Below are 53581 nucleotides of genomic sequence, written 5' to 3' on the forward strand. Positions count from 1 at the left end.
AGCAGGACTCAAGCGTCCGGGAAAACCGAGTGCTCACCTACCGGCCGGCTACCACCAGGAGTGTGCCTTACAGCCCACTCCCCGAACTGATTAGGGACGACCATGCCGAACTACGACGACCTGCGCGCCCTGTTCCTCAACGGCACCCTCAAGCGCTCGCCCGAACCCAGCAACACCGACGGCCTGATCGACGTCAGCCGCGGGATCATGGAGAAGAACGGGGTCGGGGTCGAGGTGCTGCGGGTGATCGACCACGACATCGCGACCGGCGTCTGGCCCGACATGACCGAGCACGGCTGGGCCACCGACGCCTGGCCGGCCATCTACGAAAAGGTGCTGGCAGCGGACATCCTGGTGATCGCCGGGCCGATCTGGCTGGGGGACAACAGTTCCGTCACCAAGCAGGTCATCGAGCGGCTCTACGCCTGCTCGCACCTGCTCAACGACGCCGGCCAGTACGCCTACTACGGCCGCGTCGGCGGCTGCCTCATCACCGGCAACGAAGACGGCGTCAAGCACTGCGCCATGAACGTCCTCTACAGCCTCCAGCACCTCGGCTACACCATCCCGCCGCAGGCGGACGCGGGCTGGATCGGCGAGGCCGGCCCCGGACCGTCCTACCTGGACCCGGGCTCCGGCGGCCCGGAGAACGACTTCACCAACCGCAACACGACGTTCATGACCTGGAACCTGCTGCACCTGGCCCGGATGCTGAAGGACGCGGGCGGCATCCCGGCGCACGGCAACCAGCGCAGCGAGTGGGACGCCGGCTGCCGCTTCGACTTCACCAACCCCGAGTACCGCTGAGCCCGCCGTGCCCGGCGTCGGGTTCGTCAACCTGTTCGCGGTGGCGGCGATCGCGCTCGCCGCCCCGCTGGTGCTCGGCCTCGTGCCGAAGCTGCGCGTGCCGGCCGTGGTGCTGGAGATCGTGGGCGGGATCGCGCTCGGGCCGTCCGGGCTCGGCTGGATCCGGCCGGATCTGCCGGTGCAGATCGTCGCCCTGCTCGGGCTCGCCTTCCTGCTCTTCCTGGCGGGACTGGAGATCGACGTCCACCGGCTGCGCGGCCGGGCCCTGCGGGTGGCGCTGCTGGGCTACGTCCTGACGCTGGCCATCGGGCTCGCCGTCGGCACGGGTTTCGCCGCCGCGGGGTGGGTGCGCAGCCCGCTCCTGGTCGCGGTGGCGCTGTCGGCGACTTCGCTCGGTCTGGTCGTGCCGGTGCTCAAGGACGCGGGACAGGCCGAAGGCGGCTTGGGACAGGCGGTCATCGCCGCCGCGTCGGTGGCCGACTTCGCCGCCGTCCTGCTGGTTTCGCTGCTGTTCTCGGCCTCCGGCGGCAGCACCGGCGCGCGGCTGGTGCTGCTCGTGGCCTTCGTGAGCCTGGTCGTCGTGACCGCCGTCGTGGTCGCGCTGGCCGGCCGGTCGCGCCGGCTCGGCGCGACCCTGGTGCGGCTGCAGGACACCACGGCCGAGATCCGCGTCCGCGCGGCCGTGGTGCTGCTGGTCGCGTTCGTCGCGCTGGCCGAGACTTTCGGCCTGGAAAGCATTCTCGGCGCCTTCCTGGCGGGCGCGGTCGTCGGCGTGCTCGACCGCGACTCCGCGTCGCACCCGCGGTTCCGGGTCAAGCTCGACGCCATCGGCTACGGCTTCCTGGTGCCGGTCTTCTTCGTCACCAGCGGCCTGCGGCTCGACCTGTCCGGGCTGCTCGCCGACGCGGCCGCGCTCGCGCGCGTCCCGCTGTTCCTGGCCGCGCTGCTGCTCGCGCGCGGCATCCCGGCGGTGCTGTTCGCCCGGGAATTCGGGGCCGGGAAAGCGATCGCGGCCGGACTGCTGCAGGCGACGTCGCTGCCGTTCCTGGTCACCGCCACCCAGATCGGGGTGCTCACCGGGCTGATGACGCCGGTGACCGCGGCCGCGCTCGTGTGCGCCGGCCTGCTTTCGGTGCTGCTGTTCCCCGCCGGCGCGCTGTCGTTGCTGCGGTCGCGGGAGGGGGTGCCCGTAAGATGACCGTCACCTGTTTCGCCCGTTTCCGCGGCTATATTCGGCTGGTGAGCCCACTTCCGCCGGACACGGAACTCGTCGCCGCGCTGCGCGGCGGGGACGACGGCACCTTCGCCGCCGTCCTCGACGCGTGGTCGGCGCCGATGCTGCGCCTGGCGCGCTCGTTCGTCTCCACCCACGCGTCCGCCGAGGAAGTCGTCCAGGACACGTGGCTCGCCGTGGTCAAGAGCCTCGACGCGTTCGAGGGGCGCGCGGCGTTCAAGACGTGGGTGTACCGGATCCTGGTCAACACGGCCAAGAAACGCGGCACCGCCGAACACCGCAGCATTCCCTGGGCCAGCCTCGCGCCCGACGGCGAAGACCACGGCCCCACCGTCGACCCGGCCCGGTTCCGCGGTCCGGACGATGCCTACCCCGGTGGCTGGCGTCAGTTCCCCGCCGGGTGGCCGTCGCCGGAAAACACCGCCCTGGCCCTGGAAGTCCGGCGAGTGATCGCGCGTGCGCTCGACGAGCTGCCCGCCCGCCAGCGCGCCGTCATCAGCCTCCGCGACGTCGCCGACCACAGCGCCGGCGAGGTCTGCGCGCTGCTCGAGATCACCGCGGCCAACCAGCGGGTGCTCCTGCACCGCGCGCGAGCCGCGGTGCGCGAGCGGCTCGCGGAGTACCTGGGGGCCGAGGGGAAACCGGCATGACGTGCGAAGAGTTCGTCGAGCTCGTCACGGCTTTCCTCGACGGAGCACTGGATTCCGAGACCGAAGCCCGGTTCGTCGAACACTTGGCGTTGTGCGAAGGCTGTGAAACCTACCTCGACCAGTTCCGCACCACCATCGCCGAACTCGGTGCGCTACCCGCCGAAACCCTTTCGCCCGACGTGCGCGACACCGTCCTCGGCGCCTTCCGCGACTGGCGCGGGGCCTAATTCGCCGAGGATGCGTTGCCGGCCAACAGATCCCCGAGGCCGCCCCGCGCGTCCGCCAGCACCAGGGCCTCGGCCGCCGCCGAGTCGCCGGCCCGCAGCGCGTGCACCAGCTGCCGGTGGGTCGCGTAGCGGTCCAAGCCGAACGTCTCGTCCACGCTGACCCGCTCCAGCACCCGCGACCGCCGCTCCGGCGACGAGAAGACCCGCGTCTGGTCGAGCAGCCGCACGAGAACCGGGTTGCCCGCGCACGACTCGACCACGCCGTTGAACCGCTGCACGGCGTCGAAGAGCCGGCCGACGTGCTTGGCCACCTCCTGCCCGGACTCGTGGCGCTGCTTGATGAGGATCAGCAGGTCGTCGGCCTCGTCGAGGATCGCGTCGAGCCGGTCCAGCTGCTCGGGGGTCGCGTGCCGCGCGGCGAAGCGGGCCACCATCCCGCGCAGGCCGACCTCGACCTCCGCGAGGTCCTGGACGGCGACGCCGCCGAACATCGCCACCTTGACCGTCCGCGGCCCGGCCCGTTCGAGGAGGCCGTCCTGCTCCAGGCGCCGGATGGCTTCGCGCACCGGCGTCGGGCTGACCGACAGCCGCTCGGCGAACCCGCGTTCGGTGACCTTCTGGCCCGGGCGCAGCTCGCCAGTGGTGATCGCGTCGCGCAGGGCCCGGTACACGCGGTCGGCCAGCGTGTCGGTCTGCAGTGCTTCACCCAGCATGCCGCACAGCCTACGGCAAAACTCGTATGCAACTATTGACCATCTTGCTATAGCAAAAGTACGGTGGCGGCCACGAACCGACGGAAGGGGCCGACGATGACGTTGACCACCCCGCGCGTCCGGACCGGGCGCATCACGTTCTTCGTGGCCCTGGCCGTCTTCGCCCAGGAATCGACGTGGAACCTCTACGACTCGCAGGTGCCGCCGCTGCTGCGCGAGCACCTCGGCAGCGCCGCGCTCATCGGCGCGCTGATGGGGATGGACAACCTGCTCGGCATCTTCGTCCAGCCGTGGATGGGCAACCGCTCGGACGGCACCCGCACGGCCTGGGGCCGGCGCATCCCGTACCTCGTCGTCGGCATGCCGGTCGCGGCGCTGCTGTTCGTCCTCATTCCGCACGCGGCGGCTTCGCTGCCGCTGCTGATCCTGACGATGTTCGGCTACGCGCTCGTCGCGAACTCCTTCAAGCCGATCGCCGAGTCGCTGCTCCCGGACTTCATCGCCCCCGGACGGCGCAGCCGGGCCAACGCGGCGGTCAAGATCGCCTCCAGCATCACGGTGATCGTCGCCGCGCTGATCAGCCTGTTCCTCATCGACGGCTTCCCGAAGCTGTCCTTCGCGATCCCCGCCGTGTTGATGGTGGGCTCGGTGGCCGTGCTCGCGTGGAAGGTGCGCGACAGTCGGTCGCCGGCCTACCAGGCCGCGCTCGAAGAGGACCGGGCCGAACCCGGCGAGGCTTCGCCGCGGGTGCGGATGCGCGACGTCCTGCTCGACATCGTCCGCGACACCGATCGCAGCCGGCTGCTGGTCATCGCCGCCGTGTTCGCCTTCGGCGGCGCGTGGTTCGCGTCGCGGTCGCTGATCACCAACTACGGCATGGAAACCCTGGGGCTGTCGCGCGGCGACGCGGGCGGGCTGACGCTGCCCAGCGGGCTGGCCTTCATCGTGGCCGCCTACCCGGTCGCGCTGCTCGCCGAGCGCTTCGGGCGGCTGCGCGTGATCCTGGCCGGGATGGCGGTGTTCGCCGCCGCGATGGTGCTGGGCACCGCGGTTTCGACGCCCACCGGCATCGTCGTGGCGATGTGCGTTGCGGCCGCGGGCGCGGCGGCGTTCATCGTCAACACGGCGGTAGTGCTGTGGAACCTCGCGCCGTCGGCCCGCGTGCTCGGCACGTACTCCGGCCTCTACACGGTCGGCTGGTCGGCCGGCGGCTTCGCCGGCCCGGCCCTGGTCGGCGGCATGGTCGACCTGACCGGGTGGCGGTTCATGCTGCTCGACGTCGGCGTCGTCACGGCGATCGCGGTGCTGCTCGTCGCCCGCGTCGCCGCGCTGCAGCGCCACCGCCCGTCGGCCGCCGGGCCGGATTCGTGGTGAACCGAGAGGAACGAGGACCATGGACACAGTGCGCGTGCTGGCGCCGAGCGGGATGCTCGGCGCCGGCTGGGACCACGCGACGGTCGAACGCGGTATCGCCCTGGGCGCCGACGTCATCAGCGTCGACGGCGGCTCCACCGACTCCGGCCCGTGCTACCTCGGCGCCGCGACGGCGAAGACGACCGCCAAAGCCGTGGCGCGCGACCTGCGCAGCCTCTTCACGGCGGCCGCGGGTGCGGGGATCCCGGTGGTGGTCGGCTCCTGCGGCACGAGCGGCACGGACACCGGCGTCGACTGGGTCGCCGGGATCGTCGCGGAAGTGCTCGCGGAGGAGAGCCTGGAGCTGAAGGTCGCGCGGATCTACAGCGAGCAGGACACCACCGGCCTCAAGGAGTACCTGGACCGCGTCCACCCGTTGCCACCCTTGGGAAAACTCGACGCCGAGACCCTCGAAAGCTGCACGCACATCGTCGGCGCAATGGGCCACGAGCCGATCGTCGAGGCGCTGCGCGCGGGCGCTCAAGTGGTGCTAGCCGGCCGCGCGACCGACACGGCGGTCGCGGCCGCCTACCCGCTGATGATGGGCATGCCCGCCGGGCCGACGTGGCACGCCGCCAAGGTCATCGAATGCGGCGGGCAGTGCACCAGCAACCCGCGCGCCGGCGGCGTCCTGGCCACGATCGACGCGGACGGCTTCACCATCGAGCCGCTCGACCCGGCGTCGGCGTGCACGCCGATCTCGGTGGCCGCGCACATGCTCTACGAGACGGCGAACCCGCATCGGATGCGGGAACCCGACGGCACCCTCGACGTCAGCGCCGCCGAGTACACCGCCGTCGACGACCGGATCGTCCGCGTCACGGGGTCGGAGTTCCACCGCGCCGCCCAGCACACGATCAAGCTGGAGGGCGCGCGGATCACCGGGTACGAAACGATGTCGTTCTCGGCGATCCGCGACCCGCTGGTCCTCGCCGAAATCGACACCTGGGCCGAGCTGATGCGCACGCTGATCACCCAGCGCGTCGGCCAGACCCTCGGCCTGGCCGACGGCGAATACGCGTTCGATCTCCGCCTGTACGGCCACAACGCGGTGCTGGGCGAGCTGGAACCCGAGACCGGGCCGCCGCGCGAGGTGGGCGTGATGCTGCTGGTCAACGCCCCCGACCAGGCGACCGCGACGGCGGTGGCGAAGGTGGCCAACCCGCTGATGCTGCACCTGCCGACGCCGTCGATGGACTACCTGCCGAGCTTCGCGTTCGCGTCGTCGCCGGCGGAGGTCGAGCGCGGCGCGGCGTACGAGTTCGTGCTGAACCACGTCGTGGACTGCGCGCCGCTGGAGCTGTTCCGGACCGAGTTCGGTGTCGAAGGGAAAACCCGTGCCTGAAACGACGTTGGCGGACCTGGCCCACGAGGTCCGGTCGAAGAACGCGGGCCCGTTCTGGGTGACGATGGAGGTGTTCCTGCGCGACGCGGACGGCTACCGCGCCGCGGCCGACGAGGCGTTCCTGAACGAGCGGGTGGTCGCCGCGCTGTACCGGGTGGAGGAGAGCACGATCCGGATCTTCCGGATCCCGTCGCTCAACGTCGTGAAGATCTCCTTCCCCCGCCCGGTCAGCCAGGGCTCGCTGCGCGACCGCGACATGCACGCGGGCCAGCACCACGTCCCCCTCGCGCGGCTGGTGGTGCCGTGAGCGGAACCGCGTGCCACCGGATGGCGCGCTCTACCAGGGCAACATCCCGGTCTCGTCCTGCAGTGTCCCGGTCGGGCCGTCGGCGTCCAAGGTGGCCAGGCGCACGACGACCGCGGCGCTCTCCTCCGGCGACCGGCCGATGCCGAACGCGGCCGTCATGTCGGTGGCGGTGGTGCCGGGCTCGACCGCGTTGAACTTGATGCCCGGCTGGGCCTTCGCGTACTGGACCGTCAGCATCGTGGCCGCCGCCTTGGACGCGGAGTAGAGCGCGAGCGGCAGCTGGTACTCCGGGCGGTCGGGGTTGGTCACCGCCCAGAACGAGCCCGCGCTGCTGGACACCGTGACCACCGTGGGGTTCGACGACTTGCGAAGCAACGGAAGCGCCGCCTCGGTGACGCGCACGATCCCCACGGCGTTGGTGTCGAAAACGCGCAGCGCGGTGGGCCCGTCGAGCCCTTCGCTGCCGAGCACGCCCGCGTTGTTGACCAGGACGTCGAGGCGTCCCTCAGCCGCGTCGATCGTGGCCAGCGCGTCGGTGACCGAGGCGTCGTCGGTGACGTCGAGCCGGACGAACCGCGCGCCGAGCTCGGCTGCGGCCTTCTCGCCGCGCTCGGGGTCGCGCGCGCCGACGTAGACGGTGTGGCCACGGCGCAGGAGCTGTTTCGCGGTCTCGAACCCGATGCCCTTGTTGGCGCCGGTGATCAGGGTGACGGTCATGCGCTTTCCTTTCCGGCGGCGAGCTGACGGCGCAGCTCGCCGGCGTCGTGCCGGGCGGCCATGTGGACGAACCGTCCGTTGTGGACGCGGTAGATGGCGTACTCGGTGATCTCGAACGACGCGCCGGTGGGCGCGACACCGAGCCACTCCCGCGCCGGGGTGCCGGTGTTGACCAGGCGTGCGGCCAGGCGGTCGCCGTCGAAGAGCAGCTCCTGGAGCTCCCAGTGGAGATCCGGGACGGCGGCCACATCGGCTTTCTGGACGGCGATGAGGTCGTCCCGCGTGGCGGGCTCGCCGTTCAGGGTCGTGCGGTCGTCGATGAACTCGTCCATCCGGTCGAACCGGTGGGCGTTGAGCTGGTCGAGGTAGCGCAGGTAGAACGCGCGCAGGTCGGATATCGGGTGGTCCTGCTCTCGTCGAGTTCCGCATCGATCGATGCAGAACTCGACCGTAGCACGTTTTGCATCGATCGATGCGGAAAGGTCAGGAAAGCGGCCAGCTACGCAGGGCGGCGTCGGCCATCTCCTGCAGCTCCTCGCGGGCGACGCCGCTGGCGGCCTGCACGGCGATGCCGTACGCGAGGGCGGTGACGAAGCGGGCGAGCACGGCAGGGTCGGCTTCCGGAGGCAGGTCGCCGTCGTCGACGGCTCGTTCGAACCGGTCGCGCAGGGTGGTGTAGCCGTCGTCGCGCCAGCCGACGAGCAGTTCGCGGGCGCCGCGGGCGGAGTCGCCGGTCACCAGGGCGCCCTGGACGCCCAGGCAGCCGTGGGGCCCGGCCGGCCGGGTGGTCGTCTCGATGGTGCCCGCGAGGAGCGCGGTGGTCACCTCGAGCGCGGTCGGCTGATCCAGGGCGTCCACGACGTACGCGCTGGGACCTTCGGTGTAGCGCTCCAGGGCCTTGCGGAACAGTTCTTCCTTGTTGCCGAAGGTCGCGTACATGCTGGTCGTGGAGATGCCCATCGCCTCGGTCAGGCCGGCCAGGCTCGCGCCCTCGTAGCCATGCTCCCAGAAGACCAGCAGGGCGCGCTCGAGCGCCGCGTCGGGATCGAAGGCCCGCGGCCGGCCGGTCGGGCGGCGCTTCCCGGTTTCCATCACCTCAGCCTACCTCTTTCGCATCGATCGCTGCGGAACCGTTCGGAGGGGCCTGCTTGATACTGGTACCCCCTAGGGGTATGGTCGAGCGGGTCGAGACACCGACCCCGGAGGAGAACCCCATGAGCCAGACCACGTTCACCGTCAGCGGTATGACCTGCGGGCACTGCGTCGCGTCGGTCGGCGAGGAGGTCGGCGCGATCGACGGTGTCACCGACGTCGCCGTCGACCTGCCCACCGGGGCCGTCACCGTCACCAGTGCCGAGCCGGTCGACGAAGCGCGCGTCCGTGCCGCCGTCGAAGAAGCCGGGTACACCTTCGCCGGGCAGCACGGCTGACCGGCGACCGGAACCGAGGGAACAACCATGAACACCACAGCACGGCTCGCCGTGTTCGGCGGAGCGCTCGCCCTGCTCGCCGCCGGCGGATTCGTCGTGGGCAAGGCGGCCGGGCCGGTCGCGGCCGCCGAGGACACCGCGCACGGCGAAGGCCACGCGGAGATGACCGCCGCGGCCGACCTGCCGGGCGGCCTCGCGTCCAGTTCGGACGGTTACACGTTCGCCGACCCGGTCGCGGAAGCCGGGCGCTTCACGTTCCGCATCACCGGTCCCGACGGCAAGCCCGTCACCGCGTTCGACGTCGAGCACGAGAAGAAGCTGCACCTGATCGTGGTCCGCCGCGACACTTCGGGCTTCCGGCACATCCACCCGGAACTGGCGTCGGACGGCACGTGGAGCGTCCCGCTGAGCCTGCCCGCCGCGGGTTCCTACCGTGCCTTCGCCGACTTCGCGCCCACCGGCGGGAAGCCGATGACCCTCGGCGTCGACCTCTCGGTCGCGGGGGACTACCGGCCGGCGACCTTCCCGCCCAGCCGCGTCGCGATCGTCGACGGCTACCGCGTCGACCTCGCCGGGGACCTCACCGCGGGGAAGACGTCGCCCCTTACGCTGACTGTCAGCCGCGACGGCGTCCCGGTCGCCGACCTGCAGCCCTACCTCGGCGCCTACGGGCACCTGGTGGCGCTGCGCGAAGGCGACCTCGCCTACCTGCACGTCCACCCCGACGGCGAACCCGGCGCCGGGCCCCAGGTGAAGTTCGCCGCCGAGGTCCCCAGCGCCGGGACCTACCGGCTGTTCCTCGACTTCCGGCACGGCGGCGTCGTCCGGACCGCCGAGTTCACCCTCACCACCGGCCAGTGACCGCGGAAGGAGAGCCGATCATGACCGAGATCGAACTCGCGATCGGTGGCATGACCTGCGCGTCCTGCGCCAACCGCATCGAACGCAAGCTCAACAAGCTCGACGGCGTCACCGCTTCGGTCAACTACGCCACCGAGAAAGCACGCGTGCACGCCCCCGAAGGCGTCGACCCGGCCACGCTGGTCGCCACGGTCGAAGCCGCCGGCTACCACGCAACGCTGCCCCAGCCGGAAGAACCCGAACCGGCCACCGGCGAGGACGACCCGACGCGGCCGCTGCGGCAGCGGCTGATCACCAGCGCGGTGCTCGCGGTGCCGGTGATCCTCCTGGCCATGGTGCCGGCGCTGCAGTTCACGTACTGGCAGTGGATTTCGCTGACGCTGGCCGCGCCGGTCGTCACCTGGGGCGCGTGGCCGTTCCACCGGGCGGCGTGGACGAACCTGCGTCACGGCGCCGCGACCATGGACACGCTCGTGTCGATGGGCGTGCTGGCCGCGTTCTCGTGGTCGGTGTGGGCGCTGCTGTTCGGCACGGCCGGGACGCCGGGGATGGTGCACCCCTTCGAGCTGACGGTCGCGCCGTCGGACGGCGCCGGCAACATCTACCTCGAGGTCGCCGCGGGTGTCACCACGTTCATCCTGGCCGGCCGCTACTTCGAGGCGCGGTCCAAGCGCCGCGCCGGCGCCGCGTTGCGCGCGCTGCTCGAGCTGGGCGCGAAGGAAGTCGCCGTGCTGCGCGGCGGCGTCGAGGTCCGGATCCCGACGTCGGACCTGGCGGTGGGGGACCGGTTCGTCGTGCGGCCCGGCGAGAAGATCGCCACCGACGGCGTGGTCGAGGAAGGCGGGTCCGCGGTCGACGCGTCGATGCTCACCGGCGAGTCGGTGCCCGTCGAGGTCGGCGAAGGCGACGCCGTCACCGGCGCGACCGTCAACGCGGGGGGCCGGCTGGTCGTGCGGGCCACCCGCGTCGGGGCGGACACGCAGCTGGCGCAGATGGCCAAGCTGGTCGAAGACGCCCAGAGCGGCAAGGCCGACGTGCAGCGCCTGGCCGACCGGGTGTCCGGCGTGTTCGTGCCGATCGTGATCGGCCTGGCCGCGGCGACGCTCGGCTTCTGGCTCGGCACCGGCGTGGGCGCGGCGGCCGCGTTCACCGCCGCCGTCGCGGTGCTGATCATCGCCTGCCCGTGCGCGCTGGGCCTGGCCACGCCGACGGCGCTGCTCGTCGGCACCGGCCGCGGCGCCCAGCTCGGGATCCTGATCAAGGGCCCGGAGGTCCTGGAATCCACCCGCCGCGTCGACACCGTGGTGCTGGACAAGACCGGCACGGTCACCGCCGGGCGGATGACCCTGACCGCCGTGCACACCGCCGAGGGCGTCGAGGAGACCGAGCTGCTGCGGCTGGCCGGTGCCCTGGAAGACGCGTCGGAACACCCGATCGCGGCGGCGATCGCCCGCGGCGCCCGGGAACGCGTCGACCTGCCGGCCGTCGAGGACTTCACGAATGTGGAAGGCCTTGGCGTGCAAGGGATCGTCGACGGGCACGCGGTTCTCGTCGGACGCACGGCCCTGCTCGAGGACTGGGGTCAGCCGCTGCCCGGCGACCTGGCCGAGGCGAAGGCCGCGGCGGAGGAACGGGGGCACACGGCGGTCGCGGTGGCCTGGGACGGCGCGGCCCGCGGTGTCCTGGTGGTCGCCGACACGGTCAAGCCGACGTCGGCCGAGGCGATCGCCCAGCTGCGGGCGCTCGGGCTCACGCCGGTGCTGCTGACCGGCGACAACGCGGCCGTCGCCCGCGCGGTGGCGGCGGAGGTCGGGATCGACGAGGTGATCGCCGAGGTGCTGCCGGCGGACAAGCTGGACGTCGTCAAGCGGCTGCAGGACGAGGGCAAGGTCGTGGCCATGGTCGGCGACGGCGTCAACGACGCGCCGGCGCTGGCCCAGGCCGACCTCGGGCTGGCCATGGGCACCGGCACGGACGTGGCGATCGAGGCGAGCGACCTGACGCTGGTCCGCGGCGACCTGCGCGCGGTGGCCGACGCGATCCGGCTGTCCCGGCGCACGCTGCGCACGATCAAGGGCAACTTGTTCTGGGCGTTCGCGTACAACCTGGCGGCGCTGCCGCTGGCCGCGGCCGGCCTGCTGAACCCGATGATCGCGGGCGCGGCGATGGCGTTCAGCTCGGTGTTCGTCGTCGGCAACAGCCTGCGGCTGCGCGGTTTCCGCTCCAGCGCGGCCTGAAGCGGCCCGGGCCGTCCGGTTCAGCCGGGCGGCCCGGGTTCGCGCCGGCCGCGGTCGAGGTGCTCGTCGATGGCGCGCTGGTGCGCGACGATCCGGTCGTGCAGCTCGCGGAGCGCGAGTTCGTCCTCGCCCGGCGCGGGCTCCTGCGTGCCGTCCGCCATGGGCGCCTCCCGCGAGCCCGGCCGTCGTCCGCGGCCCAGGACTTGCCGAGCACAATACTTGTACGGGCGAACTGTCATGCGAGCGGCAGGAGGACGCCGGCCGCGGCCAGTTCTTCCAGACCACCGGGGACTTGTCGTAGCCGTCGCCCTTGTCGAAAGTCGCGGCCTCGACCGCCGCGCCTTCGCGGGCGCCCTGCAGCGTGCACGTCTCGAACTTCGCGCCGGCCGAAGTGAAGTCTTTGCCCGCCGTCCCGGACTTGCACTGCTCGGTGCTGCCGGTGATGATCACGCCCGTCGAACGACCATCGGAGCCGAGGGCGCGCAGCGACACCGACGAGTAGTAGGCCCGGTCGCCTCCGCCTGCTCGAGAGCCGCCTGCTCGGCGCGCGCCGCGTCCGTCCGGGCCGTCGAACGGACCAGCAGCACGAACGCCACCCGCGCCAGCACGGTCTCCACCACGACCCGCAGCGCCACCGGCAGCCAGCCCCCGCCACCGAACGCCGTCCCGACCGCCGGCAACGCCACCAGCACGGGCTGGCACGCCGCCACCGCGCCCGGGCGCACCACCGCCGGCGCGAACGACCGCCCGAAGACGCCGGCCACGCCCGCCACCAGGCTGAGGCCAAGCAGGCCGAACGCCACCGGCAACGAGTCCCCGGGCGTGGCCACGACGCCGAACACGCCGACGACCGTCGTCGCCACCGCCCGCGCGGGGCCCGCGAACCGCGTGACCGACGCCCGGAACTGCGCCTCGACCGGCCCGGGCGCGCTGGCGGTCGTCACCCTCCCGGGAACCTCCGAAATCGGACGCTCTGTTTCTACCAGGCACCACCGAACGCGCGATTCTGTCCATAAAGGGCAGTAATCAAGCACTATCGAGCACTTGACATGCCCGGTGTTGCTCGCTTTACTGCTGAACACGTCGGAACGGACGCCCGACGTCAGAGGTACGCCCAGCCGGTATGTCGGCCTCCGCCGCGAGCCCGGACTGAGTCGCCAGGACGCGCTCGTGGTCCGAGGCGGGGTCGTGCCCACCACCATCCGGAGTTCGAGGATGCCCCTTCCCCGCGTTCAGTTCATCACCGGAGCCGCACTCGCCGCCGTGGTCCTGATCGGCGCCGCCTGCTCCGCCGACGCGACCCCGGCCGCCGGCGCGACGACGACGGCCGCCGTCACGCCACCCCCGGTCAAAGCCGGGTTCGACTACCAGATCGGCGGGGCCTACACCCCGGCGAGCGACGTCAAGGTCGTCAGCCGCGACCACACGGCCCAGCCCGCCAAGGGCCTCTACAACATCTGCTACGTCAACGCTTTCCAGGCGCAGCCCGGCGCCGAGGGGGAGTGGGGCGACCTGCTGCTGCGGGACGCCAACGGCAACGTCGTGATCGACGAGGACTGGAACGAAGCCCTCCTCGACCTGCGCACCGCCGACAAGCGCCAGCGCGTCGCCGCGAAGGTCGACGCCTGGGTCGACGACTGCGCCGCCAAGGGCTACCAGGGGGTCGAGCCCGACAACTTCGACAGCTACACCCGCTCCCGGGGACTCCTTTCCGACAGCGACGCCCAGGCCTATATCCGCCTGCTTTCCGCCCACGCCCACGCGAAGGGCCTGGCGATCGCGCAGAAGAACACCTCCGAGCTGTCCGATCAGCGCCAGGCCAACGGCCTCGACTTCGCCATCGCCGAGGAGTGCGGGCAGCAGAAGAACTGCGGCGAGTTCACGCCCGCGTTCGGCGACCACGTGATCGTCATCGAATACACCGACGGCGGCCTCAAGACCGCGTGCAGCCGGTGGAGCTCGCTCAGCATCGTCCGCCGCGACCACGACGTCGTCCCGAAGGGCGAAGCCGGCTACGTCCGCAAGACCTGCTGATGGACCGGCGGGGATTCCTGCGCGGCGCCGCCGGGCTGACGCTCGGCGCCGCCGTCGCGGGCTGCGGGCCGGCCCGCGGCGCCGGCGGCCCGGTCACCGTCGAGGTCTGGCACGGCCAGACCGACACCGGCAAAAAGGTCCTCGAAGCGCTCGTCGCGGACTTCCACCGGACCCACCCCGGGATCCGGATCGACCTGGGCGGCGGCGTCCTCGCCGACGCGATGCTGCAGAAGGTCACCGCGGCGCTCGCGTCGGGGTCCTACCCGGACATCGCGTACGTCTTCGGCTCGGACCTCGCGAGCGTCGCGCGCAGCCCGCAGGTCGTCGACGTCACCGATCTCGTCGACGCGGGCCCCGGCTTCTGGGCCCCGGCCCGGGAAGCGGTCACCGTCAACGGCCGCGTACGCGCGGTCCCGGCGCTGCTCGACTCCCTGGCCGTGGTGTGCAACAAGGCGTTGTTCGAGAAGGCCGGGCTCCCGCTGCCGGCGGCGGGCTGGACCTGGGCGGATTTCGTGGCCACGGCGAAGAAACTCACCGACCCGGCCGACGGCACCTTCGGCACCGCCTGGCCCGCCACCGGGGACGAGGACACCGTCTGGCGGATCTGGCCGATGGTGTGGGACCTCGGCGGCGACGTCATCGGCGCGGGCGGCCGCGGGATCGGGTTCGCCGACCAGGGCGTGCGCGCCCTGGAGGTCGTCCGCGACCTCGCCGCGGCCAAGTCCGTCTACCTCGACCCGAAAACCGGCAGCGAGCAGATGTACCAGGCGTTCGAAGCCGGCCACATCGGCATGGTCCCGACCGGCCCGTGGCAGCTGCCCGACATCGCCGACGCGGGGGTCGACTACGCGGTCGTGCCGCTGCCCAGCTTCAGCGGCCGCCCGGTGACCATCTCCGGCCCGGACACCTGGACGCTCTTCGACAACGGCGAGGAGCGCGTCGAGGCGGCGCGGACCTTCCTGTCCTGGCTGGCGGACCCGGCCCAGGACGTCCGGTGGGACGACGGCGCGGGCAGCCTCCCGCTGAGCCCGCAGACCAAGGACCTGCCCGCGTGGCAGGCGAAAACCACCGAGACGCCGGGCCTGCCGGTGTTCGTGGACGCGCTGGCGAACGCCCGCGTCCGGCCGGTGCACCCGGCCTACCCCCAGGTGTCGGCGGCCGTCGGCACCGCGATCGTCGCCGTGCTGCTCGGCCAGGCGACCCCGGCCGACGCCCTGCGCGACTGCGCCGCGGCCGCGAACGCCGCCCTGATCATCCCACGCTAGGGAGCCGCCATGCCCGGACTGCCGAGTCCCCTCACCGTCACCCCCACCGCCAGGAAACACCGCGAAACCGCGGCCGCGTGGGCCTACGTCTCGCCCGCCGTGCTCATCATCCTCGGCCTCGGCGTGGTGCCCGTGGCGTGGTCGCTGCTGCTGTCCTTCCAGGCCGACGACCTCGTCACGCCGAGCCGGTTCGTCGGGCTCGACAACTACGCCGCGCTCGCCCAGGACCCGCACTTCGCCCAAGCGGTCGGCAACACCGTCCTCTACACGGTGCTCTACGTCCCGCTGAGCATCCTGCTCGGGTTCGCGCTGGCGCAGGCGCTGAACCGGCGCATCCGGCTGATCGGGGTGTACCGGACGCTCGTGTTCGTCCCGTTCGTGCTGTCGGCGACCGCGCAGGGCGTGCTGTTCTCCTTCATCCTCGACCCGCAGTTCGGCGCGGCGAACTCGCTGCTGCACCACCTCGGCGTGTCGCCGCAAGGGTTCCTGACCGATCCGGGGCAGGCACTGTTGGTGCTCGTCGCGATCACGTTGTGGAGCGGCACCGGGTTCTGCGTCGTCGTCTACCTGGCCGCGTTGCAGGACGTCCCGCCGTCGCTGGTCGAGGCCGCGCGGCTGGACGGCGCGGGCACCTGGCGCGTGCTGCGGCACGTGACGCTGCCCGCGGTGATGCCGGTGACGGCGTTCCTGGTGCTGTGGCAGCTGATCACGTCGCTGCAGGTATTCGACCTCGTGTACGTGACGACCAAGGGCGGCCCGCTCGGCTCCACGACGGTGATCGTCTACTTCGTCTGGGAGCAGGCGTTCAAGAACTTCACCGCCGGCTACGGCGCGGCCTCGGCGTACGTCCTGGCGCTGGCCTTGCTGGTGGTCGTGGTCGCCGTGCGCCTGGCGCGCCGGCCGCGGAAGGCGCTCCGGTGACCGCCCGAATCGACAGCGTGCCGGCGCCGCGCACGCTGCCCGCGCTGCGCCGCCCGCGGCTGCCGTTCAGCGCCTGGCACCTGCTGCTCCTCCCGCTGGCGCTGGTGTTCGCCGCGCCGCTGGTGTGGCTGCTGCTCAGCTCGGTGATGAGCAACGCCGAGATCAACCGGTTCCCGCCTTCGTTGTGGCCGTCCCAGGTGGACTTCGCGGGCTACCGGTACGTCCTCGAGAACGCGCTCTTCCTGCGCTGGATCGGGAACTCGCTGATCGTGTCGGCGGTGACCGTCGTGTCGAACCTGCTGTTCGGCGCGCTCGGCGGCTACGCGTTCGCGCGGATGCGGTTCGCCGGTTCCCGGGTGATGCTCGCGCTGATGGTCGCGACGATGGCGATCCCGTTCCAGCTGACCATGATCCCGACGTTCCTGGTGATGAAGAAGCTGGGCCTGATCGACAGCCTCGGCGCGCTCATCGTGCCGTCGCTGGTGACGCCGTTCGCGGTGTTCCTGCTGCGCCAGTTCTTCCTGTCCCTGCCCCGGGAACTGGAAGAAGCCGCGTGGATCGACGGCTGTTCGCGCCTGCGCGTGCTGTTCACGATCGTGCTGCCGCTGTCGCGGCCGGCGCTGAGCACCGTGGCCGTGCTGACGTTCCTGAGCACGTGGAACGACCTGACCTGGCCGCTGATCGCGCTCAACCACGACACGACGTACACGCTGCAGCTGGGCCTCACCACGTTCCAGGGCCAGCACCACACGAACTGGGCCGCGGTGATGGCGGGCAACGTCATCACCGTCCTGCCCGTGCTGCTCGCGTTCCTCGGCGCGCAGAAGACGTTCATCCAGTCCATCACCTCCAGCGGCCTCAAGGCCTGACCCCGCACCGCGAACCACCGGATCGGATCCCATGACCCCCAAGATCACCTTCGTCGGCGCCGGCAGCGTCGTCTTCACCCAAGGCCTGCTCGCCGACCTGTTCGCCTACCCCGATCTCGACGGCGTCCACGTCGCCCTGCACGACATCGACCCGGAGCGGCTCGCGACCGCGCTGGCCGCGGCCCGGCGGATCGCCGCCGTGCGCGGGGTGAAACCGGTGCTCACCGCGCACGAAGACCGCCGGGAAGCCTTGGCGGGCGCGGACTTCGTCGTGAACATCGTCCAGATCGGCATGGGCGAGGCGACCCGCACCGACTTCGAAGTCCCGGCGCGCTACGGCGTGCGTCAGACCATCGGCGACACCCTCGGCATCGGCGGGATCTTCCGCGCGCTGCGGACGTTCCCGTTCCTGGCGGAGCTGGGCCGCGACATCGCCGACGTCTGCCCGGAAGCGTGGCTGCTCAACTACACGAACCCGATGGCGATGAACGTCCAGTACCTGGCCGAGGCGACCGGGCTGTCCCGGGTCGTCGGGCTCTGCCACTCCGTCTACTGGACGGTGCACGGGCTCGCCGAGCTGGTCGGCGTGCCGTTCGAGGAGGTCACCTACGTCGCCGCCGGCGTCAACCACCAGGCGTGGGTGCTGCGGTTCGAGCACCGGGGGAGCGACCTGTACCCGCGGCTGGCGGAGCTGGCCGAGACCGACGCGCAGCTGCGGCGGCGCGTCCGGTTCGACATGTTCCGGCGCCTGGGCTACTACCCGACGGAGACCAGCGAGCACTCCGCCGAGTACGTCCCGTGGTACCTCGGGCACGAGACGGAGGTCGAGCGCCTGCGGCTGCCGATCGGCGCCTACCTGGACATCGTCGCGGAGAACGAAGCCGAGTACGAGCGGACCCGGCACGCGATCGCGGCCGACGAGCCGCTGCCCGTCGAAGGCACGAACGAGTACGCGCCGCAGATCATCCACAGCCTGGTCACCGGCACGCCCCGGACGGTGTACGGCAACGTCGTCAACCGCGGCCTGATCGAGAACCTGCCGGCCGGCGGGGTGGTCGAGGTGCCGTGCCTCGTCGACGGCACCGGCGTCCGGCCGACCCGGATCGGCGCGCTGCCGCCGCAGCTCGCGGCGCTCAACCGCACGTACCTGAGCATGAACGACCTGGTCGTGCGCGCGGCGGTCGAGGACGACCCGCGCCACATCCGCCACGCCGCGATGACGGACCCGGCGACGGCGGCCGCGCTGCCGGTCGAGCGGATCTTCGAGCTGTGCGACGACCTGGTCCGCGCCCACGGCGACCGCCTCCAGCCGGGCCTGCGGGCGGTCCTCGGCAGTTGACCATGCGCGCCGGGGGAGGCGTAGGGTGTGGCTCGTTCCGCGGTTCAGCCAGCAGCCGTCGCCCAGTGTTCGCACTCAGCCCGCGGAGGTCGCCGCCCATGCTCGGTGAGCGCGATGGCGACACCCCGACCTCTCCCCGGTTCTCGCTGGACATCGGCGGCGCGCGGCCGTGGTGGGCCCGCGACGACGTGCCGGAGGTGATCGCCGGGCGGTACGAGGTCGACGGCCTGATCGGCACCGGCGGCACCGCCCGCGTGTACCAGGCCTTCGACCAGCGGCTGCGCCGCGACGTCGCGGTCAAGGTGTACGACCGGGGCGCGGTGGCCGTCGAGCGGCTGCGGCGGGCGCGGGAGAAGACGATCCAGGCCAGCATCGACCACCCCCGCGTCGTCGCCCTGTTCGACAGCGGCACCGACGGCGACCGGCCCTACCTGGTGATGCAGCTGGTGCACGGGGAGAACCTCGCGCAGCGCCTGCTCGCCGGGCCGCTGCCGGCCGGCGAGGTGACCGAGCTGGGTGTCCGGCTCGCCGACGCGCTGGCCCACGTCCACGACCGGCGGATCGTGCACCGCGACCTCAAGCCCGCCAACGTCCTGCTCGGCGGCGACGGCCCGCTCATCACCGACTTCGGCATCGCGCACGAGCTGGAGTCGACGCACGTCACCGGGTCCGGCCTGGTGACCGGCACGGCCGCGTACCTGGCCCCGGAGCAGGTGGCCGGCGAGCCGATCGGCCCGGCGGCGGACGTCTACGCGCTCGGCCTGATCCTGCTGGAGTGCCTGACCGGGGAGCGCGAGTTCCCCGGCACGCCCGCGGAGTCGGCGACGGCGCGGCTCAATCGGTCACCCCGCGTGCCCGCCGGGCTGCCCGCCCCGCTCGCCCACGCCCTGGAGCGGATGACCGCGCTCGACCCCGCGCGGCGCCCCACAGCCGGTGAGGTGGTGCGGCTGCTGCGGGAACCGGACGCGCCGATGCTGGCTCCGGTGCCCGCGCGGCGGCGCCACCGGCTGGCCGCCGCCGGCGGCCTCGCGACGGCGGCCGCGGCGGTGCTGCTCGGCGTGCTGCTCACCCGGCCGGACGTCGCGGGTCCCGACGCGGGCCGGGAGCCCGTCGCCGGCTCGGTCACCCCGGGCAGCCCGGTGCGGCCCCCGCCGTCGGTGGCCGCGACGCTGCCCGCGTCGACCGTCCTGATGGGGTCGCCGCAGGGCGGGTCCTCGGTGACGTCGTCGGAGCCGCCGGCCATCGCGGCGCCGCCCGCGCCTGCCACGTCCGGTGCCGCGCACAGCACGAACGCCCAAAACGGCAAGGCCAAGGGCAAGACGAAGGGGAAGGGGAACGGGAACGGGCCGGTGAAGGGCAAGGGACACGGCGATCCCTGACGGGTCACGGCTCCCGCGTCACCCCGAGGGCGACCGCGCGCAGCAGCGTCGTCAGCTGCTCGCGGAACCGCAGCGCGCTGTGCGCCCACCGCGGCACCTCGTCGTACAGCCGGCGCAGCGTCGGCGACGGCCGCGACAGCTGGAAAAGGTAGGCCGCGCAGCTCATCGCGGCCGTCAGGATCGTGCGCGCGCCCTCGGCGTCCAGGCCGTTCCCGGCTTCGACGAGGGCCGCCGTCATCGCGTCGAAGGACTCCGAGGCCGCGGTCTTGTACCGGCGCGCCCGCTCCAGCCGGACCGCGCCCTCCAGGCTCAGGCCGACGTGCGTCTGCAGGTCGCAGAACAGGGGGAGCGCGTCCAGGGACCCGGCGACGACGTCGGCGACCTCGACCGCGGTCAGGTGCCGGCCGCCGAGGTCGGTCAGCAGGCGCTCCCGCCATTCGGGCCAGCCCCGCTCCGCCAGTTCGAGCAGCAGCTCTTCGCGGGATTCGAAGTACCGGCGCAACGCCGAGGGGTGCAGGCCGACGCGGCTGGTCACCTCGGTGAGCGTGACCTCGCGCACGCCGCGTTCGACCGCGAGCTCGCGCGCGGCCGTGAGCAAGGCCGTCTTGCGGACCTCTTTGTCCTGTTCGGAGCGGGCGCGCTGACGGGGCTGGGTCACGCGTCCACGATAACGCAACCGCTTTGACTTAACTGTGCGCCGGGCGTACGTGACCGGTTCGTCGCGCGGGCTCGGCCGGCAGATTGCCGAACGGGCCCTCGCCGGGCACCGCGTCGTCGCGACCGCCCGGGACCCGCGTTCCCTGGCGGACCTCGCGAACCGCTACGGCGACCGCGTCCACGTCGAGCGGCTCGACGTCACCGACGCGGCGGCCGCCGAAGCCGCGGTGGCCGCCGGGGTCGCCGCGTTCGGCCGGCTCGACGTCGTGGTCAACAACGCGGGCCAGGGCGACCGGGCGTCCCTCGAGGACATGACGCTCGACGTCTTCCGCCGACAGCTCGAGACGAACTTCCTCGGCACGGTCTACGTCACCAAGGCGGCGGTCCCGGTGCTGCGCCGGCAGGGTGGCGGCCGGATCATCCAGGTCTCGTCCCTGGCGGGCGTGTCGGCAGCCCCGGGATGACGGCGTACCAGTCGGCGAAGTGGGCTGTCGGTGGGTTCAGCGAGGCGCTGGCCACCGAGGTCGCGCCGCTGGGGATCAAGATCACGGTGCTCGAGCCGGGCGGGATGCGCACGGACTGGGGCGGCGCGTCGATGACCACGCCGCCGATCAGCGAGCCGTACGAGGCGACGGTCGGCGCGTCGGCCCGCGCGATGGCGGACTTCGAAAAGCACGCGAACAGCGACCCCGCGAAGGTCGCCGACCTGGTGCTTAAGGTCGCGGAGCTCGACGAGCCGCCGCTGCGCCTGCTGGCGGGCAGCGACGCCTACGAGTACTGCCGCGAGGCGTGGCAGCACCGCGTCGACACGGACGCGAAGTGGGCCCACCTGAGCGCGTCGACCGACGACGCCGAAACCGGCGACGCGTGGCGCCGGCAGCGCGGCCGAAGCCTGCCCGACGTGCGGGCCTGACGACACCGACGAGTGGTTCGAAGGTTCCGGAGGGCGGTTTGCGGGTAGCCCGGTGGTGTGAGGCTGAGCAGGCCCGGCCTGCGGGACTAGTGAGAGGTGAGCACATGAGCCAGGGCGATGCTCCGGTCGGCCGATCCGTGAAGACGGCGGCGGCCGGCGTGAAGGACCTCGCGGCGGAGGCGGCGCGCGTGGGCGCGGCCGCGGCCGCGCGAGCGGTGGAGATCACCGACCGCAAGCTGTCCGAAGGCGCGGACGAGCTGGCGAAGGTAGGCCGTTCGGCGACGAAGGACTTCGACAAGAGCACCCGCTCCTCGCGCCGCGACGTGCGGAAGCACTCGGTCGCGGCCCGCGACGAGGTCCTGAACCGAGCGGTCAAGCTGCGCGACCCGGGCCGCAAGGCGGCCCAGGCGCTGGCCACGGTGGCGGGATCGGCGAACGAGTCGAACCGCAAGCGCCGCAAGGCGGTGGCCACGGCCAAGCGCGACCTCGCGGTGGCGCTGCAGGAAGCGAAGAGCGTGGCCCGCGGCGAGCGAGGGCGCAAGGCAAGGTGGCCGTGGCTGCTGGCCCTGGGCGCGCTGGCGGCGGCGATCGTGGCGGTGACGCAGGTGAAGAGGTCGAACCCGTTGGCGGAGGAGAAGCAGGCCCCGACGCCTCCGGCCCCGCCGGCTCCGGCTGCTCCGGCTCCGGCCGCGGCTCCGGTCCCGGCGGACAAGACGGTGACCCCGGCGGACCAGGCGGTCCCCCCGACCCCGGCGAAGACGGCACCCCCGAAGCCGGCAACGTCGAAGCCGGTCAACGGCGGCGACGCGAACGGCCACGCCCCCGCGGGCAAGGGCAAGAGCGAGCACAAGTCCCGGTAAGCCGGGTCCCAGCCGGGGCGTCGCCTGTGCAGGCGGCGCCCCGGCTTTCGCGTGTCTCGATCGTCAGCGCCGTCCGAGCCGTTCCTGCTGGGGCGGGATGCCTTGCTCGCGTCGGCAGATGGCGTCGCAGCGCAGGCACTGGCGTGGGATCTTCCGGCTTCGGCGTTCGCCCAGCGGCTGGAACGCGGCGGTTCCGGTGGCGCCGCAGAGCATGGTGATGGCTTGGCCGGGCTCCGGAATCCCGCCGAGGCGCGTCCGGTGCCACTCGCCGTCGATCACGGGATGGATCGCGAGTGGGTCTATGTAGATCACCGCGGCGGTCATGACGCCCACACCCGGTTCGAGAGAGTCGGAGCCGGCGCCTTCCGCAGAAGTGCCTTGGCCGTGCGGTGGTAGCTGCCCAGCAGGTCCTTATCGGTCACGTAGGTCGTGCAGTGGTCGTGCCTGAACGCGACGGCGATGGGCCGGTGGCCCGCTTCGAAAACGGTGAACGGGCCCGGAGTCCCCAGCGAAGAGGTCGGCAGGACGCGGATGTCGATATGTGCACGGTGGCTGTCCGCAAATGGTTCATGGCCTGCTGATCGCATAGCTTGGTCGCCGACCATGAACACGTAGCGACGGCCCCCCTCGTTCATGAACTGCCGCCGCACCTCACGGTGGAACAGCTCCTGGTCCGAGCGCTCCGTTCGCGGCAACGCGTCTTCCGAGGAATCCGAAGTCGGTGTCCGGATCAGATCGGGCAGACGGAACGGCGCCCACTCGACGATCCGGCTCGACAGCCGTTCATAGGCACTCAGGAGATCGATGAACGGCGACGCGGACTGGTCGACCCAGTTGGCGTCACCGACGTGTTCGGCGAGAGCCATGATCTGCTCGTACTCGCGACCCTTGACCCCGAGAAAACCCAGAACACGCGCGACGCTCGCCGGCCGCGGACCGGCCGCGCCCAATTCCCAGTTCGACAGTTTCGCGGGATGGAGGCCCATCCTGCGGGCCAGCTCACGCAGGCTGATCTCCCGGCGCTCCCGGGCGTCGCGCAGGCCGGCGCTGAGCGCGAGCACGACGGGCTTGTTCGATGCGGGCGTTGTCATGCTGAAGTCCTTGCTGAAACGTGGTGCCACGGAGGTGGGCCGGTTCGGCTCGCCCAGGCGGCGAGGCCTGTTTCGTCGATCAGGTGGATCCCGGCAAGCCGGGCGTACTCGCGGGCCGCGGAGGTGAACGTCGAAGTGGTCACGACCGCGGCGACATCGGCGCGATGAACGGTGAAGCAGGTCCCGCCGAAGCGCTGCAGGTCCGGGCCGGTGACCTTGTTCGTGCTCGCGTACCGCTTCGCCTGGAGCACGACCTTGGCACCGCCGGGGGAGTAGGCGACCACATCGGCGCCGAGGTCACCTGCCTTCCCGGTCACGTCGACTTTGACGCAGCCGTCACGCACGCAGAGCGTGGCGAGCGCGACCTCGAACTCGGCGGGGTTCATCGCGCCGTAACGACCAGCTTCTTCGAGTTGAGCAAGCTGTCGCAGCCATGCCCGCCGCCTCAACCGCCACTTCGTCAGAAGTGTGAGGAGGATGGCGGAGGAGAGCAGCGTTCCGACGACGATCGAGGTGGCGGGATGAGCGGTGACGAGCTGCCAGAAGGCACGTAGTGCCAGGATCGTCAGAACCAGCGAGCGGATCGAGAAGCGTCGGCGCTTCCGGGCCCGTCTTCCCATCCCCGTCACTCCTCTTTCGTCGATTCGATGCCGTCACGGGTCCCATCGGGAACCCGTCACGCCGTCACCGGTCGAGTGACGGGTGAGCACGCCGCTGAACTGCTGAAACGCGCCTTGTGACAGGTGTGACGCCGTCACGAACTCGGTGCTGGGGACCCGCGTGGAGGGCCCGGTTAACCGGAAGGCGAGTTGCGCCTTTCGCTGTCACGCCGCCGGGCGACCAGCTCGGCGGCGGTGGCCGCGACCGCCTTCAACGCGACGACGTGCGCTACGAGCCGGTCCAAGCCCAATGTGGTGAGCAGGAGCTCGTTCTGGCCGCGCGAACGCAGATAGCCCGCGGCGCGGAGGAACTGGACGTGGAGGTCGAGGTCCGCAGCGGGAAGGCCCAGCGCGTGCTGGACCTCGAGCAGTTCGTGCCAGCAGGTGTCCGCCAGGAGACAGGCGACGAAGAGGCGGACCGGCTGCAGGAGCACCGGGTCGAGGTCGCTTCGCGATGCCCCGGGGATCGCTTCGGTCATTGCTTTGTCGCTGCGGTCCGGCGGAACGCGGCCGGCCACCACCGGAGAGAGCGGCGCGGTCGCACGACGCGAGCGAGCCTCGACGAGGAACGGTTGTGCGCCGCCACGAGAGCCCGGCACGTGTCGCATACCCGGCTGAGGGGAGCCATACAGGAGTCGATCAGGAGCTCGTGATCGCAAACCGCCACATAGCGGCCCTGCTGGGCATGTACGCCTCTCGCGAAGTCCTCATCCGTGATGGCATGAGCGAGACGGTCGCGGGCGCACCGGTACCAGCTGACGTAGAGCACGATAACCCCTCCTTCGAGCCTGTCTTGCTGAAATCATCAAAGTCAAGCGGCCGCACGCAGGCCAGCGCACGGATGGCGCACAAGGGTGTAGAGATGTGGCATCGTGGCCACTGAGCTGCATCGATGGTGTTATCCTGAACTCAGGATGGGGCTGAGGGGAGCTTTTTGTGTTCAAGGGTCGTCGACGTGAGGAGCTGATCTCAGCTCGCAGGCTGGCCGGTTACACTCAGGAAGGCTTGGCGGAGGCTTTGCGCGTCGATCGCTCCACGGTCGTTCGCTGGGAGGCCGGCGACCATGTGCCGCTTCCGTATCTCTGGCCGAAGCTCGCCGGCGCGCTCGGCCGCACGCCGGACGAGCTACGCGCGCTGATCGACTCGAGCCCGGCCTCGCCGACGGCGGGATCGGAGTGGGACGCAGTCTTCGACTGGCTAGACCGTCGTGCAGGGTGGCCACCCGGATCATCGCGATGGCACGTCAACGCAACGGCACCGGCGCTCTCCAGGACACGATCGCAGATCGGGCGAAGCCTGGTCGCCGAATCGCTGACCGAGTACTACGAGCGTCCGATGCCGGGCTTTCGGCAGTACACCGCGCGCTTCGGGGAGCTCGCGATGAGAACCAGCGTTTTGACGAAGTCCGAATGGTTGGATCTCGGCTGTCCGCTGACCGCGGAAAGCGATCGTTTCGCTCTGGTCACCTCCGAACAGCCGGCGTTTGGCCGGCTCGACGAGCAAGCGGCGGTCCGCCGGCTCGCGGAGGCGGCGGTGTCAGGTGTCCGGATCGCGGACGTTCCGCTCTACCGGCTGCTCGAGGTGAATCCGCGGCCGAGCGGCTTGGCGGGGGAGGTGGGCGTCGTGTCGTTCGCCGAGTACGCTCTCGGACCCGACTTGCTCGAAGGCGAGTTGACCGATCGCCTGGTGGCCGATCGCGCCATAGCGGCGGGATCCTTACCGTTGCGAGACAGGTACCTGCCAGACCTGACCTCCGTGCTCGATCTGCCGAAGCGCCTGTGCGCTGGAGGGGTTCTCGCGCTGACCGCGATCGCTCGTCCCGCGGATCCCTTCCGCGGCGGCGCCGACTACCTCCTGCTGGTCCAAGAACGATCTGCGCACGTAGTGAACGCGGCCCACCGGCTCTCGGTGATTCCGAAGAGCTTTCACGGACCGCTCGCCGACCGGCGAGCCGACGCGCGCATCGGTGCGACGTTACGGCGCGAACTGGAGGAAGAGCTGTTCGGACGTGCGGACGTGGACCGGATCCGGGGAGGCCGACGCGTCGCCGACCCGATGCACCCGACGCGGCTTTCCGCGCCGATGCGGTGGTTGGCCGAGAAGCCGGGCCGGTTTCGGATGGAATGCACCGGTTTCGGGTTCAACCTGGTCAGCGGGAATTTCGAGTTCGCGAGCCTGGTCGTCGTCGAGGACGAGGAGTTCTGGCCCCGGTTCGGCGGTGACATCGAGGCGAACTGGGAGGCAGCCGGACTTCGCCAGTATTCGACCCTCGACGGCGACCTGATCGGCGAGCTGATCGGCGACGAAAATTGGAGCAATGAGGGCTTGTTCGCCTTTCTGCAAGGTTTGCGTCGGCTGGGAGAAATCGGTGGCGGTCGAATGCGGATTCCGGTAGTAGAATCAGACCGCTGAAGGCCAGCGAACGGTGAGTACCACCGAATCCGCCAATGCTTCCCAGGAATGGTCGACCCCCGGTCCCCACATCACGTAGTCGCCTTGCCGCTTCATGACCTTGGTGCCGCCGGTGACCTCGATACGGAACTCCCCGGAGACCAGCATCACCAGCGTCGTGCGCTGGTCGTCGGAGGTCCACTCCGGACGCTTGTCACCCGCAGGGTGGTTGGCCCACTTGACCTCGACGTCCTCAGACGCGCGGACACCCTGGGAAGGGTCGATGAAGTGGCCGACCAGCCAGCCGCGGGCGCCGACTGCGTCCTCGTTGGCGTTGCCGGCGGTCCAACCGTTGCTCACTGGCCGATCTCCCATTCGATCGCAGGCAATTTTACGCGCTCTCCACCGATTTCCGCGAGGCGCCTGAGTCCTTGCGTCATGGCGAACAGTCCTTCGTTGCTCCAAGCTACATCACTCAGCAGCTCGGTGACGAGATCCGCGTCCGTGGTCGAATACTGACGAAGCGTCGCGGATTCCCAGTTCGCTTCGACCACGCCGCCGTAGCGTTCCCAGAATTCCTCGTCGTCGATGACGATCAGGCTCGCGAACTCGTAGTTTCCGCTGACCAGGTTCAGCCCGAAGCCGGTGCACTCCATGCGTGTACGCCCGGGTTCCGCCAACAGCCAGCGCATCGGCTCGGTGAGCCGCATCGGATGCATGGGATCCGCGGACAGGGGATCGCCCAGCGTGTTGTCGGTCTCCGGACGGCCGAACAGCTCCTCTTCCATCTCGCGGCGGAGCGTCGCGCCGATCTGGGCGTCTCGGCGAACGTCGGAAAGCGGCTGGTGGAAGCCCTTCGGGATTACCGCGAGCCGCCGAGCCGCGTTGAGCACGTGCCCTGAGCGCTCCTGGACCAGCAGCAGATAGTCCGCGTCCCCGCGGTACGGGTCGGCCGGCCGGGCGATCGCGGTGAGCGCCAGAACGCCGCCGGCGCACAGGCGGCTGCCGACGTCCAGAACCGACGCCAGGTCAGGCAGGTAGTGGTCACGCAGCGGCATCGCCTTCGTCCCGGCGGCGACGGCGTCGGTCAGTTCGCCTTCGAGCAAGTCGGCCGTAAGCGCGTAGTGGACGAAGTCGTCGACGCCGAACGCCGGGGTGAGCGCCCCGCCTCGGACGTCCGTGGTGAGCAGGCGGTAGATGGGGCCATTCACCAGGCGGGTGTTCATGGCCAACGTCTCGGCGACCCGCTGAACGGCCCGGTCCGCCGAGTGCCGATCCAGTTCACCGCGGGGTTCAGCCCGCCCGCCGGCGATCGTGGGGTGGTCGTGTGGAAGCCGGAGTGCGGTGTCCAGGTCCAGCCAATCCGCGCGGGTCAGAACGCTGGTGTTCGCGGCGACACCGCCACATCGCGCGGTGAACAAGCCGTGATCACCTTCGCGGGGTCCGTAGTACTCGGCGAGTGCGTTGGCGAGCTCGTGCTGGCTCACCCAGCCGCGGCGCGTCCCGCGGTCCCGGAGTTCCTGGGGATTGATCGCGGTCATCTGCTCGGCGACGGCCTTTCGCGCGCGACCCGGTTCCCAGCGAGCGCGCTGCGCCAGCCAGTCCAGTGCGGCTCTGATGTTCGGATCGTCGTCCAGGCGGACATCCGGCTCGGACCCGGATGTGGCGCTGGTGAGCTCTGCGAACCGTGCCTGCTCGGATCTCGAAGCTCGTTCCAGCGCGGTGTCGAGCACCTGCTGCATGTCCGACTGCGGCCGGAGATCCGGCTTCTTGTGCCAGGACGCGATCGTGCGCGCGCTGATTCCGAGGTGCTCGGCGAATCGTTCCTGGCTCAGCCGCAACGCGGCTTGCAATGCGACCGCCGTGCGACCCGTCCATCCCCCGGTCGGATTCATCACGCTCCCGAATGTCGCCGATCTGCAGTGGTTGTGCAGTAGTGCTGCGGTGCTTGTGCATGGGGTGCGACGCCGTTCCCGCCTTGAATTGAAGGCATGGAAAAGACCTCGCTAACGCTTCGGCCGGACGTGCTCGACGACCGTCGCGAGACTGTTTTGGACCTCGTCCAGGCGGTCGGTGATCTCGGCCAGGCGCTGCTCGAGCGCGTCCAATCGGGACCAGAGCTCGTGCCCGTCGTCGGCGGGCTCGTCCGGGTGCGGTGGTGTGCGGTTCTGCAGCACGGATCGCAGGTGCTGCGGATGCCAGCCCAGCGTCGTGGACAGCGCTTCGAGCGTTCGAGCGCTTCGGCGGCGCTCCACGGTGTGGTGCTGGAGCTCACGCACGATCGCCTGCGATACGTGCGACCGCTCCGCCAGCTCGCGTTGCCGCCAACCGAGCTCGCGTACTCGCATGTCGATCGCTTTCGCGACCGCCGCCCAATCCTCCGTCACGTATTCCTCCGCGGTCCGCCTCAGCGCCGAGATTAGCGCTTCGTAAGCCCCCTTTCGTGCGGCAGTCGCCCTTGGTTGCGGCGCGTCGGACAAACATGTCCACATAGCAGCTGAAATCAACAACTAGTTATTGAAATCAACAGATTGGTTCTCCCATGACTTCCAAAACGAGCTTTCACTCCGTCGCCGCGGCCGCCTGGATCCTCGGTGTTTCCCACAACTCGGTCAGTCGCGCGATCCGGACCGGCGCGCTGCGGGCTACCCGGTGCCGGTCCGGCCTGCGCGTGTCCTCCGCCGAGCTGGCCAAGGTCCTTCGGAACGGAGGTGCGGCATGGACGACCTCAGACTGATCGGCGTCGCGTGGCGGTTGGACCGCCTGCGGCTGGTGCCGGCCGATGTCCTCTGCGACGTCGTGACCAGCGACGGAGTATGCATGACGCCCGACGAGGGCGGCCTGCCGGTCGCTCGCGACGATCGCGAGTTCGCCAGGTTGCTGTGCGGTGGTTGCCCGGTCCAGGACGAGTGCCTCGAGCTGGAGCTGCGCACGGCCGGCGACCAGACGGTTGGCGTCTGGGGCGCGTTGTTCGAAGACGACCGGAGGGCGTTGCATCCGTTGTGGCTGCTGCGCGGCGGGCGGGGTGCACGATGAACGGCCTCACTGTGACGCCGGCGCAGATCCTCGCCGGTGTCGGCGTGCTCCTCGTTCTGGGTTGGGTCTGGCGAGCGGGTGCCCGTCGGGCGAAAGTCGCCGCTGAAGCTGCTCGGAGCGGCGCTCGGTTCGTGTCCCTCGCCGGCCGCGTGCTGTTCACCGCAGGCCTGATCGTCGCCGTGCAGTGAGTCGTGATCGTGCACGCCGGTGACCGCTGGCTGCTGTTCGCCGTGCTCGGGCTGCCCGCGCTGTTCGCAGCTCACACGCTGACCCGGGCGTTGACCGTAACCACGCTCGATGTCTCGAGGCGGGGTGGTCGGCGATGAACCGAGCTCAGCGGCTCGCGCGCGACGCGGCGGAAGCGGCGGAGGTGCGCGCGTACCAGACCGACCCGGACGTCGTCGCGCTGCGGATCGAGCGAGTCCGGCGCCAGGTCGACTGGATGTGCTGGTCCGGGATCGTGCTCGGGCTGGCGTTCACGATGGCCAATGTCCAGGGGTTCGCTTCGGCCGGAACGAGGCCGGGGTCGCTGCCGTGGCTGGCAGCCTGGGTGCTGGACCCCACCGTCTCGCTCGTCCTGCTGGCGATCCTGCGGGCCGAGCAGGTCACCGCCCGGTACCAGGTCCGCACGGGTACCTGGGTACGGCGCGCGAAGTGGTTCACGCTTGCGGCCACATACGTCATGAACACCTGGACGTCGTTCGTGGCCGCGCAGCCGGCGGCGATCGTGCTGCATTCGGTGCCGCCGCTGGTCGTGTTCGTCGCGGTCGAGGCGATCACCGATCTGCGCGACAAGCTGACGGACGCCGTGCTCGCGGCGGCCGGACAACGCACCGAGCCGCAAGAGCCCACGGGACGGCGGGTGCTGTTCGCGGACTACCTCGTGATCGCTCGCGAGAACTGGACGCCGGACGTCGAGATCACGCCGGCCTGGGTGCGGCGAGCCACCGGCTGCTCACGCGGGCTGTCGCCGCGGCTGGCGAGGGCGCTGCGGAAGGAGATGGCGGATGCCTGACTCGTTGCCGGTAAAGGCCGAGCCGGTGTTGGAAGGTGTGCTGGTCGACGACACGCTGCCGCAGCCACGACGTCGCGAGCACTCGGAATCGCGACGGCGGCAGGCGGTCAAGGATTTCGTCGCCGCGGTGCTGCGCGCGCCACTCCGCTTCGTCGGTGCGGTCTTCCGCGGAGTCTTGGCAGCCGGACGGTTGTGGCGGCGCTGGGTGAGCGTGCGCGATTACCGGGAGGCGGCCGAGCAGGCCGAGAAGCTGGCGGACAAGTTCGCCGACATCCGCGCGTTGACGCTGTTCCGGTGGAAGGTGACCGGTGCGGTGCTGGCCGCGGTCTCGGTCGGGCTCGCGGTCCTCGACCTGCTGTACGGCGTCCTGGTCCTGTGGGTGGCCGGCGGCGTTGTTGCTGTGGCCTTGGCGGTGTTCGGTCGTCGGAAGGAAGGCAGTCCGGGCCGCAAAGCCGTGTTGTCCGGTTCGCGGACGGCGACCTGGACGATGGACCCGGACGTGCTGGTGGAGGCGTTCCGCGGGGCGAAGCTGATCGGCAAGGACGAGACGTTGCGCCTGGTCGAGCGAGCGACGCGGGTCAGCGGCGGTTGGGCGGTGACGGTCGATCTGCCGGCGACCCGCAAAGCGTCCGACGTGATCAAGAACCGGGACGCGCTGGCGTCCGCGCTTGCGGTCGACGAGGTTCAGCTGATGGTGGACCGGGTCCGCGGTGCGGGCGGGCACGCGGGGCGGGTCGCGTTGTGGGTGGCGGACCGGGATCCGTATTCCACGCCCGCTGTCCGGACGCCGTTGCTGAGCGTTTCCCGGTGGGACGCGTGGCAGCCGTTGCCGTTCGGCCGGGACGCACGTGGCCGGCGGGTCGACCTGCCCGTGGTGGGAACGTCGCTGCTGGTGGCGGCGATCCCGAGACAGGGAAAGACGTTCGCGGCGCGGCTGGCGGCGGCGGGGTTGATCCTCGACCCGCATGTGCGGTTGTACGTCGCGGATTTCAAGGCGGGTAAGGACTGGGCCGCGGCCGCGCAGGTGGCGCACCGGTTCGTGGCCGGTGACGAGCCCGAGCATGTGCTCGCGTTGCTGGAGTGGTTGCGGGAGCTGATCGCGGAGGTGCAGGGAAGGTACCGGCGGATGCGTGACCTGGACGACGTCGTGTGCCCGGAGTCGAAGGTGACGCCGGCGATCTCGCGGGATCCGGCGCTGGGGATGCCGATCACGGCGGTGTTCATCGACGAGGTGCAGGTGCCGTTGGAAGAGCGGTCGCTGGTGAAGGACGGTGATCGGCGGTTGCCGGTGGGGGAGTGCGTCGGGGAGGCGTTGACGTGGTTGGCGAAGAAGGGGCCGGCGGCGGGGATCGTTTTGGTGCTGGCGACGCAGCGGCCGGATTCGCAGACGATTCCGTCGGGGTTGCGGGCGGTGCTGGGTTCGCGGTTCGCGTTGCGGGTGATGGATTGGCGTGACAGCAACATCGTGCTGGGCGATCAGATGAACACGCGTGGGTTCGACAGCAGCCGGTTGCTGGCGTCGCACAAGGGGGTGGGGATCCTGCGTCCGGACGGCGACGGGGAGGAGATCGCGCTGACGGTGCGGACGGACTACATGCCGAACGAGGATTGGCAGACGATCTGCCGTCGTGGGCGGGATCTACGGCGGGCGGAGGGCACGTTGAGCGGTCACGCTGTGGGTGAGGCGACCGCGGACCGGGCGATCACCACGGCGCCGCGGCTGCCGGACCCTCTGCTCGCGGTCGTCGAGTACTTGGGTGCCGATGGCCGGGAGTTCGTTCCAACGGCGGAACTGGTCGGTGCCCTGGACATCGACGCGAGGACGTTCGCTGAACAGATGTCGGAGCTGGGGTGCCGTCCCCGGCGGCATCGCGTGCAAAAGGAGCATGGAGGGACACGGCAGGTCCGTGGGTATCTGACCGCTGAGATCAGGCGCGCGGTCGAGCAGAACGGCCGTGCCACTGATGCATGAGCTCGAATCCCACGTGTCGGGCATCGCGCGAACTCACGACGTCGTACAAGACGAGCGTTCTGACCCGCGAAGACTGCCGGGACCCGGTCTGCGAGCCGGCCGCTCGGCGCCGCTGCGGGAGTTCTTTGCTGCTGGGATCGATCCTGATCGTTTTGACCGCGTACAGCACGTGGCACCGGCGAGTGAAGCGTGTTGCCGAGCCCGTTGGCTGAACGGTGCCGCTGATTGCTTGGTCGGTTGGGTGGGCACCGGATGACTTGTCGGCACTGTGCCTGCCGAACCGCCCGCGGCCGGGCAGGTGGCTCCCGAGGCCGGCACCTGGCGATCGCGCTGACGTCAGGTCGGGCGAGGTAGCCGGATGACGACCATGGTTCCGGGCCCCTCGGTGTCGGCCACGCTGATGCTTCCGCGGTGAGCGGTGACGATCTCCCGCGCGATGGCCAGGCCGAGCCCACTCGTGCCGCTCGCGCGGTCCCGGCTGCCGTCGAGGCGGACGAACCGGTCGAAGACCCGTTCGCGGTCCTCGGCCGGGATGCCCGGACCGTCGTCGGCGATCTCGGTGACCACCTGTTCGTCCGTGGTCGTCGTTCTGATGTGGACAGTCGTCTCCGCGTGCCGCACCGCGTTGTCGAGCACGTTGCGGAACAGCCGTTCCAGGTGATCGGCGTGCCCCGGGACCGTGCTGTCGCCCGCTGATTCCAGGACGACCGTCAGCCGGCCGGCCGGCGTGGTGTCGTCGATGTCGTGCAACAGCCGGTCGACGTCCACCTCGGAGGTGCGGGCCGCCAGCTGGTGTTCGTCCGCTCTGGCGAGCAGCAGCAGTTGCTCGATGAGGGTTTCGAGGCGGTCGGACTGCCGCGCGGCCCGCTCGGCGATCTCGGGCCAGGGGGCCCGGTCACGGTGGGCGAGCCCGACCTCGAGTGTGGTGCGGATCGCCGCGAGCGGGCTTCGCAGCTCGTGGGAGGCGTCGGCGACGAAGCGCCGCTGACGGCCGGCCGAGTTCTCGAGCCGGCCGAGCATGTCGTTCATCGTCCGGGCGAGTGAGCCGATTTCGTCGGGCGTGCCGGGCTCCGGCACCCGCCGGGAAAGGTCGGCGGACGTGATCTCGGTGACGGCGTGCCGGATCTCCTCGACCGGGCGCAGCACGCGCCCGACGATCAGCCAGACCGTGGCCGCGGCGACGAGGAGGATGACGGGAAAGCCGAGCAGCAGGTTGGACGTGAACGCGTCGCGCAGCTGGGTCAGCAATCCGGTCGGTGTGCCGGCCAGGATCGTCACCGGCTGCCCGCCGACGATCTGCCGGACGGCGATCACGCGGACGTCGTCGGGGATGATCCCGTCGGCGGCGCTGGTCCGCTGCGGGGTTTCAGAGCTGCCCGCGACGGTGTACATCGCGGGCAGGCCGGCCAGGGTGCGGGTCGCGGCCAGCACGTGCCCGTCCGGGGCGACTACCTGGGCCTCGGCGTCGGCGTCCAATGTGGACGCAGCCAGCACGCGGGGCCAGGCGCCGGTCGACGCGGATTCCGTGATCTCGACCGCGTAGGCGCGCAGCTGGCCGTCGAGGGTGCGGTCGACGGACTGGACCTGCAGCAGGTACAGCAGGACGATCCCCAGCACCACGGCGCCGGTGATGACGAGCCCCGCGACCATCGTGAGCCGGACCCGCAAGGTACGCCACCGCGTGCGTTCACCGCTCATCGGCGTCGTCCCGGATGAGGTAACCCTGGCCCCGCAGGGTGTGGATCACGTCCTGGCCGCCGGGGCGGTCCAGTTTCCGCCGCAGGCGGTGGACGGTGACCTCGACGACCGCCGGGCCGCCGTCGTAGGCGGCGTCCCAACAGTGGTCCAGCAGCTCGGACTTCGACACCACCTGCCCCTGCTTGCGAAGCAGGTACTCCAGGACGGTCAGCTCACGGGTGGTGAGATCCAGCGCGACGCCGTCCTGGACGACCGTCCGCCCGGCGGGGTCGAAGCGCAGCCCGGCGGCGGTGAGGACCGCGGGACGGCGGCCGAGCCCGCGCCGGGTCAGTGCCCGCAGCCGGGCGAGCAGGACGGGGTAGGCGAACGGCTTGACCAGGTAGTCATCGGCGCCGCAGTCGAGGCCCTCGGCCTGGTCGAGGTCGTCGTCCATGGCCGTGAGCATCAGGATCGGCGTCCACAACCCGTCGGCGCGCAGGCGGCGGCAGACCTGGTAACCGTCCAGCCCCGGCAACATGACATCGAGGACGATCACGTCGTGGGCTGTTTCGCGGGCCTGCCACAGGGCGTCCCGGCCGTCGGTGGTGACGTCCACGACATACCCCTCCGCCCGCAGGCCCCAGGCCAGCGACGCGGCCATGGCCTCCTCGTCCTCGACCACCAGTATCCGCATCGCCCCAGTATCACCGGGCGCGGGCAAAAGCGCCTTTACCGGCTGAAAGAGTCCTGTAAGGCGGCTTTCGCGAAGCTCCTGTCGTGCCGCACTTCCCGAAGTACCGTGCGCTGGTCCCGTTTGCGTGCCTGGTGATCCTGCTTGCCGCGAGCCCGGTGGCGCACGCTGATTCGCCGTCGTCGGGCGGCGATGTCACCGTGGCCCAGACCCTCGGCGACCGCGAACTCACCGTCATCCTGCGTCGCGTCACGAGCGTCCCCGGCCCGCTGCACCTGGATGTCATCACGCACGCCGGCGCCGCACCGGGCCGGCTCACCGTGGCGGCCCGGGCGACCGCCGAAAGCGGGCCGACACCCTCGGCGACGGTCGACCTCGGGGTGGAACCGCGGGCCTACAGCGCCATCGTCGGCATCGACCGGCCCGGACCGTGGGAGCTGGCCCTGAGCGACGGGACGCGCACGGCCCGGATCCCGTTCGTCGTACCCGTTCAAGTGATCTCGCCGCCGGAACAACTGGTGTACGGCGGGTTCCTCGCCGCCGGCGTACTGCTGCTCGCGTCGGTCGTAACGGCGACGCGAGCTCGCCGGGCGGCCTGGGCGGTGCTCCCGGCCGGCGGGATGGTGGCCGGGCTGGCGGTCGCGGTGACCGCCGCGGTGCTCTCGGCGTCCCTGCCGTTGCCGCCGCAGCCCGGTACCCAGCTCGACCCGACCGTCGCCAACGTCACCGACCCCTACGTCCTGACCCAGCCGATTACCGGCGACTACTCACGCCCGCCGGTGGTGCTCACCGTGGACGGCGCGCTGACCGCGGGACACGCGGCGGACGTCGGGCTCGCCCTCACCGACGGGTCGACGGGCCTGCCCGTGGACGACCTGATCGTCCGCGACAGCGCCCTGGTCCACCTGCTGCTGGTCGGCCCGGACGGCGAGCTGTGGCACGAGCACCCGATCCGGACAGCGCCCGGCCACTACGAACTGCACGTCACACCGCCGACGTCCGGGCACTACGCCTTGTCGGCCGAACTGGTCCGGCGCGGCGGCGGCGTCCAGCTGGTGCGTGCCGCCGCGGGCCTCGACGTCCCGGGCTCGTCCGTTCCGCAGGCGGTCCCGGACCCGGTCCGGCTCGGGGCCGGGCGGCTCACCGGCGTGACGGCGTGGGGCGACATCGCCGTCACCACGACCACGCCGGCGGCAGGGGAACCCACGACCGTGACCGCCCGGGTCGGTGACAGCGGCGACCTGCAGCCCTGGCTGGGCATGGCCGGGCACCTGATCGTGACCGGCCCGCTGCCGCCCGCGGCGCCGGTGGGGGCGGCGGCGCAGACGGCGCCGGTGTGGGCGCACGTCCACGCCATGGGGTCGACGTCCACAATGGATCCCGCGCGCCCAGGCATGGCCGGGTTGCCGCCGCTCAACGGCGACAGCGCCCCCGACGAGACCGTCGCCGCATACGGCCCGGACGTGTCGTTCACCTACACCTTCCCGGTGCCTGGCCGATACCGGCTCTGGATCCAGGTCGAACGCCGCTACGCCGTGCTCACGGTCCCGGTCGTGCTCGACGTCGCCCCCGCACCTCAGGAGTATCGATGATCGCCACGCCCACCCGCTCCCGTCGCGGGCTCGCCGTCGCCGTCGGCGTGGCGGTCGCCGTGGCCGCGGTGCTCGCGGCGGCGTTGTGGCCCAGCCCGGCCGGACCGGCCGTGCTGCACGCCGCGTCGGCGCACTACGCGGTGACGGCCACGGTCCGCAACCCCAAGGTCGGCAGCACTTCCGTCGACGTCGAGGTGGCCGATCCGGCCGGTCGCCCCGTCTCCGGCGCCACGGTCCGGATCCAGCCGGTGATGCCGCAGATGGGCCACGCCGGGCCGCCGGTCACCGCTGTGCCTACCGGTGGCGGCGGCTATCGCGCCGACGGCGTGCCGTTGCTGATGGCCGGCTCGTGGCAGCTGCTGCTCTCGGTCGGCGCCGAGCACCTCACTCTCCCGCTGCCGGTCGCCGGCTGACACCCACCCCGAAAGGACACGATGATGGACATATCCGCGTCACTGGCCGGCGGTCGCACCGCCACCCGAACGGGAACGGCCGCCCAGACCGGCGCGTGGACGGTGTTCCTCGGCACGGTCATCACCACGGCCGGGCTGAGCTGGGACATCCAGTGGCACACCGAGGTCGGGCCGGACACCTTCTTCACCCTGTCCCACCTGGCCCTCTACACCGGCAGCGCCCTCTCCGGCATCGCCAGCCTCGTCATGGTGCTGCTGGCCACCGCCGCCCAGCGCGCCGGCCGCCCGATGCCCCGCACGGTCGGCGGCACGCCTGTACGGGTGTTCGGCGGCGTCTTCACCGCGCCGCTGGGTTATCTGGTCTCGGGGATCGGCGCGGCGTCGTTCCTGCTCTACGGGTTGCTGGACCTGGTGTGGCACTCGATCTACGGCTTCGACGCCGTCCTGAACACCCCCTCGCACGTCGCCCTGTTCCTCTCGATCACCGTCACCATGATCGGCAGCATCATCGTGTTCGCCGCCGCGAAGGACCAGCGCTGGGGCCGCTGGGGCGTCATCGGGTCGATCCCGATCCTGATCACCTTCGCGCCGATCCCCGCGAACGCGCTCAAAAACCTCCCGCTGCCGATCGACCCGACGATCATCGGAATCATCTTCTTCTCACCGCTGCTGCTGGTCGTCGGCGCGACGCTGCTGCGCCGGCCCGGTTCGGCGATCGCAATCGCGACGGTCCTCGGGGTGCTGCAGGCGTTCCTGTGGTGGTTCTCCCCGTGGGCCGCAGAAACCTACGCCGCCGCGGTCGGTCTCCCGCTGCGCGACGGCCTCACCCCGCAGCCGCCGGACCTGCCGGGCGCCATGCCGATGTTCCTGATCGTCGCGGCCGTCCTGGTCGAGGGCTTGCTGCACATCACGCGCCGTCGTGGGCTCGATGTCAAGCGGGTCCTGCTCGTGGCCGGCGCGGCGACCGGGCTGGTCGTGGCCGTCGGCCTGCCGCTGCAGCAGACTCTCACCGACCCCACCGCGGAGATCTCCGGAACCGAGTTCGCGCTCCTTGCGATCCTCGGCCTCCCGCTCGGCGTGCTCGCCGGGTTCCTCGGCGGCCGGTTCACCACGCTGCTCGACGCCCTCACCCCGGAGGAAACCCCATGACCTCGCGCACCCGGCGCTTCGCCGTCACGGCACTCGCTGTGCTGACCCTGAGTTTTGCCGGAGTAGCCCCGGCGACGGCCTACGCGCCCGTCGACATCGTCCACACCGAACACGTCCAAGCCGGGCCCTACAGCGTGACCGTCGGGTTCTCCGTCTGGCCGATCCGTGCCATGCAGTCGCTGGACTTCACGTTCCTGCCCGACGGCGGCATCGCGGGCAAGTCCGGCACGCTGCTGCTCGACGGCCCGGGCGTCCAGTCCGACGAGCACGCCCGGCCGCTGGTCCGCCACCCGCGCAAGCTCGATTCGTGGGGCCTGGACGTGAAGTCGTTCGACACCGCGGGCGTCTACCGCTTCGGGTTCGCCCTCGACGGCCCGCAGGGGCACGGCGAGGGAAACCTCGGTGACATCACGATCCTGGACCAGCCGGGGCCGCCGCTGGCGCTGAGCTGGACGGTCGGCTCATTGCCGTTCGCCGGGCTGATCGTGTTCCTGGTCGTGGCCTGGCGTCGCGTCCGGCCCGGCCGGCAGCCGCTTGTGGTGTGATCACCGGCGGGAGTGCCCGAGGCTGGACACCGGGAACAGTTCGGTGACGCCCTGGAAGGTGCCGACGACGATCGCTTCGAAGTAGTCCGGCACGGCGCCTTCCAGGGGATCTCTACGGTGATGTGGAAATACTGCCCGACTGTAGAAGTAAACTTACCTGGCCACGACCTCCGCGGCCGTGCTCAGCGGCTCGGACAGCGCATCGACCGCGGAGGCGAACTCCTTGACCTGGTCTTTCGACAGCTCGGTTGGCGAGCACCGGGCGCAGGGACTGGATGGCCGCCGTCGAGCCGTCCACATTGGCCTGGAAGTCGCCGAAGTCGTTGTGGGAGAAAGTTTCCTCCTCACCGGTGATCTTGCGCGTGGCGACTTCGTCGAGCAGGCTCTTGGCGCCGTTGGCCAGGTCGAGCGCGCTCAGCTGCAGAGCGGCGCCCGAATCCGGTTGCCGGCCGGTGATCCGCAGGTCCTTTTCGAGGCGGTGGAAGCCGGTCAACTTCCGGCCGGGTTCGAGATCGGCTTCGCGGACGTCGATGGCCGGGTCGAGGTCGCCGAACTTGGCCGCGACCGGCTCGATCCGCTCGTAGTAGACGCGCGTGCGGGCGTACTGCGCCTTGGCGCCGGCGACATCCCCGGACTTGATGGCCGCAGCGAACTTCTTCGACTCCTCGGCGAACGCGACGGTCTGGCTGCCGACGTAGCGGGCGTAGCTGCGGGCGGCGTCGGCCAGTTCGGCGTTCGCGTCGGTGCCCTTGGCCACGCCGCCGGTCACGGTGAACGTGCCGCGGATCCCGGTGCCGGCCATGCCTGGTTTGCAGGCGGTCTGATCCGTGCCACTGCCGGCGACCTCGACGATCAGCCGCCGGTTCAGGCCAGGCGCGATGTTCTCGACTTCGCCCATGATCCGGTCGCCTTCACCGTAAAGGTAGAACTCCGCGACCTTGGTGCCCTGGTTGACGATCTGGAAGGTGACGTTCCCGGCCGGCGCGGTGGTGGCCGACACCTGGCAGGCGGTGTCCGTGGCGGTGACGGTGATCGGGCCGCCAGGCGCGTCGGCTGAGGGCTGGGCGTCGCATGCCGCGACGAGGGCGAGCGCGGTCACCGCGACTCCGGTCCGCAGTACGGTCGACATGGTCACCCCTTCGGTTCGGCCGTGCCGGACGCAGGAAGAGCGGCAGCACAATCAGGACGTAAAGCACCCAGGCGGTTGCCTGGAGTGTGGTGGTCTGCTGGGAGTAGTTGAAGATGCCCTTGAGCAGCGTGCCGTACCACGAGGTCTCCGGGAGCACGCCGGAAGCGTCGAAGGCCAAAGTGGACAGACCGGGAAGGAAGCCGCCCTCCTGCAGGTCGTGCAGGCCGTAGCCAAGCACGCCAGCGGCCACAAGACCGGCAGCACACCGGTGATCTTGAAGAACTTGCCCAGGTCGAACCGCAGCGCGCCACGGTAGAGCAGCCAGGTCAGCGCGACCGAGGTGAGAATCCCGAAGACGAAACCGGGCAGCGGCACGGCGGTCTCACCTCGGGCGGTCTGTACGGAGGCGTAGAAGAAGACCGAGGTCTCCAGCCCTTCGCGGCCGACGGACAGGAACGACACCAGGACGATGGCCGCCGGGCCGAGCTTCAGCGCGTTCTCCATCTTCCCGCGCAGCTCGGCGGAGATGTGCCGGGCGGCGGTGCGCATCCAGAAGATCATCGCGGTGACGAACGCGACGGCCGCGATGGACAGCGTGCCGCCGACCAGTTGCTGGTGGGCGAACGTCAGGTGCGCGGTGGTGTAAGTGAGGATCGCGCCCCCAGCGCCCGACAGCAGTACGGCTGCGGCGACCCCGGGCCACACCCAGCGCAGCGTCGATCGCCGGTCGGTCTTGACGAGGAACGCCAAGGAGTGGGTCGAGATCCGGCGGAACATTGGTAATGGACAAAACGGGCATTGATGATCGCGGCGCTGATGAGAGGGCCGGTGGGCAAAGATCCTCCAGTGCAAGGCAAAGGCCTGGTTAACGGCGCTGTGCCGACCGAATTCCGTGACGCATCCTGGCGTCATGAGGCGAGTGGGCGGTGTGGTGCGGCGAATGCGGCTGCTCAAACCGGTCTTCCTTCGGTCCGCCCGTGGGTCCGACCGGCTCGAAGCCGTCGTTTCCGTCTTGCTGGGTCTGCTCGTCGTCGCGTCGGTGGCGGTCATCTGCGGACGCGTCGTGGCCGACTACGGCCACCTGGCAGCCACGGCCGCGGCGGACAGCCGGTCGCGGCACCAGGTGGTCGCGACCGTCCGGCCGGACCTGCCGGTGCCGTCCGGTGCGGCGTCGGCGGGAGGCGAGCTGACGTCGGTCATGGCCACCTGGGTTTCCCCGGCGGCCGGGTGCGCAGTGGCGTGGTCCACCTCGGTGCGGGTCCCGCGCTCCCGCAGCAGGTCCGGTTGTGGGTCGACGGTGCGGGTGCCCAGGTCGCGCCGCCGCTGAGCGGTTCCGAGGTGTTCACCACGGCCATCCTCGGCGGTCTCATCTGGGAGTCCGTGGTGCTCGTCGTCATCGGCGGCAGCTACCTGCTCACCCGGCGGGCCCTGGACCGCCATCGTGCCCGGCTGTGGGAGCGCGACTGGCTGCGGTGGCGCGGCGGTGCGACCACGTCGTGAGCGGAGCGGGTGGCAGCCAAAAACGACGTCAACGTAGAATTACTACGCAACTGTAGAAGTAAGTGTCCCGTAGATGGCGGAGGTCCGATGAACCCGTTGAGCGCGACGTCGTGGCTGTCGAGCCTCGGCACGGCCGGCGTCTTCCTGGTCTTGTTCGCCGAGACCGGCCTGCTGATCGGGTTCTTCCTGCCCGGCGACTCGCTCCTGTTCACCGCGGGCCTGTTCTGCACCACCAGCGCCACAGCAACGGTCCACCTCTCGCTGCCCGCCGTGCTGGTCGCGTCCGTCGCCGGCGCGCTGCTGGGCGCGCAGACGGGATTCTTCCTCGGTCGTCGCGGCGGACGAGCGCTGCTCGCGAAGTCACGCAACCCCCACCTGCATCGCGGCATGGCCCGGGCCGAGGAGCTTTTCGACCGCTACGGCCACGCCAAGGCCATCGTTCTCGCGCGATTCGTCCCGGTCGTGCGGACCGTCTTGAACCCGCTGGCCGGAGTCCTCGAGGTGCCTGCGCGGACATTCGCGCTCTGGCAGGTCCTGGGCGGTGTCCTGTGGTCGGTCGGCGTCACGATCGCGGGCTACGTCCTGGGTTCCAGCATTCCCGGCATCGACCAGTACCTGCTGCCGATCGTGGCGCTCGTCGTCGTGGTTTCGCTGATCCCGCTCGCCCTGGAATTGCGTCGCAGCCGCAAGCAGCGCGCCGGTGACCGCGCTTAGCTGTTCGCTAGCAATCCGATGGACTGGCTCGAACCACGGTCTCGTTACCGTGACTCATGTTCGATGTCGCAAGCCGAACCGGAAGAACACCCGTCGCGAAACCGCCGGTCAAGCGTCGCCGAAAGCGCTTGCGGCGGGTGCTCGCCGTCTTGTTGCTCCTGATCATCTACCCGGCCGTGACCTACGTCCAGGCGCTCACCGCACCCGGGGCCGCGACGTTCGCCGCGCGCACCGCCGACTGGGCCCGTCAGATGGGTGCCGGCCCGGTCGTGAACGCGATGGAAAACTGGTACTACACCAGGCATCCGCCGGCCAACAGCGCGCCCGACGCGAACGCGGTCCCCGTGCCGGTCGGCTCGCCGGGACCGGCCGGTGACCTGGCGAACGCCCCCGCCCCGCTGCTCACCCTGCCCGGCGCGCTCCACGGTGAGGGTGCCTGGGTGCCGGGTGCGCGAACGGTCGGCGGGCAGCCGGCGGTCTACACGACGTTCCTCCGTGCCGATCCCGCCCACACCAGCGTCGTGGCGGCGATCGTGGCCTTCGATCAGAAGTGGACCGGCCTGCACCTGATCGCCGGGACCAAAGAACCCGGCGGCCACTGGCCCGAGGGCGCGCAGGTCCCCGACACCCTGCGTCCGTCGTTGCTGGCGACCTTCAACTCCGGCTTCAAATTCCGCGACACCCCGGGCGGGTTCTACGCCGACGGGCAAACCGGGATCCCCCTCAAGAACGGGATGGCGTCGCTGGTCATCGACAAGTCCGGCGTGGCCGACGTCGCCCTGTGGGGCCGGGACGCCCACCTGACCCCGGACGTCGTCGCCGTGCGGCAGAACCTCGAGCTGGTCGTCGACGGCGGCCGCCCCGTGCCGGGACTGTCGGGCAACCCGGCAGGGCAGTGGGGGAGCGCGAAGAACCAGTTCCAGTTCACCTGGCGGTCAGGGGTGGGCATCGACGCCCAGGGCCGCTTCATCTACGTCGCTGGGGACCAGCTGACCCTGACCGCGCTCGCGAGCGCCCTGTCGACCGCTGGCGCGGTGCGGGGTATGGAACTGGACATCCACGGCGGGATGGTGAGCGCCAACCTGTTCCGGCCCGACATCGCCGGCTCGTCGCCGAAGACGCTGACGCCGGACATGCCCACAGCGCCGGACCGCTACCTTTCCGCAGACCAGCGCGACTTCTTCGCGGTCACAGCTCGGGCGGGAGCCCTGCACGCGCCGACGGCAGCAGGAGGGTGAACGTCGTCGGCGCCGAACCGCTCAGCTGCAGCCGGCCCCCTTCGGCCTCGGCCAGATCGCGGGCCAGCGCCAAGCCGATGCCCGACCCGCCGGCGCCGCTGTGCCCGCGGGTGAACATGGCGGGCACGTCGACGTCGCCCCGGCCCTCGTCGGCGACGTCGATCGCGAAGGCGTCGGCGCTGTCCCGGGTCGTGATCGTCACGGTGCCGCGGCCGTGGATGACGGCGTTGTCGAGCAGGACACCGAGGATCTGCCGGACCGCGGCTTCGGCCGCCCTCGGCCGTCCCGACGCCTGACGGTCGACCCGCAGCCGGCGACCCTGGCCGGCGAGGAGGCCGCGCCAGCCGGCGTCGACGTCGCGCAGCAAGTTCTCCGGTTCGATCACGCCCCGGTCCTCCGGAGGCCGGTTGGCCAGTGTGACCAGGTCGTTGATCGTCGTCTCCATCCGGTCCATCCGCGTGAGCGCGGCTTCCACCGCGGCTTCGAGGTCCTGGCCTGGGGGATCCAGCGCGGACTCGAGCTGCAGCCGCAATCCGGCCAGCGGCGTGCGCAGCTGGTGTGACGCGTCCGCGGCAAGCGCGCGCTGGCGGTCGAGGGCGTCGCCGATCCGGACGGCGGCCTGGTCCAGCGCTTCGGCCAGCTGGTCGATCTCGCCGATCCCGCTGACCGGGGCGCGCACGGTGAAGTCGCCGCCGCCGAGTCGGGCCGCCGCGGCGGACAGTTGCTCCAGGGGCCGGGCGACCCGGGCGGCGAGCCGCGCGGCCAGCAACCAGGTCAGGGCGAGCGCGGCGAGCGCCAGCCCGGCCATCGCGAGCCAGGAGATCGCGACCTTCCGGTACCACTCGGTGTGCGGCGTCGACACGCGCACGATGCCCTGCAGCTCCGAATCGCGCAGGATCGGCACGGCGACCACGAGATCCGCGCCGGCGTCGCCGGTTGCGATCTCGCCGGAGCGGGCGCGTTGCACGACCGCGTCGCCGGTCGCGGGGCCGTTGCCCGTCGTCAGGGTTCCGTCCGGCGTGTAGAGGCCGGCCGTGTCCTCTTCGGACACCGGGAACCGGGGCAGGGTCGCGTGGCTGAACACGTCGTCGGCGACCGACAGCGCGGCGGCGTCGGCAGTGCGTTCGAGTTCCGTGCGTTCGTCTTGCGCGAAGTAGCTGGCGACCCCGATCGCCAGCGGCATCCCGAAGAGGCTGGTCGCCAGCAGGGCGGCCGCGACGGCGAGCAGGATGATGCGTCTGCGCATGGCGATAGTCTGCACGTGCGCGCGCGATTTCCGCCAAACACACCCACGAGGGTTAGCGTTCGGTTAATGTGTGGCTCGAACGGGTTAACACTTCGGTTCTCATGGCTCTTTAACGGACATTCGCTAACATTTTCCCATGGCGGCAGTTCTCCTCGTCGAAGACGATGAAACCATCGGAAGCCTGCTCGAATCCGCGCTCCGCATGCACGACTACGACGTCATGTGGTCGCGCACCGGTGGCGAGGCGCTGCGTCGGATGACCATCGACGAGTACGACGTCGTCCTCCTCGACCTCGGGTTGCCGGACCTGGACGGCATCGAGGTGTGCCGGCGTGCCCGTGGGATCACGCCCACCGCCCTGATCATCATGATCACGGCCCGGACGCAGGAGATGGACGTCGTCGTCGGGTTGGAGGTCGGGGCGGACGACTACCTGACGAAACCGCTCCGGCTGCGTGAATTGCTGGCGCGGTTGCACGCGCACCTGCGGCGCGGGACGTCCTCGAACGTGGTCCCGTTGCGAGTGGGTGACATGGTCGTGCGGGTGGCCGCGCGCCGGGTGACCCTTGCCGGCGACGAGGTCGCGTTGCGGCCGAAGGAGTTCGACCTGCTGCAACGCCTGGCGCAGGAGCCCGGCGCGGCCATCAGCCGGGACACGCTCATGGCCGACGTGTGGGACACCCACTGGCGCGGTTCGACGAAAACACTGGACGTCCACATCGTGACGCTGCGCCGGAAACTCGCCGATGCCACCACGAACGGCGTCACCGTGCCGACGATCACGACCGTCCGCGGGTACGGATACCGCCTCGAGGTGCCGGCTCCGTGATCCGTTCTTGCCCGGTGTTGACCCGGTCATAGCAGGCGGCGAACGCGAAACTCGATAGCTTGACGACGGAATGCGGGGACACATGATCGATCCGGGACGTGCGATGGCTGATCCGAGCGGGATCCGGTGCTCGGACGCCGAGCGCGAACAAGCACGACACCACCTGGCCGAAGCCGCGGGCGAAGGCAGGCTCACGGTCGATGAGGTGGAGGAACGCCTGACCCGGGTCGCCGCGGCCCGTTACCGCGACGAGCTCGCCGAGACCACCGCGGACCTGCCCCCGCGGGCGGCCTCGGTGAGCTCGCCGACCGGCTGGCTACCGGTCCTGGCGTCGGCCAAGAACCAGCTCGGCGCGGACCTCGCTGCACTGGTCGGGCGGGGCGAAGAAGTCATGAGCAAGCGGCGCCGGCTGGCGATGCTGGTCGCGGTGCTGGCCGTGGTCGTACTGTTCGCCGCGCTGGTCGTGGCGGCGTTCCACGGCTTCGGAGACGACGGCTTCGAACATCACGGAGTCGACCGAGGCTGAGCAAGGCCGAGAGGGTTTCCATCCCAGTCTTGGCAGGCACCCCGGGTTCCCCCTCGACCCCCTTCCGGGTGTCTGCCATCCCCATGTGAAGGACCGTTCTTTGAGGTGATCGACCTCGGCCAATCCGTGATCCTCGGCATCGTCGAGGGGCTGACCGAATTCTTGCCCGTGTCCTCCACCGGGCACCTGAAGATCACCGAAGGGCTGCTCGGCATCCCCGTCGACGACCAATCCGTCGTCGGCTTCACCGCGGTGATCCAGGTCGGCGCCATCGCCGCGGTGCTCGTCTACTTCTTCCGCGACATCGTGTGGATCGTCGGCGCCTGGGGCCGGGGACTCGTGAAGGCCGAGGCGAGGCAGGAGTTCGACTACAAGTTCGCGTGATGGGTGATACTCGCAACGGTGCCCATCGTCGCCGCCGGCCTGCTGTTCCAATCCCTCGTGAAGGGGCCGTTGGCGTCGCTATGGGTGGTGGCGGCGTCGTTGATCGCCGGCAGCGCGATCATATGGGCGGCCGACCGCTTCGGGACGGGCAAGCGCGCCGAAGCCGACACCACGCTGACCGACGCGATGCTGGTGGGATCCTCCCAGATCTTGGCTCTGCTGTTCCCGGGGTTCTCCCGTTCCGGCGCGACGATCTCCCCGGGCCTGTTGCGCGGTCTCGACCGGGTCGCGGCGACGCGGCTGTCGTTCTTCCTGTCGATCCCGGCGCTGACCGGAGCGGGGCTGTACGAGCTGAAAGACGCCTTGGGCGGCAGCCTCGACGTGATGCCGTTGGTCGTCGGCTGTTGAAGTTCGTGGCCGGGCACACCTTCACGGCCTTCGTCGTGTATCGGGTCATTGCCGGGGGCGCGCTGCTGGGCTTGCTGACCACTGGAGTCCTCAACGCGTGAGCCATGCCCGCGAAAGTTGCGGAAAGCTCTGAGCTGGGTGGCCTACTCGCTGCCTGACAACCTGGAAACCAGGACATGCGCGATTTCGGCCACCGCCGCCGTCGCGGCTTCGCGCATGGCGGGATCGAGGTTCTCCAACACCGCGTCGCTGGGGCCGGCGAGCTGGAGGAGGTCGCCCGCGCCGGCGTACCTGGCCATCCGGAGGGAGACAATCTGCCCGCCAGGGAAGGAAAGCCGCAGCGCGGCGGAGTCCACCTTCGAAGCTGCTTCAGGGTGCCCGTGACCGGTGGCCCGCTCCACGATCGGATCGCCGTGACCCTCCGCGATCAGAGTGTCTATTGTGGCCTGGACGATGCCCTCCCCGCGCGCGGCGAGATCGGTCAGGCTCGCGAACCGCGCGTCAGGTTCGTCGGGGAGCTGGAGCAGTTCGACAACGCGTTGGAGCGCGTTCATCGCGTGCCACGCGGCCAGCGTCAGGGAATCAGGTCTCGGCGCGTCTTCCGCCAGCATCGACGGTCCGAGACACGCTGCCAGCCGGTCCGTCAGATCAGCCAACGTCGCCGCTTCGATCAACCTGCGTTCGGGCATGCCGCACTGTCACATGGAACGGGTAAGCGCCCGACCAACCAGCGTTTGCCGAGCACTTACCCCGGGTCAACCGGCCTGGCCGAGCGCAGCCGGCACCGGCATCCCAAGCAGGATCCGTTGCTGCGACTCGAAAGTGGCCAGCGTCGTCGATGTCGTGCTGCGCGGCAATGGCGCGGGACGCCTCGCCCATGCGGGTGCGAACCTCCGGATCGGCGGCCAAGCCGGCGATCCACTGCGAGATCGTGATCGCACCCGGTTCGAACAGGTGGCCGTTCTCGCCGTGGGTGGACGAGACGGGGCAGGGCGAGCGCATCGGCGGCGGCGACCGGGAGACCCGCGGCCATGGCCTCCATGGTCGTGAGACTCTGCAGCTCGGCCGTGCCGGGCGTGCAGAACACGTGAGCCGGCCCGAAGGTGATCGCCGCGCTGTTCACGATGCCGATTCTGCCCTGATTCCCAGTGCGAGCAGCTTGATTACCCGATATGTCCTCAGTAGACGGTCACAGCTCCCGGAGCTCCTCCACGGCGGGGCGCGTGGACGCGCGAGCACTGGTCAGCGCGGCGACCGCCAGCGCCGCGGCGACCGCCGCGACCGTGACCACCAGGTAGGTCCACGGCACCGCGATCGTGTCCGGTGGCGGGTCGAACACGCCCGTCAGGACCTTCACGAGCATCTGGGAAAGTCCCCATGCGATGAGGCCACCACCGATCAAGCCACCGACGATGACGACGAGGCCTTCACCGAGCACCAGACCTCGCAGCTGCCGGCGTCGGGCTCCGAGCACGGCCATGATCGCCAGGCTGCGTCGGCGTTCGGCCAGTCCGACTGCCAGCACAATGCCGCCGGCGCCGGCGGCGATCAGCACGGCGAACGTGAGTTCCAGGCGGGTGAGGCCATGCAGGTTGACCGACGTCAGGCTGGAGCCGACGTGGGCGCGGGTCTCGGTGATGTCGGTGACCGTCGCGGAGGTGCCGAGCTGGGCACGCACCTCGTCGGCCACGGCGGCCTGGTTGCTGCCGCCGGTGTCGATGAGGAAGGCCCCTACGGCGTCGGAGCCGGTGGCCTGCGCCAGGTAGGCGGCGTTGGCCACGAAGAAGCTGTCCTTGGGCGCCGTCGGGAATTCCTTGACGATGCCGCGGTAGTGGAAGGGCACGGTACGCAGCGACTTGGTCCGCGCGTCCTGGACGCGAAGGTTGATCAAGTCGCCCGGGCTGAGCTGGAAGTCCTTGACGGTCTCGGCGCTGACGAGAATGGCATCGGGTTGGTGGGCGAGCGTGGCCATCAGTTCGGCGGCGGTGCCGCCTTGGAAGTAGGCGTCCTGCAGGGCGGTGACCTGCCGGATGCTGTCCGGCCGGATGCCGTAGAGGTCCTGGAGGTCGGTGCCGACGTAGGCGAACCGGTGCTGGACCGGTTCGAGGTGCCGGACGCCGGCCACGTTCTGCAGCTGCGTTGCCGCCGCGGGCGTGACCTGGGCGGCGGGCGGTTCGGTGACGGTGACGTCGGCGCCGTTGGTGAGCTGGGCGTCGGCTTCGGCTTGCTGCTCGTAGGTGCTGTTGAACACCGCGGTCGAGGCGGCGAACGACAGCGCGAGGGCGAGCAGCACGATCGCGCGCGCCAAGGGGCGGCGCTGCCGGGTGAGGCTCGCCGCGCCGGGCTGCGCGAGCCGGCCGGCCAGCGGACGCAGGAGCCGGCCCAGCGGCCCTCTGCCGTGCTTGAGCGCGAGCGTGGTGAGTCGCCAGAGCAGGGCCGCCGCCCCGAGCCACAACAGGGCCGGGCCGAGGAATGCCCAGGAGGACACCGAGATGGTCGGCACGCCCTCGGGAGCGAGGACGAGCGAGTAGCCGTTGCCGCTGGACGCCCAGAACACGACGAGCGCGGCGACGAGGAGGAGGACGTCGAGCCCGGCTTTGGCCCACCACGGTGAGCGCTGCTTGCCGATCACCTGCCGGGCCTGGGACACCGTCCGCGCGCGCAGGCCCACCACGGCCGGGACCAGCACGGTGACGGTGGTGATCAGCAGCCCCGCGGCGAACGCGACCACGGACCACCAGACGGTGGCCGTCGTGCTCTGTCCCTCGGGCGCGGGACCGAAGGCGAGCCGCCCGGCCACCGCGGCGACCAACAGCCCGGCGACACCGCCGAGGACCGCGACGAACGCGGCTTCGGTGACGGCGATCCCCACCACGGTTCTCGGTGTGTGCCCACGCGTCCGCAAGAGGGCCTGCTCGGCGCGTCGCCGGTCGCTGCCGGCTTCGACGAGCGTGCTGGTCAGCAGGGCGGCGAGGACGACGCCCGGCAGTCCGAGGAAGAGGAACAGCAGCTGTGCGTAGGCTGCGTCGCTGCGTGCGGCGTCGAGGGCGGCCCCGACGTTGTCGCCGACCAGCGCGGCGCCGGCGACCTGTGCTTCGAAGTTGTGCGCGGCGCCGACTTCGGCTTGGTAGGCGGTCGCGGGATCCGGCGAAGCCGGCGCGTCGCGAGTGACGTGGAGCTGCGTGACCACATTCCCTTTGACCACGTCGGCGAAGACGGATTCCGGGAGCAAGAGCACGTTGTCCGGTGGCGCGGAGGGCTGCGTCCCGGCGGGTGCGCCGACCTTCTGGAAGAGGGAGTCGGCCTGCGGCAGGTCGACGACCCCGGCGACGGTGATGGGCTGCGAGGTGGTGCCGTCGAGCCCGACGGAAACCTGGTCGCCCGGGCGGACGTGGAGGTTCGACGCCGTTTGCTGGGCGATGAGGACCCCGTCCGGGGATCCGTCGAGCTGACGGATCTGGCCGGGGAAACTCGCCGCGTAGCCGGGCGGCAGGCCGAGAAGCACACCCGGCCCGGTTGTTTGGGTGGTGCCGCCGGCGGTGGCGGCCAGGCCGTCGGTCCGCGCGAGGTGGACCATCCGGATCGCGGCGGTCCCGGGCAAGTCCTGCAAGGTGTTCTGCACGATGTTGGGGTCGCCGCCGGGCTGGACTTCGACCTGCCAGTCCACCGCGACCGACCGCAGCGCCCGTGCGGTCATCGTCGCTTGTGACGAGGCGAGAAACGACCCGAGCGCGGCGATCAGGGCGACGGCGAGGGCGATGCCACCGGCCGTCGCGCACAGCCGTCCGCTCCGCCGGCGCAGCAAGCCGCCCAGCCACAAGGCGATCACGACGGAACCGCCTTCGTCTCGGTGGTGTGGAGTCTGCCTTCGTGCATGGTCCAGCGCGTCTCCAGCCGCTCGATTACGGCCTTGTCGTGGGTGGTCACCACCAACGCGGCGGACAGGTGCTCGCTCGCGTCCAGCAGCGCGTCCATCAGCCGCCGGCCCGCGGCGCGGTCGAGCTGGCCGGTCGGCTCGTCGGCGAGCAGCAGCGCCGGCCGCTGCGCCAGCACGCGGGCGACAGCCGCTCGCTGGGCCTGGCCGCCCGAAATTTCTTCCGGCAGCTTGGCGGCCAGTTCGTCGATGCCGACGAGGGCGAGCGCCTCCGACACGCGCCGGCCGAGGTCCGGCTCGCCGACGCCGGCGATCACGAGCGGGAGCGCCGTGTTTTCGGCGACGTCCAAGGCCGGGACCAGGCTGGGGCTCTGGAAGACGACCCCGACGTCCCGGGAACGCTCCTCGGCGGGGCCGAACCCGGGCCAGGAGACCGTGCCGCGGGTCGGCCGCTCGAGCCCCGCGAGCAGGTGCAGCAGCGTCGACTTCCCGGACCCGGACGGTCCGGCGATCGCGATCCGGTCTCCACTGTGGACAATACAGCTGGCGCCGTGGACGGCGACGACCGCGGACGGACCGGCGCCGAACGTACGAGCGACCTCGTCGCAGACGACGAGCGGTTCGGCGGTCATGCGGCCACCACCCCGTCCTCGATGGTCAGCACCCGGTCGGCGATCGCGACGACTTCGGCGCTGTGGGTCACGATCAGCAACCCGGCGCCCTGGTCGGCGTGGAGGCGGAGCAACGCGAGGATCTCCTGTTCGGTGTGCCCGTCCAGCTCGCCGGTCGGCTCGTCGGCGAGCAGCACGGATGGCGCGTTGGCCAGCGCGACGGCGAGGCCGGCGCGGGCGAGTTCACCCCCGGACAGCTGGGACGGTGTCGCCTTGCGGCGGTGGCTGAGGCCGATCTGGTCCAGTAGCTCGTCGATCGACGGGCGGAAGGCACCGGACCGCCGGGTGCGGCGCGCCAGTTCGATGTTGCCACGCACGTCGAGATGGGGGAGGAGGTTGCGGGACTGCAGTAGCACGCCGATCCGCCGGGCCCGGATCTTCGCTCGCACGGATTCGGGCCGGTGGCTGATGCGTTCGCCGACGATCTCGACGCTGCCGCCCGCCGGCTCGTCCAAGCCGGCCAGGCACGCGAGCAGCGTCGATTTCCCGGAGCCCGACGGCCCTACGACGGCGACGGTCTCGCCGCGGGCGACGGTCAGCGACACGCCGCGCAGGGCAAGGGTCTCGTCGTCGCCGGTGCGGAAGAAGCGGTAGAGGTCGCGTGCCCGCAACGCGGGCGTGGACCAGTCGGTGGCTGTGGGCATCACGACCAGCGCAGGGAGTCGGTGACGGTCCGCCAGGGATCGACGTTGTCGGCGTTGGTCGGTCCGGAGAGCGTCAGGTCGACCCGGAGCCCGGCCTGGAAGAAGCTGTAGCGCTCGAACGCGTCGCGCACGACCTTTCCGGTCACCGGGTTCGGCGCGGAGTCGCCCTGGTAGGTCAGCAGCACCACCTGGCCGGCGGCGCGGGCAACCGTCGACACCTGCCCCATCGCGAAATTCGGCGTCTTTCCCTTCAGCGACGGCACATCGGTCGTGGTGATCGACGCCGCGGTCGGTGCTCCGCCGGAGCGCGACGATGTGATCTGCACTTGGTTGAGCTTGTCGGTGAAGGTCGTCGTCGAGCCCGCGGCCGAGGAGGCCCAGCCCTCCGGGATCTTGACGGTGAAGCCGCCACCCGGCGGGGTGAAGGGCACGTAAGCCTGGTTGTCGGGGATGTCCCCGGCGGGGTTGGTCTCCGTCTCCGTCGTCCCGCTCGACGGCGCCCCGCTCAAAGGCCGGGCCGACGAACTCGGTCCCGGCGCCGAGGCGCCGCTGCAGCCGGTGAGCACCGACATCAGGATCGCCGCGGAAGCGATGCGGACTGAGGTGGGTGTGGACATGGATGCTCCCTGCTGCCGTTTCCTGCACGCTAGAACCCGGCGCGGAAGCGAAACGCTTGCGAAAGGTTCGAGGCAGGCAAAGTCACCCGAGGTACGACGGCGTCGCCGCTCGCTCGTCGAGCCGCTGGAAGGCGAGCGCCGCGGACAGCCAGGTCGTGGCGAACGCCAGGCTGCCGAGCACGTCGGTCGGCCAGTGCACGCCGAGGTAGACCCGCGTCCAGGCGATCAGCACGGCGTAGCCGACCGCGAGCAGCCAGACGAGCCACCGCGGAGCACGATCGAACCGGCGGACGACGAGCCAGGCGATCAGCCCGGCGGCCAAGGCGGCGTCGGAGGTGTGGCCCGAAGGGAAGGAGTAGCCGCCGGCGTAGACGGCCCAGTCCGCCGTGGCGGGGCGCGATCGTGCGAGCAGCTCGGAGATGCCGAAGCGGAGCAAGACGGCGAGCAGCATCGTCAGGAGGACGAGCACGGCGCGGGTCAGCCGAGCCCACACCGTCCCCCGGGTCAGCGCCGCGGCGAGAAGGAAGACGAGCGGAGCGGTGAACGCGGAGGAGGCCGTCGAGGTGATGACGGATGCCGCGGAAGTCCAGCCGGGTGTGCGATTCGCGAGGAGCCAAGCGTGGACAGTGTGGTCGAAACCGGCGGCCCACGGGAAGACGTCGCTCGCCGACAAGAGGAGAATCACGAAGACGGCCAGCGCGACGGCGGCGCTCCAGACAGGCTTCCGGACATTCAGGCCGGCGGTATGCTCCGGCAACGACATCGACGCCACGAGGTCAAACTATGGCGGTGAATACCAGGAACTGGTTTTTGGCAGGCTAATGCGCGTTAACTTGCCCCGTGTGGGTGATCAGAGCCGGCAGCAGCTCGCCCGGCCGGACGCGAAGGTGTGCAACACCTGACTGCGTCTACCTGGTGGTTCGTGTGAAAGTCGACTCTGCGCTGCCTTGAGCGCATGATGTCCCCAAACACGGGAGTTAGCCACGTGTGGGGGTTCAAGCCATCGGACACAGTATTTGCCACGGATCGCGAACCACGATCTGGAGGCTCCTCTGGCACATCAGGCGGCCACGACCGCAGGACTCGGGCGTCGACCCGCAGAGCCGGTCCGCGCTTGCGACGGTCATCCGGTGGGTCCTCGTGCTCGGCAGCTTGATGGTGGCCGGGCACGAGCACCTCGACGTCAGAACAGCGTTGCCTCGCGGTCCGCGGCCGGGCCGGGCGGTATCAGCGGCGCGTCGCGGTCAGCATCAGCGCGATGGCAAGTCTTGAACACTCCGTGAGTGCGGGCTCGCCGCGGCGGGTGTCGTGGATGTCGGCGCAGTGTGTCACGTGCTCGATCAATGAGGTGGAGGCGTGGTCGTAGCGGTAGCCGAGGTCGGCACGGCGGGG

General features: G+C 70.7%; 57 protein-coding genes and 5 pseudogenes (1 of these 62 cut by a window edge). 36 read left to right on the forward strand and 26 right to left on the reverse strand.

Annotated elements, in window-relative coordinates:
• The first annotated feature begins 102 nt into the window (after positions 1–102).
• From ACZ7OH_RS49365 to ACZ7OH_RS49380, 4 genes are read left to right on the forward strand one after another with little or no spacing between them, the layout of a single operon-like run.
• Positions 103–807, forward strand: a complete 705-nt coding sequence (locus ACZ7OH_RS49365) for a flavodoxin family protein (RefSeq protein WP_400890636.1) — start codon at positions 103–105, stop codon at positions 805–807.
• Positions 808–814: 7 nt separating this feature from the next.
• A complete protein-coding gene (locus tag ACZ7OH_RS49370) occupies positions 815–2005 on the forward strand; it encodes a cation:proton antiporter (RefSeq protein ID WP_470287283.1) in 1191 nt (396 codons plus the stop codon).
• A 41-nt stretch (positions 2006–2046) separates the two neighbouring features.
• Positions 2047–2691, forward strand: coding sequence for an RNA polymerase sigma factor (locus ACZ7OH_RS49375; RefSeq protein ID WP_470287284.1), 645 nt, complete (start codon positions 2047–2049; stop codon positions 2689–2691).
• Positions 2688–2918, forward strand: coding sequence for an anti-sigma factor family protein (locus ACZ7OH_RS49380; protein ID WP_470287285.1), 231 nt, complete (start codon positions 2688–2690; stop codon positions 2916–2918). Before ACZ7OH_RS49375 ends, ACZ7OH_RS49380 begins: the two co-directional genes overlap by 4 nt.
• On the opposite strand, the gene ACZ7OH_RS49385 is transcribed toward ACZ7OH_RS49380, so the two are convergent.
• Positions 2915–3631: a GntR family transcriptional regulator gene (locus tag ACZ7OH_RS49385; protein ID WP_470287286.1), complete on the reverse strand. Its 717-nt coding sequence runs from the start codon at positions 3629–3631 to the stop codon at positions 2915–2917. The two genes, ACZ7OH_RS49380 and ACZ7OH_RS49385, sit on opposite strands and share 4 nt — an antisense overlap.
• Before the next feature lie 96 nt (positions 3632–3727).
• On the opposite strand from ACZ7OH_RS49385, the gene ACZ7OH_RS49390 reads away from it, so the two are divergent.
• Genes ACZ7OH_RS49390 through ACZ7OH_RS49400 form a run of 3 tightly spaced genes read left to right on the forward strand, consistent with a single transcriptional unit; the run spans position 3728 to position 6696 of the window.
• The gene (locus ACZ7OH_RS49390; RefSeq protein ID WP_470287287.1) at positions 3728–5005 is read left to right on the forward strand and encodes an MFS transporter; all 1278 of its coding nucleotides are present in this window, start codon (positions 3728–3730) and stop codon (positions 5003–5005) included.
• Between the two features lie 19 nt (positions 5006–5024).
• Positions 5025–6389 carry an acyclic terpene utilization AtuA family protein gene (locus ACZ7OH_RS49395; RefSeq protein WP_470287288.1) on the forward strand — a complete coding sequence of 455 codons (1365 nt, stop codon included), beginning with the start codon at positions 5025–5027 and terminating at the stop codon, positions 6387–6389.
• Positions 6382–6696, forward strand: coding sequence for a DUF4387 domain-containing protein (locus tag ACZ7OH_RS49400; protein WP_470287289.1), 315 nt, complete (start codon positions 6382–6384; stop codon positions 6694–6696). Before ACZ7OH_RS49395 ends, ACZ7OH_RS49400 begins: the two co-directional genes overlap by 8 nt.
• 30 nt (positions 6697–6726) lie before the next feature.
• On the opposite strand, the gene ACZ7OH_RS49405 is transcribed toward ACZ7OH_RS49400, so the two are convergent.
• The 3 genes from ACZ7OH_RS49405 to ACZ7OH_RS49415 are packed head-to-tail and all read right to left on the reverse strand — an operon-like array spanning position 6727 to position 8505.
• Entirely contained in the window at positions 6727–7413 is a 687-nt protein-coding gene (locus ACZ7OH_RS49405; protein WP_470287290.1) for an SDR family NAD(P)-dependent oxidoreductase, read from the reverse strand.
• Positions 7410–7883, reverse strand: a complete 474-nt coding sequence (locus ACZ7OH_RS49410; protein WP_470287352.1) for an ester cyclase — start codon at positions 7881–7883, stop codon at positions 7410–7412. The genes ACZ7OH_RS49405 and ACZ7OH_RS49410 overlap by 4 nt, the downstream gene beginning before the upstream one ends.
• Before the next feature lie 13 nt (positions 7884–7896).
• The gene (locus ACZ7OH_RS49415; RefSeq protein WP_470287291.1) at positions 7897–8505 is read right to left on the reverse strand and encodes a TetR/AcrR family transcriptional regulator; all 609 of its coding nucleotides are present in this window, start codon (positions 8503–8505) and stop codon (positions 7897–7899) included.
• A 122-nt stretch (positions 8506–8627) separates the two neighbouring features.
• Between ACZ7OH_RS49415 and ACZ7OH_RS49420 the strand changes: the two genes are divergently transcribed.
• From ACZ7OH_RS49420 to ACZ7OH_RS49430, 3 genes are read left to right on the forward strand one after another with little or no spacing between them, the layout of a single operon-like run.
• Positions 8628–8843, forward strand: coding sequence for a heavy-metal-associated domain-containing protein (locus tag ACZ7OH_RS49420; protein ID WP_470287292.1), 216 nt, complete (start codon positions 8628–8630; stop codon positions 8841–8843).
• 27 nt (positions 8844–8870) lie between these two features.
• The gene (locus ACZ7OH_RS49425; RefSeq protein ID WP_470287293.1) at positions 8871–9704 is read left to right on the forward strand and encodes a hypothetical protein; all 834 of its coding nucleotides are present in this window, start codon (positions 8871–8873) and stop codon (positions 9702–9704) included.
• Positions 9705–9724: 20 nt separating this feature from the next.
• Complete coding sequence (locus tag ACZ7OH_RS49430; protein ID WP_470287294.1) at positions 9725–11941, forward strand: heavy metal translocating P-type ATPase; 2217 nt, start codon at positions 9725–9727, stop codon at positions 11939–11941.
• A 20-nt stretch (positions 11942–11961) separates the two neighbouring features.
• On the opposite strand, the gene ACZ7OH_RS49435 is transcribed toward ACZ7OH_RS49430, so the two are convergent.
• Positions 11962–12102: a hypothetical protein gene (locus ACZ7OH_RS49435; protein ID WP_470287295.1), complete on the reverse strand. Its 141-nt coding sequence runs from the start codon at positions 12100–12102 to the stop codon at positions 11962–11964.
• A 285-nt stretch (positions 12103–12387) separates the two neighbouring features.
• Entirely contained in the window at positions 12388–12885 is a 498-nt protein-coding gene (locus tag ACZ7OH_RS49440) for a hypothetical protein (RefSeq protein WP_470287296.1), read from the reverse strand.
• 271 nt (positions 12886–13156) lie between these two features.
• On the opposite strand from ACZ7OH_RS49440, the gene ACZ7OH_RS49445 reads away from it, so the two are divergent.
• From ACZ7OH_RS49445 to ACZ7OH_RS49470, 6 genes are all read left to right on the forward strand, one after another.
• On the forward strand, positions 13157–13975 hold the full coding sequence (locus ACZ7OH_RS49445) for an endo alpha-1,4 polygalactosaminidase (RefSeq protein ID WP_470287297.1): 819 nt from the start codon (positions 13157–13159) through the stop codon (positions 13973–13975).
• Positions 13975–15240 carry an ABC transporter substrate-binding protein gene (locus ACZ7OH_RS49450; RefSeq protein ID WP_470287298.1) on the forward strand — a complete coding sequence of 422 codons (1266 nt, stop codon included), beginning with the start codon at positions 13975–13977 and terminating at the stop codon, positions 15238–15240. Before ACZ7OH_RS49445 ends, ACZ7OH_RS49450 begins: the two co-directional genes overlap by 1 nt.
• A gap of 9 nt (positions 15241–15249) precedes the next feature.
• Positions 15250–16161 (forward strand): carbohydrate ABC transporter permease, encoded by a 912-nt coding sequence (locus ACZ7OH_RS49455; protein WP_470287299.1) that lies wholly within the window; start codon positions 15250–15252, stop codon positions 16159–16161.
• On the forward strand, positions 16158–17030 hold the full coding sequence (locus ACZ7OH_RS49460; protein ID WP_470287300.1) for a carbohydrate ABC transporter permease: 873 nt from the start codon (positions 16158–16160) through the stop codon (positions 17028–17030). Before ACZ7OH_RS49455 ends, ACZ7OH_RS49460 begins: the two co-directional genes overlap by 4 nt.
• A gap of 31 nt (positions 17031–17061) precedes the next feature.
• Positions 17062–18369: an alpha-galactosidase gene (gene melA / locus ACZ7OH_RS49465; RefSeq protein WP_470287301.1), complete on the forward strand. Its 1308-nt coding sequence runs from the start codon at positions 17062–17064 to the stop codon at positions 18367–18369.
• Between the two features lie 98 nt (positions 18370–18467).
• Positions 18468–19748, forward strand: coding sequence for a serine/threonine-protein kinase (locus ACZ7OH_RS49470; protein WP_470287302.1), 1281 nt, complete (start codon positions 18468–18470; stop codon positions 19746–19748).
• A gap of 4 nt (positions 19749–19752) precedes the next feature.
• On the opposite strand, the gene ACZ7OH_RS49475 is transcribed toward ACZ7OH_RS49470, so the two are convergent.
• Positions 19753–20406 carry a TetR/AcrR family transcriptional regulator gene (locus ACZ7OH_RS49475; RefSeq protein WP_470287303.1) on the reverse strand — a complete coding sequence of 218 codons (654 nt, stop codon included), beginning with the start codon at positions 20404–20406 and terminating at the stop codon, positions 19753–19755.
• Between the two features lie 49 nt (positions 20407–20455).
• Here ACZ7OH_RS49475 and ACZ7OH_RS49480 point away from each other — a divergent pair.
• Both ACZ7OH_RS49480 and ACZ7OH_RS49485 read left to right on the forward strand, forming a co-directional pair.
• Positions 20456–21318, forward strand: a pseudogene (locus ACZ7OH_RS49480) (SDR family NAD(P)-dependent oxidoreductase).
• 104 nt (positions 21319–21422) lie between these two features.
• Positions 21423–22178 carry a hypothetical protein gene (locus ACZ7OH_RS49485; RefSeq protein WP_470287304.1) on the forward strand — a complete coding sequence of 252 codons (756 nt, stop codon included), beginning with the start codon at positions 21423–21425 and terminating at the stop codon, positions 22176–22178.
• Positions 22179–22241: 63 nt separating this feature from the next.
• Here ACZ7OH_RS49485 and ACZ7OH_RS49490 read toward each other — a convergent pair whose 3' ends face one another.
• The 4 genes from ACZ7OH_RS49490 to ACZ7OH_RS49505 all read right to left on the reverse strand — a co-directional run bounded on the left by ACZ7OH_RS49490 (position 22242) and on the right by ACZ7OH_RS49505 (position 24407).
• Positions 22242–22502 carry a hypothetical protein gene (locus ACZ7OH_RS49490; protein WP_470287305.1) on the reverse strand — a complete coding sequence of 87 codons (261 nt, stop codon included), beginning with the start codon at positions 22500–22502 and terminating at the stop codon, positions 22242–22244.
• A complete protein-coding gene (locus ACZ7OH_RS49495) occupies positions 22499–23269 on the reverse strand; it encodes a Scr1 family TA system antitoxin-like transcriptional regulator (RefSeq protein ID WP_470287306.1) in 771 nt (256 codons plus the stop codon). The genes ACZ7OH_RS49490 and ACZ7OH_RS49495 overlap by 4 nt, the downstream gene beginning before the upstream one ends.
• On the reverse strand, positions 23266–23889 hold the full coding sequence (locus ACZ7OH_RS49500) for a restriction endonuclease (protein ID WP_470287307.1): 624 nt from the start codon (positions 23887–23889) through the stop codon (positions 23266–23268). Before ACZ7OH_RS49500 ends, ACZ7OH_RS49495 begins: the two co-directional genes overlap by 4 nt.
• A 173-nt stretch (positions 23890–24062) precedes the next feature.
• Entirely contained in the window at positions 24063–24407 is a 345-nt protein-coding gene (locus ACZ7OH_RS49505) for a MarR family transcriptional regulator (protein ID WP_470287308.1), read from the reverse strand.
• A gap of 457 nt (positions 24408–24864) precedes the next feature.
• Between ACZ7OH_RS49505 and ACZ7OH_RS49510 the strand changes: the two genes are divergently transcribed.
• Complete coding sequence (locus tag ACZ7OH_RS49510) at positions 24865–26340, forward strand: helix-turn-helix transcriptional regulator (protein WP_470287309.1); 1476 nt, start codon at positions 24865–24867, stop codon at positions 26338–26340.
• Here the strand turns inward: ACZ7OH_RS49510 and ACZ7OH_RS49515 are convergent.
• The 3 genes from ACZ7OH_RS49515 to ACZ7OH_RS49525 form a co-directional block, all read right to left on the reverse strand.
• The gene (locus ACZ7OH_RS49515) at positions 26329–26679 is read right to left on the reverse strand and encodes a signal peptidase I (protein WP_470287310.1); all 351 of its coding nucleotides are present in this window, start codon (positions 26677–26679) and stop codon (positions 26329–26331) included. The genes ACZ7OH_RS49510 and ACZ7OH_RS49515 overlap by 12 nt on opposite strands.
• Entirely contained in the window at positions 26676–28214 is a 1539-nt protein-coding gene (locus ACZ7OH_RS49520; RefSeq protein WP_470287353.1) for a helix-turn-helix domain-containing protein, read from the reverse strand. The genes ACZ7OH_RS49515 and ACZ7OH_RS49520 overlap by 4 nt, the downstream gene beginning before the upstream one ends.
• 111 nt (positions 28215–28325) lie before the next feature.
• Complete coding sequence (locus ACZ7OH_RS49525) at positions 28326–28706, reverse strand: XRE family transcriptional regulator (RefSeq protein ID WP_470287311.1); 381 nt, start codon at positions 28704–28706, stop codon at positions 28326–28328.
• A gap of 155 nt (positions 28707–28861) precedes the next feature.
• Between ACZ7OH_RS49525 and ACZ7OH_RS49530 the strand changes: the two genes are divergently transcribed.
• The 5 genes and pseudogenes from ACZ7OH_RS49530 to ACZ7OH_RS49550 all read left to right on the forward strand — a co-directional run bounded on the left by ACZ7OH_RS49530 (position 28862) and on the right by ACZ7OH_RS49550 (position 32342).
• Positions 28862–29056, forward strand: a complete 195-nt coding sequence (locus ACZ7OH_RS49530) for a helix-turn-helix domain-containing protein (RefSeq protein ID WP_470287312.1) — start codon at positions 28862–28864, stop codon at positions 29054–29056.
• Entirely contained in the window at positions 29038–29355 is a 318-nt protein-coding gene (locus ACZ7OH_RS49535; protein ID WP_470287313.1) for a WhiB family transcriptional regulator, read from the forward strand. The genes ACZ7OH_RS49530 and ACZ7OH_RS49535 overlap by 19 nt, the downstream gene beginning before the upstream one ends.
• A pseudogene (locus tag ACZ7OH_RS49540) lies at positions 29352–29681 on the forward strand (hypothetical protein). Before ACZ7OH_RS49535 ends, ACZ7OH_RS49540 begins: the two are co-directional and overlap by 4 nt.
• Positions 29678–30370 carry a hypothetical protein gene (locus ACZ7OH_RS49545; RefSeq protein WP_470287314.1) on the forward strand — a complete coding sequence of 231 codons (693 nt, stop codon included), beginning with the start codon at positions 29678–29680 and terminating at the stop codon, positions 30368–30370. Before ACZ7OH_RS49540 ends, ACZ7OH_RS49545 begins: the two are co-directional and overlap by 4 nt.
• Complete coding sequence (locus ACZ7OH_RS49550) at positions 30363–32342, forward strand: FtsK/SpoIIIE domain-containing protein (protein ID WP_470287315.1); 1980 nt, start codon at positions 30363–30365, stop codon at positions 32340–32342. Before ACZ7OH_RS49545 ends, ACZ7OH_RS49550 begins: the two co-directional genes overlap by 8 nt.
• 336 nt (positions 32343–32678) lie before the next feature.
• Here ACZ7OH_RS49550 and ACZ7OH_RS49555 read toward each other — a convergent pair whose 3' ends face one another.
• Positions 32679–34040 carry a sensor histidine kinase gene (locus tag ACZ7OH_RS49555; protein ID WP_470287316.1) on the reverse strand — a complete coding sequence of 454 codons (1362 nt, stop codon included), beginning with the start codon at positions 34038–34040 and terminating at the stop codon, positions 32679–32681.
• Positions 34030–34713: a response regulator transcription factor gene (locus ACZ7OH_RS49560; protein ID WP_470287317.1), complete on the reverse strand. Its 684-nt coding sequence runs from the start codon at positions 34711–34713 to the stop codon at positions 34030–34032. Before ACZ7OH_RS49560 ends, ACZ7OH_RS49555 begins: the two co-directional genes overlap by 11 nt.
• An 83-nt stretch (positions 34714–34796) precedes the next feature.
• Between ACZ7OH_RS49560 and ACZ7OH_RS49565 the strand changes: the two genes are divergently transcribed.
• The 4 genes from ACZ7OH_RS49565 to ACZ7OH_RS49580 are packed head-to-tail and all read left to right on the forward strand — an operon-like array spanning position 34797 to position 38409.
• Positions 34797–36302 carry a hypothetical protein gene (locus tag ACZ7OH_RS49565; RefSeq protein WP_470287318.1) on the forward strand — a complete coding sequence of 502 codons (1506 nt, stop codon included), beginning with the start codon at positions 34797–34799 and terminating at the stop codon, positions 36300–36302.
• Positions 36299–36715: a FixH family protein gene (locus ACZ7OH_RS49570; protein WP_470287319.1), complete on the forward strand. Its 417-nt coding sequence runs from the start codon at positions 36299–36301 to the stop codon at positions 36713–36715. Before ACZ7OH_RS49565 ends, ACZ7OH_RS49570 begins: the two co-directional genes overlap by 4 nt.
• 24 nt (positions 36716–36739) lie before the next feature.
• The gene (locus ACZ7OH_RS49575) at positions 36740–37864 is read left to right on the forward strand and encodes a hypothetical protein (RefSeq protein ID WP_470287320.1); all 1125 of its coding nucleotides are present in this window, start codon (positions 36740–36742) and stop codon (positions 37862–37864) included.
• The gene (locus ACZ7OH_RS49580; RefSeq protein WP_470287321.1) at positions 37861–38409 is read left to right on the forward strand and encodes a hypothetical protein; all 549 of its coding nucleotides are present in this window, start codon (positions 37861–37863) and stop codon (positions 38407–38409) included. The genes ACZ7OH_RS49575 and ACZ7OH_RS49580 overlap by 4 nt, the downstream gene beginning before the upstream one ends.
• Positions 38410–38562: 153 nt before the next feature.
• On the opposite strand, the pseudogene ACZ7OH_RS49585 reads toward ACZ7OH_RS49580, so the two are convergent.
• Both ACZ7OH_RS49585 and efeU read right to left on the reverse strand, forming a co-directional pair.
• Positions 38563–39538 (reverse strand): annotated as a pseudogene (locus tag ACZ7OH_RS49585) (EfeM/EfeO family lipoprotein).
• A gap of 19 nt (positions 39539–39557) precedes the next feature.
• A pseudogene (gene efeU / locus ACZ7OH_RS49590) lies at positions 39558–40315 on the reverse strand (iron uptake transporter permease EfeU); the annotation flags it as partial.
• A 163-nt stretch (positions 40316–40478) separates the two neighbouring features.
• Here efeU and ACZ7OH_RS49595 point away from each other — a divergent pair.
• The 4 genes from ACZ7OH_RS49595 (at position 40479) to ACZ7OH_RS49610 (ending at position 42990) form a co-directional block, all read left to right on the forward strand.
• Positions 40479–40865, forward strand: a complete 387-nt coding sequence (locus ACZ7OH_RS49595) for a hypothetical protein (protein ID WP_470287322.1) — start codon at positions 40479–40481, stop codon at positions 40863–40865.
• Positions 40866–40876: 11 nt separating this feature from the next.
• Positions 40877–41038, forward strand: a complete 162-nt coding sequence (locus tag ACZ7OH_RS49600) for a hypothetical protein (protein WP_470287323.1) — start codon at positions 40877–40879, stop codon at positions 41036–41038.
• Positions 41039–41125: 87 nt separating this feature from the next.
• The gene (locus ACZ7OH_RS49605) at positions 41126–41752 is read left to right on the forward strand and encodes a DedA family protein (RefSeq protein WP_470287324.1); all 627 of its coding nucleotides are present in this window, start codon (positions 41126–41128) and stop codon (positions 41750–41752) included.
• A gap of 149 nt (positions 41753–41901) precedes the next feature.
• Positions 41902–42990: a phosphodiester glycosidase family protein gene (locus tag ACZ7OH_RS49610; RefSeq protein WP_470287325.1), complete on the forward strand. Its 1089-nt coding sequence runs from the start codon at positions 41902–41904 to the stop codon at positions 42988–42990.
• Here ACZ7OH_RS49610 and ACZ7OH_RS49615 read toward each other — a convergent pair.
• Positions 42941–44236: a sensor histidine kinase gene (locus ACZ7OH_RS49615; protein WP_470287326.1), complete on the reverse strand. Its 1296-nt coding sequence runs from the start codon at positions 44234–44236 to the stop codon at positions 42941–42943. The genes ACZ7OH_RS49610 and ACZ7OH_RS49615 overlap by 50 nt on opposite strands.
• A gap of 136 nt (positions 44237–44372) precedes the next feature.
• On the opposite strand from ACZ7OH_RS49615, the gene ACZ7OH_RS49620 reads away from it, so the two are divergent.
• The 3 genes and pseudogenes from ACZ7OH_RS49620 to ACZ7OH_RS49630 all read left to right on the forward strand — a co-directional run bounded on the left by ACZ7OH_RS49620 (position 44373) and on the right by ACZ7OH_RS49630 (position 46383).
• Positions 44373–45065, forward strand: coding sequence for a response regulator transcription factor (locus ACZ7OH_RS49620; protein ID WP_470287328.1), 693 nt, complete (start codon positions 44373–44375; stop codon positions 45063–45065).
• Between the two features lie 103 nt (positions 45066–45168).
• A complete protein-coding gene (locus tag ACZ7OH_RS49625; protein ID WP_470287329.1) occupies positions 45169–45591 on the forward strand; it encodes a DUF1707 SHOCT-like domain-containing protein in 423 nt (140 codons plus the stop codon).
• A gap of 168 nt (positions 45592–45759) precedes the next feature.
• Positions 45760–46383, forward strand: a pseudogene (locus ACZ7OH_RS49630) (undecaprenyl-diphosphate phosphatase).
• Between the two features lie 143 nt (positions 46384–46526).
• Here the strand turns inward: ACZ7OH_RS49630 and ACZ7OH_RS49635 are convergent.
• The 6 genes from ACZ7OH_RS49635 to ACZ7OH_RS49660 form a co-directional block, all read right to left on the reverse strand.
• Positions 46527–47072, reverse strand: a complete 546-nt coding sequence (locus ACZ7OH_RS49635) for a hypothetical protein (protein ID WP_470287330.1) — start codon at positions 47070–47072, stop codon at positions 46527–46529.
• Between the two features lie 500 nt (positions 47073–47572).
• Entirely contained in the window at positions 47573–50212 is a 2640-nt protein-coding gene (locus tag ACZ7OH_RS49640; protein ID WP_470287331.1) for an FtsX-like permease family protein, read from the reverse strand.
• Positions 50209–50889 carry an ABC transporter ATP-binding protein gene (locus ACZ7OH_RS49645; RefSeq protein WP_470287332.1) on the reverse strand — a complete coding sequence of 227 codons (681 nt, stop codon included), beginning with the start codon at positions 50887–50889 and terminating at the stop codon, positions 50209–50211. Before ACZ7OH_RS49645 ends, ACZ7OH_RS49640 begins: the two co-directional genes overlap by 4 nt.
• On the reverse strand, positions 50886–51572 hold the full coding sequence (locus ACZ7OH_RS49650; protein ID WP_470287333.1) for an ABC transporter ATP-binding protein: 687 nt from the start codon (positions 51570–51572) through the stop codon (positions 50886–50888). The genes ACZ7OH_RS49645 and ACZ7OH_RS49650 overlap by 4 nt, the downstream gene beginning before the upstream one ends.
• Positions 51572–52189 (reverse strand): hypothetical protein, encoded by a 618-nt coding sequence (locus ACZ7OH_RS49655; protein WP_470287334.1) that lies wholly within the window; start codon positions 52187–52189, stop codon positions 51572–51574. Before ACZ7OH_RS49655 ends, ACZ7OH_RS49650 begins: the two co-directional genes overlap by 1 nt.
• Positions 52190–52271: 82 nt before the next feature.
• Positions 52272–52682 carry a phosphatase PAP2 family protein gene (locus tag ACZ7OH_RS49660; RefSeq protein ID WP_470287335.1) on the reverse strand — a complete coding sequence of 137 codons (411 nt, stop codon included), beginning with the start codon at positions 52680–52682 and terminating at the stop codon, positions 52272–52274.
• A 46-nt stretch (positions 52683–52728) separates the two neighbouring features.
• On the opposite strand from ACZ7OH_RS49660, the gene ACZ7OH_RS49665 reads away from it, so the two are divergent.
• Positions 52729–53091 carry a hypothetical protein gene (locus tag ACZ7OH_RS49665; RefSeq protein ID WP_470287336.1) on the forward strand — a complete coding sequence of 121 codons (363 nt, stop codon included), beginning with the start codon at positions 52729–52731 and terminating at the stop codon, positions 53089–53091.
• Between the two features lie 438 nt (positions 53092–53529).
• Here the strand turns inward: ACZ7OH_RS49665 and ACZ7OH_RS49670 are convergent, their stop codons facing one another.
• Positions 53530–53581 carry the 3' portion of a hypothetical protein gene (locus ACZ7OH_RS49670; protein ID WP_470287337.1) on the reverse strand. The gene runs 488 nt beyond the window's last position, so only the last 52 of its 540 coding nucleotides appear in the window; its start codon lies off the right edge, out of view; it ends in the stop codon at positions 53530–53532.

This window comes from Amycolatopsis sp. NPDC114478 (genome assembly GCF_055633805.1).

Coding starts and splice junctions, on each gene's coding strand:
- ACZ7OH_RS49365 (WP_400890636.1), top strand. CDS start 103: ATGCCGAACTACGACGACCTGCGCGCCCTGTTCCTCAACGGCACCCTC.
- ACZ7OH_RS49380 (WP_470287285.1), top strand. CDS start 2,688: ATGACGTGCGAAGAGTTCGTCGAGCTCGTCACGGCTTTCCTCGACGGA.
- ACZ7OH_RS49385 (WP_470287286.1), bottom strand. CDS start 3,631: ATGCTGGGTGAAGCACTGCAGACCGACACGCTGGCCGACCGCGTGTAC.
- ACZ7OH_RS49390 (WP_470287287.1), top strand. CDS start 3,728: ATGACGTTGACCACCCCGCGCGTCCGGACCGGGCGCATCACGTTCTTC.
- ACZ7OH_RS49395 (WP_470287288.1), top strand. CDS start 5,025: ATGGACACAGTGCGCGTGCTGGCGCCGAGCGGGATGCTCGGCGCCGGC.
- ACZ7OH_RS49405 (WP_470287290.1), bottom strand. CDS start 7,413: ATGACCGTCACCCTGATCACCGGCGCCAACAAGGGCATCGGGTTCGAG.
- ACZ7OH_RS49415 (WP_470287291.1), bottom strand. CDS start 8,505: ATGGAAACCGGGAAGCGCCGCCCGACCGGCCGGCCGCGGGCCTTCGAT.
- ACZ7OH_RS49420 (WP_470287292.1), top strand. CDS start 8,628: ATGAGCCAGACCACGTTCACCGTCAGCGGTATGACCTGCGGGCACTGC.
- ACZ7OH_RS49425 (WP_470287293.1), top strand. CDS start 8,871: ATGAACACCACAGCACGGCTCGCCGTGTTCGGCGGAGCGCTCGCCCTG.
- ACZ7OH_RS49430 (WP_470287294.1), top strand. CDS start 9,725: ATGACCGAGATCGAACTCGCGATCGGTGGCATGACCTGCGCGTCCTGC.
- ACZ7OH_RS49435 (WP_470287295.1), bottom strand. CDS start 12,102: ATGGCGGACGGCACGCAGGAGCCCGCGCCGGGCGAGGACGAACTCGCG.
- ACZ7OH_RS49445 (WP_470287297.1), top strand. CDS start 13,157: ATGCCCCTTCCCCGCGTTCAGTTCATCACCGGAGCCGCACTCGCCGCC.
- ACZ7OH_RS49450 (WP_470287298.1), top strand. CDS start 13,975: ATGGACCGGCGGGGATTCCTGCGCGGCGCCGCCGGGCTGACGCTCGGC.
- ACZ7OH_RS49455 (WP_470287299.1), top strand. CDS start 15,250: ATGCCCGGACTGCCGAGTCCCCTCACCGTCACCCCCACCGCCAGGAAA.
- melA (WP_470287301.1), top strand. CDS start 17,062: ATGACCCCCAAGATCACCTTCGTCGGCGCCGGCAGCGTCGTCTTCACC.
- ACZ7OH_RS49470 (WP_470287302.1), top strand. CDS start 18,468: ATGCTCGGTGAGCGCGATGGCGACACCCCGACCTCTCCCCGGTTCTCG.
- ACZ7OH_RS49485 (WP_470287304.1), top strand. CDS start 21,423: ATGAGCCAGGGCGATGCTCCGGTCGGCCGATCCGTGAAGACGGCGGCG.
- ACZ7OH_RS49490 (WP_470287305.1), bottom strand. CDS start 22,502: ATGACCGCCGCGGTGATCTACATAGACCCACTCGCGATCCATCCCGTG.
- ACZ7OH_RS49495 (WP_470287306.1), bottom strand. CDS start 23,269: ATGACAACGCCCGCATCGAACAAGCCCGTCGTGCTCGCGCTCAGCGCC.
- ACZ7OH_RS49500 (WP_470287307.1), bottom strand. CDS start 23,889: ATGGGAAGACGGGCCCGGAAGCGCCGACGCTTCTCGATCCGCTCGCTG.
- ACZ7OH_RS49505 (WP_470287308.1), bottom strand. CDS start 24,407: ATGACCGAAGCGATCCCCGGGGCATCGCGAAGCGACCTCGACCCGGTG.
- ACZ7OH_RS49520 (WP_470287353.1), bottom strand. CDS start 28,214: ATGAATCCGACCGGGGGATGGACGGGTCGCACGGCGGTCGCATTGCAA.
- ACZ7OH_RS49530 (WP_470287312.1), top strand. CDS start 28,862: ATGACTTCCAAAACGAGCTTTCACTCCGTCGCCGCGGCCGCCTGGATC.
- ACZ7OH_RS49535 (WP_470287313.1), top strand. CDS start 29,038: ATGGACGACCTCAGACTGATCGGCGTCGCGTGGCGGTTGGACCGCCTG.
- ACZ7OH_RS49545 (WP_470287314.1), top strand. CDS start 29,678: ATGAACCGAGCTCAGCGGCTCGCGCGCGACGCGGCGGAAGCGGCGGAG.
- ACZ7OH_RS49550 (WP_470287315.1), top strand. CDS start 30,363: ATGCCTGACTCGTTGCCGGTAAAGGCCGAGCCGGTGTTGGAAGGTGTG.
- ACZ7OH_RS49555 (WP_470287316.1), bottom strand. CDS start 34,040: ATGAGCGGTGAACGCACGCGGTGGCGTACCTTGCGGGTCCGGCTCACG.
- ACZ7OH_RS49560 (WP_470287317.1), bottom strand. CDS start 34,713: ATGCGGATACTGGTGGTCGAGGACGAGGAGGCCATGGCCGCGTCGCTG.
- ACZ7OH_RS49570 (WP_470287319.1), top strand. CDS start 36,299: ATGATCGCCACGCCCACCCGCTCCCGTCGCGGGCTCGCCGTCGCCGTC.
- ACZ7OH_RS49575 (WP_470287320.1), top strand. CDS start 36,740: ATGGACATATCCGCGTCACTGGCCGGCGGTCGCACCGCCACCCGAACG.
- ACZ7OH_RS49580 (WP_470287321.1), top strand. CDS start 37,861: ATGACCTCGCGCACCCGGCGCTTCGCCGTCACGGCACTCGCTGTGCTG.
- ACZ7OH_RS49595 (WP_470287322.1), top strand. CDS start 40,479: ATGCGGCTGCTCAAACCGGTCTTCCTTCGGTCCGCCCGTGGGTCCGAC.
- ACZ7OH_RS49605 (WP_470287324.1), top strand. CDS start 41,126: ATGAACCCGTTGAGCGCGACGTCGTGGCTGTCGAGCCTCGGCACGGCC.
- ACZ7OH_RS49615 (WP_470287326.1), bottom strand. CDS start 44,236: ATGCGCAGACGCATCATCCTGCTCGCCGTCGCGGCCGCCCTGCTGGCG.
- ACZ7OH_RS49620 (WP_470287328.1), top strand. CDS start 44,373: ATGGCGGCAGTTCTCCTCGTCGAAGACGATGAAACCATCGGAAGCCTG.
- ACZ7OH_RS49625 (WP_470287329.1), top strand. CDS start 45,169: ATGGCTGATCCGAGCGGGATCCGGTGCTCGGACGCCGAGCGCGAACAA.
- ACZ7OH_RS49635 (WP_470287330.1), bottom strand. CDS start 47,072: ATGCCCGAACGCAGGTTGATCGAAGCGGCGACGTTGGCTGATCTGACG.
- ACZ7OH_RS49645 (WP_470287332.1), bottom strand. CDS start 50,889: ATGACCGCCGAACCGCTCGTCGTCTGCGACGAGGTCGCTCGTACGTTC.
- ACZ7OH_RS49650 (WP_470287333.1), bottom strand. CDS start 51,572: ATGCCCACAGCCACCGACTGGTCCACGCCCGCGTTGCGGGCACGCGAC.
- ACZ7OH_RS49655 (WP_470287334.1), bottom strand. CDS start 52,189: ATGTCCACACCCACCTCAGTCCGCATCGCTTCCGCGGCGATCCTGATG.